This window comes from Acinetobacter sp. YH12095, from assembly GCF_013419245.1.
GTDB lineage: Bacteria > Pseudomonadota > Gammaproteobacteria > Pseudomonadales > Moraxellaceae > Acinetobacter > Acinetobacter towneri.
Genome location: NZ_VPAL01000003.1, coordinates 230,686 through 274,360, shown reverse-complemented (window position 1 = coordinate 274,360; position 43,675 = coordinate 230,686). Strand labels below are relative to the sequence as shown.

Here is a 43,675-nt window from a genome sequence, read left to right as displayed (position 1 = left end):
GAGGCTACATTAGCCAACCATTGAAAGAAACACTTAAAGAGCAAGGCATTGATTTAATTACTTATCCAAGAAAAAATATGAGAGTGACCTTATTGCCATTTTCTGATGAATTTCATCTACGACAACGCAAAAGAATTGAAACATTGATAGGATTATTGAAAGAAAAATATCACTTAGTTACGAGTAAACATCGTTCGATTGCTGGTTTTTTAGCAGGCGTATTTTCTTCACTATGTGCGTATCAACTTTGCCAAAAGAATAAGCCTAAAATTCATGTGATTAAATCTTTGGCTTATCCGTAACTGGGGTTAAATATGCTCAAACTGATTTATTATGTGCCTGAATCTCATCTTGAAGAAACCAAACTGGCTATTTTTGCAGCGGGTGCAGGTGGAATTGGCAATTATGAACATTGTGCATGGCAGGTTTTAGGCACAGGGCAATTTAAACCTGTAAAAGGAGCAAATCCTTTTATTGGTGAGTTAGATGCTTTGGAACACGTTGCCGAATGGCGCGTGGAAACCATTGTACCTGAGCAAAATGCTCAGGCAGTCGCAAAAGCGCTCAAGGCAAGCCATCCTTACGAAGAGCCTGCCTTTGAGTTTATGCAACTTTTAGATATTAATTTTTAAAGACTTAAATACCAATTTTTAAAGACTTAAATACCAATTTTTAAAGAAAAATAGAATTGTACGATCACTCATATATGGATTGGGGCAAATATAAGTTGCGTAGATAGATTTTACTTTTCACGGGCGAAAAGTAACAAAAGCCCTCTGTTAGACTGATGGTACGTCCTGTACCACAGTCTAACGGGCGACATCCTTGTCGCCTTATCACGAGTCAAAATGTGGCTAGGTTTTAAAAATACAGTTGAAATATTAGGGTCTGTTGACACTTCATCTATGTTTGCGACGTGAGAGATATATCTCGCAAGGTTTTTTAGCTGATATAAGGCATGGGGCAGGAAATTTAGTTATTCTAAATGACTGACTCATAACGCAATAGCAGCAAAAAATATGCTCGTCCCCTTGCGCAGCAAACAAAGCAGCGCTTTGTTCTTGCTCATGTGGCTAAAACTTTCTCAGATTACGTTATGAAACTTGGCAATAGTCTCGCTATTCCTTGCGTTTCATGCCTAATCTGCTCAGTTTTAGCCTACAGCGCAAGCCATTTATGAAATGTTAACAGCCCCTAGACTTTCTGAATAAACAGGTCACGGTCAAAACGGTATTGCGGGAAAAAGACACCATCTTCGGCACGTTCACCTGCAGCAATCACCATCACTGGAAATTGTTGATCATTCAGTTTTAAGAGTTTGCGTACCATCGGCTCATCAAAACCTTCCATCATGCAGCTATCAAAACCGTGTGCGCGAAGGGCCAAGACCATATTTTCACAGGCGAGTGCTGTAGTTTTACTTGCCCAAAGTTTGGCATCTGCAGGGTTAAATGCAGTCACAGGTAATTGTTTATCTAAACTACGTGCAATTTTGAAAGTGACTTTCTTAAAGTTACCTACTGCGTTTAAGTAGCCAGTCATGTAGTTATAAGGAATAAACTTGTAATATTTTTTGACTGAAGCAGGTGCTTCAGGAAAAGGGAACTCGCTGATATTCTTTTTTGCCATTTCATCAACACGGTCTGTACGTGCAATACACACGATTAGCTCTGCTGCAGTACGAGCAGCGATTTGTCCTAAGCAGGCTTTAACCAGTTGTTTTTTCTTGGCAGGATTTTGCACCACGACAAAAGTCCACGGTTGTAAATTAGATGAGTTTGGTGCCAATAAAGCCATATCTAAACAATCATCCAATACTTCCGCAGGAATGGCTTTGTCGGTAAATTTACGCACCGAACGACGGCTTTGAATGACTTTTTTAAAGTTTTCTACATCAATATCTTGTGGTGCAGGTTCAAAATAACGTTCTTTTTTTTCAGCTTTAACATCGGCTGGATTTGGATTAGACATTACAATTTTCCTCAATTTTTTAATGATTGACAGCTCATTGCAGAATATGGGGGCGAATAAAGAAAAAACCACATTCAGCCAAAATGAATGTGGTTTTAAAACGTCTAGTTTACTTGAAATGGGTGTAAGTACATTTCAGCTAAACAACGTTTAATTAAATTGGCTGAAATCAGGTTTACGTTTTTGCATAAAGGCCTGCACCGCTTCCATCATTTCTGCTGAGCCGACACGTTGCATAAAAATCTCTGCTTCATGGTCAATCCACGCCACAATTTCATTGACATTATGTTTCATGAGGGCTTTAGATTGTTTAAGTGATGCCAATGGTAAAGCTGCCAATTGTGCTGCTTTTTGTTGCGCCGTTGCATAGACATCGGTTTCAATGCTATTAACTAAATTTGCCGATAATGCCGTTTCGCTATTGAATTTTTGTGCAGTTAGCAACAGTTCAGCCGCTTTGTGATAGCCTGCTTGTTCTACTAGAAGTTTGCTTGATGCACCTTCAGGCGATAAGCCCAAGCTCACAAATGGAATTTGGAATAGGGCAGTATTGTCGCTATATACCAAATCTGCATGTAATAGAATTGTGACACCAATGCCAATTGCCACCCCACGTACAGCTGCAATCAGCGGTTTAGAAAACTTAGCTGCAGATTTTAATAAGATGAATGGAGGGCCTTCGGCAGCAGGTAGTTGTCCTTTAAGTGCAGCAGACTTCATAAAGTCTTGCATGTCATTGCCAGCACTAAAATCTGCATCTGTGCCACGTAAAATTACACAACGTACTGCGTTGGACTGATCTGCTTCATCTAAGGCTTGTGCAATCCACAAATATAATTCACCATACAGCGCGTTTTTTGCTTCTGGTCGGTTGATGGCTAAAGTCAGTACGCCATTGTCTAAATTCGCATTCAAATGTGGGTGAGGTTGTTGAATACAGCTCAGTGTCATCGTACTATCCTTGCTTTGATTGGTTTGAATTTATGGCTCATTATGTCGCAAATTCGCAGCGCTGGCACAACTCATGAGTTCATAAAAAGTTAGTGAATGATGAGATTTGCGTTCCTAATTCAATGTGAAATTTATTTAGAATTTGGGGTTGTTCATTTAAAAAATGAATAAGCAAGGCGGAATCTTAACGTCTATTAATTCTATTTTAGGATTAACCTTCGGTTCGACCTACTTTTGTTTTGGCAAAAGTAGGCAAAACCATTTGTCATCCACGAAACCTGCCCAATTATTGTTTTTGATTTATTATCTTGCAAAAACAATAATGAGTTGATACCACGCAGGTTGTGGATGACATTTCCGCGTATCAGATAGCATCATGTTGTTATCAAAATTAGGATTGGCGTATTTATTATGCAATATACGTTTGATTATTTGGTTTTCATTGGCCGCTTTCAGCCATTTCATTTGGCGCATTTGCAAACCATTCAAATTGCGTTAGCACGTAGTCATTATGTGATTTTGGCATTAGGTTCTGCACAAAATGAGCGCAATTTAAAAAATCCGTTTTTAGCCAAAGAACGTGAGCAGATGATTTTGTCTAACTTTTCACCTGAGATGCAAGAACGGATTAAGTTTGTGCATGTCGTAGATGTCTACAATGATGAAAAATGGCAAAAACTAGTCAAATCTTTAGTCGGTGAATTGATTCAACCGCAAGATCGTGTTGGTTTAATTGGGCATTTTAAAGATGACTCGTCTTATTATTTAAAGTTTTTCCCTGAATGGGAGATGGTAGAATTAGACAGCTTGCAAGATGCCATGTCTGCTACGCCTGCACGTGAGGCTTATTATCGTGGGGAAATACAGCCTAATTTTTTCCCGCAAGGCACAATTGATTTCTTAACCGCATTTCAAAACACGGAAATTTATCGTCAATTACAAGACAAATACCAGCAGCAGGACAGCAGTAATTTGACGGAGTAATCCAGTTTTTAAATGAAAAAGGATGATTGAAAAAGCTTTCAATCATCCAGAACATTGTGTTTTTTTAGAGGCCGAAAATTAAGCCTGTAAAGCGGTTAAATCCGCAAGCACTTGCTCGGCATGTCCTGCAGCTTTGACTTTACGATATTCTTTCAGTAATTGACCTTGATGGAAAATAAAAGTAGAGCGTTCAATGCCCATAACTTTTTTGCCATACATATTTTTTTCTTTAATCACATCAAACAACTGACACAATACTTCTTCTTTATCGCTAATCAAGTTGATGCCTAAAGATTGTTTTTCGGTAAAGTTTTGATGGGCTTTGACTGAGTCGCGCGAAATGCCAATGATGGTGGTATTAAGCGCATCAAATTGTGGCTTTAGCGCAGTAAAATCGACAGCTTGTGTGGTGCAGCCTGGGGTAGAATCTTTCGGGTAAAAATACACCACTAACCAATCTGTACCAAGTTCGGTTAAATTGACTTCGCCTGTGGTTGCAGGAAAAGCTTGATTTGGTAATTGAATTGTCGTGCTCATATTTTTCTCCAAAATCATGCACATAAAAAACTAGCCACATAAAGTGGCTAGTTGAAATTGTTAAGAAAAATTATTTTTTCTCAGCCGCTTTCATTGCTTCTTCAGTTAAGGTTTTTAATTTACCTGTAAGCTGAGGACCAAAACAAGTTTGCAAATCTTTATTTTGCTTTTGTACAAAAGCTAAAGTCGCAGGGCTCTTTTTCTGGTTAATTGCGCTTTGAATTTCCCATTTTTGAGCGTTGGTTAATTTACCATCTGCTTCTACTGCACAAGTACAATATTTGCTTACTTCAGCTGTAGTCAGTTTTTTGCCTTTTGCAGTTTCTTCTTTACAAACATTAATTAAAGCTGCTTTTACATTGGTGCTTTTATATGCTTGTTGCAACTTGTCATTATTTGCGTGTGTCGTTGTTGCGAATAATGCAGCAACAGACATAATCGCAGAAACTATAATGTTTGATTTTAAATTTTTCATACACTTTACCTTGTTATGACGGTATATAACGCGTTGGGTCTGCAACACCGGCATCGGCAAAACCTTGTTTGCGTAAGCGACAGCTGTCACATTTACCACAAGCACGTCCTTGGTCATCTGCTTGGTAGCAAGAAACCGTTTGACTATAGTCTACGCCATGTTCAATACCTAAGCGAATAATATTTGCTTTGGATAAATGTAACAAAGGTGTCTCAAATTTTAACGGTTTGCCTTCTACGCCAACTTTGGTTGCCAAGCGTGCCATATTGGCAAAAGCATCAATAAATTCAGGACGACAGTCAGGATAGCCCGAATAATCTACCGCATTAATACCAATCACAATTGCTTCTGCATCAAAAACTTCGGCAGCTGCCAAAGCATAAGACAGGAAGATGGTATTACGCGCAGGCACATAAGTCACAGGAATACCTTCTTGCTCATGATCAGGTACTTCAATGCTGTGATCGGTCAGGGCAGAACCGCCCAAGTTGCCTAAATCAATATTAATCACACGATGCTCAATGCCTGCATTTTTAGTCAAGGCACGTGCAGCATCTAGCTCTGTAGTCGAGCGTTGACCATACATAAAACTAAGTGCAATACATTCATAACGCGCTTGTGCCCATGCCAAACACGTGGTTGAGTCTAATCCACCAGATAACAATACAATGGCACGAGGGCGCATAATTGAACTCCAAATTTTAAAATATAGCGATAGAACTTGAGCAAAAGTGTGAAGATTGACGTCAATACGAATGGGGATTCGTGAGGAGATTAACGACCTGTTTCATCATTCCAAAGCAATTTATGTAATTGCAATTGGAAACGAACAGGGAGATGGTCGGCTAAAATCCACTGTGCCAAATCACGTGCAAGTTGTGGCAAGGCGACTGCACCTTTTTCGACAGCAAATGCAGGGGAGAACCACACTGTATCGACTTTTTTATGCAACTGATATTGCTCAACTTGCTGCTTCGCCCAAAGATAATCGTCATGATTGCAAATCACAAATTTGATTTGATCATGTGGGTTTAAAAAATCTAAATTTGATAATAAGTTGCGTGACATTTCACCCGATGCAGGGGTTTTTAAATCCAGCACCTTCGACACACGGTTATCCACTTTAGAAATATCTAAAGCTCCACTGGTTTCCAAAGACACTTCACAACCTAAATCTGCCAAGCGTTGCATGAGTGGCAGTGCATTCGGTTGAGCCAGAGGTTCACCGCCCGTCACACATACATACGGTGTTTTAAATTCTAGCGTGGTTTGGATGATGTCATCTAAAGATTGACGTTCGCCACCTTCAAAAGAATAAGTGGTATCACAGTAATGGCAACGCAATGGACAACCCGTTAAACGAATAAACACGGTTGGCAAGCCCGATGTATTGGCTTCGCCCTGCAATGAATAGAAAATCTCCGTGATGCGTAAACCCGCAGACGGATCAGAAACAGGAATAGCGGAAGATCGGAGGGTATTCATAAAATTCATCACAGTATGTAAAAAAACAAAAATCCCTACGGTCATTGCTGATCGTAGAGATGCTGAAGACTGAAAGGAAATTAGTCTTCGCGTAATAAATCGTTCAAGCTGGTTTTTGCACGGGTTTTCGCATCTACTTTCTTCACAATGATAGCAGCATACAAGCTATAAGTGCCACATTTAGAAGGCAGGTTACCAGAAACTACCACCGAACCTGCAGGTACACGACCATAATGGATTTCGCCAGTTTCACGGTCATAAATTTTGGTCGATTGACCAATATAAACGCCCATAGAAATGACAGAACCTTCTTCCACAATCACGCCTTCAACAATTTCAGAACGTGCGCCAATGAAGCAGTTGTCTTCAATAATAGTTGGGTTTGCTTGAAGTGGCTCAAGTACACCACCAATACCTACACCACCCGATAAATGCACGTTTTTACCAATTTGTGCACATGAACCTACCGTTGCCCATGTATCAACCATGGTGCCTTCATCTACATAAGCGCCAATATTGACATAAGATGGCATTAACACCACATTTTTGGCTTGGAATGAACCTTTACGTGCAACTGCTGGCGGTACAACACGCACACCTGCTTGTTTGAATTGCTCGTCAGTCCAACCTGTAAATTTCGTGTCTACTTTGTCGTAGAAACGCAAATCGCAAGATTCAATTGGCTTGTTATCATTGAGTTTAAAAGATAACAAAACTGCCTTTTTTAACCATTGGTGAACGATCCACTCACCATTAATTTTTTCAGCAACGCGTAATGTGCCGTTATCTAAACCTGCAATTGCTTGTTCAACTGCCTGACGAATTTCAGCGGGACAATCTGCAGCGCTGAAATTAGCGCGGTCTTCAAATGCTTGTTCAATGATTGTTGAAAGCTGAGACATCGATGTTCTTACCAGAAAAAAATTTTCCAAAGATTTTACACTATATTGAGTGAGGAATAGATAAAAATTGGAACAGATTGGAATTTATCCTTAGTAAGATAAACAAGTTAAGTTGCGCGCTAAATTGTTGAAGTTTTGAAAATAAATGCTTTTGCAATAAACAATAAGAATAAATTTGTATCAAAAAATAACAAAAACGGGGTAAATTTTGCATAAAAGCTGACCGCAACATGCTCTATAGTTTTCTCATGACAAACACGAATGAAAATTCAAAAAGTTTTAGTTTGAGGAGAAACACAATGAAATCTTTACACACAATTTTAGCCGCTTCGGTATTGGCAGCAGCTGCAGGTTCTGCAATGGCAGATACAGCTGTTGTGCAAGATGGTTATGCATTTGACCGTAACCAACTCATTCCAACAGGTGTTCGTGCTGAAGTCGGTACAACTGGTTATGGTGGTGCCTTACTTTGGACTGCAAACCCGTACGTTGGCTTAGCTTTAGGTTATAACGGTGGTGATATTTCTTGGTCAGATGACTTATCTATTAATGGTACTAAGTACGATATGGATATGGACAATAACTTGACCTATTTAAATGCTGAAATTCGCCCATGGGGTGCAAGTCCAAGTAAATGGGCACAAGGCGTTTATGTAGCTGCTGGTGTTGGTTATATTGACAATGAATACGGCTTAGATAAGCGAAATAAAAATGCTCAAGGAACTATTCATGTAAATGATGTTGCTTATATTGGTGAGGGTGGTGTAAAAGGCAAACTCGCTTATGAAAATGACATTGCGCCATATTTAGGTCTAGGTTTTGCTCCAAAGATTAACAATAATTGGGGCGTATTTGGTGAAGTTGGTGCTTACTACACTGGAAATCCGACAGTTGAGTTAGAGGAATATGGTAATCTAGATGGTGGAGTACCAATTGCAGAATCTGTACGTGCCGAAGCACAAAAAATCCGTAATGATGACAAATACGAATGGATGCCAGTAGCTAAACTAGGTGTAAGTTACCATTGGTAATATCCGTTAGCTTTAGCTAAACCTTAAAAAACGAGCTGCGGCTCGTTTTTTTGTGGCTTAAAAACGGTGTGCAAGTTTGAGATGATAAATCCAAGCATCCCGTTCTTCGAGTTGTGAAAAGTGTGAGTTTTGTGAAAGAAAAGAAGACCCTTGTGCATTCTTTGGTTGATTAAAGTACAAATAATGAATCCCACTAATCACAAAAGTTTTAGGGGTGAAATTATAAATAAGGCCAGTACCTAAACCTAAATAACCATCTACAGGGTTGAAGCTGGAAGCTGGGTTTCCTGCACCTGAGTCCCACAATCCTTCAACAGCAGTGATCCATTTGGGTGACCATTGATGCGCTACACCCAAACGTACCGACCACTGATTTTTTTGGTAATCAATCAGATTTAAATTCATATTGGGTACTTGCTGTAGCATTGCAGCATATTGTGTGGGCTGAATTTCAAAATCTTGCCAATTCACCCATCTTAATGATGCATAGAGAAAATTTTGGGCAGGTAAACCTGTTTGAAAATCTAGATTAATCGATTCTGGTGTTTGAATAGTAGTCGCATGCTGTGGTGCAATCTCTAGAGGAAACCCCCAAAAACTTTCGCTAGCATTGGTATGGTGCTTAATTTTAGAACGATAGGTAATAGCAGTAGTGAAAGCATATTCAGGAAGCTGATAGCTGACACCTACCAGCCAGCCCCAAGCGTGATCTTTAGGGAAATGCACAGCATAATCAACGTAAAAATTTTCGACGTGTGTACCAATTCTGAGATTCCCTGAAAAGGATTGGTAGCTCACACCCGTAAACAGATTCCAGTTTGTATTTGGTTGATAGCCGACCAGTGCAGTCATGTTGTTTGAATCGAATTCAACGTCTGCAATTTCTGAAGAGGGGTGAGTCGTGTTGAACTGATAATCCACATCCGTAAAAAAAGGTTGGTCAAATAATAATGCGACCGAAACTTGTGGATGCGGTTGTAGTTTTAAGGCGGCTTGAAAGTAGTGTTGCTTATTCACCATATCGCCTGTAGAAAACTCAGGATTCCCTAGAGATGAAACAGGTTGCACTTTTCCTGAAACATTCGGGTTGACTTGCAGCACAGACACTTCTGCATAATTGCCTTTTTCAAAGAAAGCTTGAATGGATTGATTGCTGCGTTCTAAGCCTGCAGCACAAACATGACCGACGGGCAGCACGTAGAATAACGCAGTATAAATGTGATATTTCATGTTACGCCCTTGGTCTAAATTATAGAATTGTGTTTAAAATCAAATAATCATTTTTATTGTTGATTATATTTTATGCATAATTTGAATCAATTTAAAACATTATTTTCCTGTTTTAAGATAAACGAAGATCATGGCGAAATAATGAAACATAAGAGAGCGAATGCGCTCTCTTATGTGAATGGGGTTATTCGTCAGGATAAGCAATGCGCTTTAACGCTTTAATATCGGCATTTGGTGCACATAAAGAAATAAACTCATAGCCATAGCCACGTAGTAAATGTCCTTTGCGAACCGCAATCCATGTGGTGTTTACCCCAAAAATATCGGTCTGGATTTGTTTTAGACGGTAATCGCGTTCTGCATCGTATGCCACATTGTTTACCACGCCTACGCCCATGCCCAATTCAACATAGGTCTTAATAACATCGGCATCAAGTGCAGACATAACGATATTGACATCAATTCCTGCATCGGTAAATGCTTTGTCAATTTTAGAACGTCCCGTAAAGCCGCCGTGATAAGTGATGATTGGATATTCTGCCAAATCGGTCAGGCTAATCTCAGTTTTACTGGCTAAAGGATGATCTTGCGGGGTAATAATGCTGTGGCGCCAGTCATAATAAGGCACACTTGCCAAGTTCTCTTCAGTGGTTAGAGATTCGGTTGCAATACCAATATCGGCTTCACCTTGTAGCAGCATTTCGGCAATTTCAACAGGGCTGGCTTGTTGCAAAATCAAATGTACTTTAGGGAATTCTTTTTTAAACAAATTCACAATAGGCGGCAGCACATAACGCGCTTGGGTATGTGTAGTCGCAATGGTGAGCGTGCCTTCATCGACTTTATTAAAGTCATCGGCAAGGCGTTTAATGTTATCTGCATCAACCAACATGCGTTCGACAATACTCAGCAAAGCTTGTCCTGGCTCGGTTAAACCTAGTAGACGTTTGCCTTTGCGCACAAAAAGCTGCACACCAAGCTCATCTTCAAGGTCTTTAATGTGCTTACTCACGCCCGATTGAGAAGTGTATAGTGCCGCAGACGCTTCGGTTAAATTAAAGTTTTGCCGAACGGTTTCTCTAATAATTCTAAGTTGTTGGAAGTTCATAGTGGTGCAACCCTAAAAAGGATGGAGCGGGTTAGGCTCCATCTTGATGTCCTTATGCGACTTGATTTTCAAATAAATGTAAAGTGGTTACACTTAACCAAACCGTTTGATTTGGGCGGAATTGGTGCAGTTTCGCTTCATCTGCAGTGAGTGCAATTTCAATTAAATTCCCTTGGCGATCTTGCAATTCTGCAACTACTTTACCAGCAATCCAAACCTCACGTAAGAAGGTCGCTTGAATGGTATTTTCCTGTGGTTGGGCATGAATATGCAACTCATCTGGACGCGCAAATGCAATCACTTTGCCTTGTGGTGCATTTGGTTGATTGAGAAGTTGTACGCGATCTTCACCAATTTGCACAACCCCTTGATGATGTTGTCCTTCAAAACGGTTGGCTTGACCTAAGAAGTCAAATACAAACGGAGTTGCAGGCTGTTCATACACTTCACGCGGTGAACCAATTTGTTCGACATTACCTTTGTTCATGACAATAATTTGATCGGCAACTTCGAGTGCTTCTTCCTGATCGTGGGTCACGAAAATTGAAGTGATGTGTAATTCATCATGCAAAGTTCTTAACCAACGACGTAATTCTTTACGCACTTTGGCATCAAGCGCACCAAAAGGTTCATCCAATAACAATACGCGTGGTTCTACCGCTAAGGCACGTGCCAAAGCAATACGTTGACGTTGTCCACCCGATAACTGCGCAGGATAACGGTCTGCTAAAAAGCTTAACTGTACCAAGTCGAGCAAACGCATAACACGTTTTTTAATCTCAGCTTCTGAAGGTCGGGTTGCACGTGGACGTACCCGTAAACCAAACGCGATATTGTCAAATACAGTCATGTGGCGGAATAAGGCATAGTGCTGGAAAACGAAACCGACTTGACGTTCACGTACATGCACATCGGTTGCATCCTGACCTTCTAAAATGACTTGTCCTCGATCTGCCGATTCTAAACCCGCAATAATACGCAACAAGGTGGTTTTACCACAGCCTGAAGGTCCAAGCAGTGCCACCAATTGACCATCTGGAAAATCGAGGGAGATGTCTTTAAGTGCATGGAATGCACCAAAATTTTTTTCAATATTTTTAACTTGAATACTCATGCGGTCATTCCTTAAGAAACAGTTGAATCTTCATTGCGTTGGTTTTGCTTTTCTTGGCGAATTTCAACCCAAGTTTTTAAAATCAGGGTCACAATCGCGAGAAGTGCCAAGAGAGAGGACACCGCAAACGCAGCACTAAAGGTATATTCGTTATAGAGAATTTCGACGTGCAGCGGTAGGGTGTTGGTTTCTCCGCGAATATGCCCCGATACCACAGATACCGCGCCAAACTCACCCATTGCGCGGGCATTACACAGAATCACGCCGTAAATTAAACCCCATTTTATATTTGGCAAAGTGACTTTCCAGAAGGTCTGCCAACCCGATGCACCTAATACAATCGCAGCTTCTTCTTCCTCTGTGCCTTGCGCTTCCATTAAAGGAATCAATTCACGCGCCACAAAAGGTACAGTAATGAAGATGGTGGCAATCACAATTGCAGGCACGGCATATAAAACTTTGATGTCGTGTTCCATCAACCAGCCGCCCATCCAACCTTGTGTACCAAAAATCAGGACTAGCATTAAACCTGCAATGACAGGAGAAACTGAAAAAGGCATATCAATTAAGGTGGTGAGAATCGACTTACCACGGAAATTGAATTTCGCCACTGACCACGCTGCGGCAATACCAAATACCACGTTTAAAGGTACGGCAATGGCTGCAGTGAGTAAGGTTAATTTCACTGCCGATAAAGTGTCAGGATGCACCAATGCTTGGGCATAGACACCAATGCCTTGTTTAAACGCTTCGACAAAAACCAAAATCAGCGGCAAAATCAGACAGCTTAAGAAGAAAATGAAGGCAATTGCAATCAGGGTATAGCGTACCCAAGTCGGTTCACGTGTTGCATCGCGTGATTGTAGTTTTTCAGCCAAAGCATTGCTGTTGGTATTTAAACTCATCGTGCAGTTCTCCCTGTGCGACGACTTGCCCATGCTTGTAATAAGTTAATCAGGAACAGCATGACAAAAGAAATCAGCAACATCACCACAGCAATTGTGGTTGCACCTGCATAGTCATATTCTTCCAAACGGGAAATAATCATTAAGGGTGCAATTTCAGTTTTAAATGGTTGGTTACCCGCAATGAATATCACCGAGCCATATTCACCCACGCCACGCGCAAATGCGAGGGCAAAACCTGTAATCAGTGCAGGCAATAAAATAGGGAAAATCACTTTGGTGACAATTTGAAAGCGGTTAGCCCCTAGCGCAGATGCTGCTTCTTCCAACTCGGTTTCTAAGTCACTGAGTACGGGTTGCACGGTACGCACAACAAATGGAATACCAATAAAAATCAGGGCAAGGGTAATCCCGATAGGGGTATACGCGACTTTAATGCCTAATGGTTCTAAATATTGTCCAATCCAGCCAGTCGGTGCGTATAAAGAAGTCAGGGCAATACCCGCAACTGCAGTAGGCAATGCAAAAGGTAAATCGACCAAAGAATCTATAATACGTTTGCCCGGAAAGCTGTATCGTACCAAACACCATGCCAATAATAAGCCGAAGACGACATTAATAAAGGCTGCAATGAGCGCAGCGCTAAAACTGAGTTGCAAAGATTTTTGGATACGTTCTGAACTTAAAATTTCCCATAAACCATCCCAACCGATACCCAGCGATTTAATAAATACAGCCGATAAGGGAATAAGAACAATTAAGGATAAATACGCTAGGGTAAAGCCTAGAGAAAGACCAAATCCTGGCAGCACTTTGGATCGCTGCGACATGATGACTCCTCAAAAGAGAGAATGAGTGTTTAAAAACAAACAGATAAAAGTAAAAGATAAATTCGGCACAAGCATAATTTGCGAAGATTAAATTGCAAATTTGAATAAATACTTGTTGTTATCAGAAATACTGATATGTGATTGCATATTTTCTGCAATCAAATAATCATAAATTTCAGGAAATGCCCCAAAGCCTGATGCAACATTAATATGACCCACTTGTCCTAAATTAATCGGTGTTAATTGCCATGCTTGGGCAAGTGCCTGTGCATCTGCAAAACTTAGCCACGGGTCATTTTCACTGATCAATAAGCGTGTCGGTACAGCCAATTTAAGTTGCTGAAAATAAGCCGAATAATTGCTTTGGCTGTGTTGTGCAAAACCAGATTCACCAAAACGGGCAGGGTTAGCAGGTGCAACCAAAACCACATTTTTAATTTTCGCCTGCAATTTAGGTTGCTGTGCTAAGGCTGCCACTGTGGTCAGACAACCAAAGCTGTGCGCCACAATTTGAATATCGTTCTGAATCGGGGCAACTGTTTTGACAAATTCAGCAACCCAGTTCTGTAAAATTGGGCTATTCCAGTCTGACTGTTGTACACGCGAGCAAGACATGAGTTGTCGTTGTAACCAAGATTGCCAGTGCGCATATTCACTGCCACCTACACCTGGAACAATTACGGTATGAATCATGTCGATGCTCCTTCGCATATTTCAGCCTGAAATAATGATCTGAATAACGCTTGAATATGAATTGAACCCATCATTTTCAGCTTTGGCTGTGATCACTTGGATTCAAAACTCAGTAAGATAATGCTGTAAAATTCATGTTTTAAATAATCTGCAACAAGGATAACTAGAGTTTCTATGCAAAAAAAATAATTAAAAATGAATTTTATATGAATAAAAGAGATATATGTGAATCAGGTAAAAATGCGTTTGTGAAAACACCCGCATTTTTCAATTTGGGTGTTTTCAGCTAGAGCTTTGGTATGATTTACCTTTCGGAGTATTATTTGGTTTGGTTGGCTTTGATAATCTGATCGAAAATACCGCCATTTTCAAAGTGTTGTTTCTGAACTTTGCTCCATCCACCAAACTCTTGATCAATGGTCACGAGTTTTAAGGGTTTAAATTGCGACTTATATTGTGCCAACACCGTAGCATTACGTGGTCGGTAATAATTCTTCGCAGCAATGTTTTGACCCGCAGGCGAATAGAGATAGTTTAAATAGGCTTTGGCTAAGTGTTGATTGCCATCTTTTTGCACATTTTTCTCTACAATCGCCACAGGCGGTTCAGCCAAAATAGATAGAGAAGGCGTGATGATCTCAAATTTACCCGGTTGTTCACGCACGGCTAAATAGGCTTCATTTTCCCAAGCTAACAAAACATCACCAATGCCACGTTCTGCAAAAGTGGTGGTTGAGCCACGTGCGCCTGAATCCAATACTTTGGTTTGTTTATAAATTTGGCGAACAAACTCTTGCGCTTTAGCATCATTGCCCGCAGGTTGATGTTTTGCCCATGCCCACGCTGCCAAATAGTTCCAGCGTCCACCGCCAGATGTTTTTGGATTTGGAGTAATGATTTCCACACCAGGTTTGACCAAATCGCCCCAATCTCGAATACCTTTCGGGTTGCCTTTACGCACTAAAAATACAATTGTGGATGTATAAGGGGTCGAGTTGTGCGGAAATTTCTTTTGCCAGTCTTTAGGTAATAGACCGCGTTTGGCAATTTCATCAATATCGGCAGCCAGTGCCAAAGTCACGACATCGGCACCTAGACCATCAATCACCGCACGTGCCTGTTTGCCCGAACCGCCATGTGATTGTTTAAAGTTAATGTTTTGCCCGGTGGCTTTTTTCCAGTACGCACCGAAATCTTTGTTAAAGTTATCGTATAATTCACGGGTTGGATCGTAGGAAACATTCAGAAAGTCTTTTGCAGAAACGCTCAAGGTTGTTGCCGAAAGTACTGCCGCCAGTAGTCCAATTTTCAGTTTTGTAAAGTTCATGTTTGACCTCAGGTATTAAATCTGTTGTTGAATGAGGCAAGCATATCGGTAGTCTATTTGCTGAAAAAATAATTTAAAATGCGGTGAATATCAGTAAATGATAAATATAAATTTCTTCATTGTTTTCTATATTTAGAGATAAATAACGAGTACTTCTTCCATGCAGTGTTATAAAAATGCCAAGCCTACCGAGCAGATTCATGTGTTAGATCGCGCGTTTCATTATGGTGATGGATGCTTTAGCACTGCACGTATTCGCCAAAATCAAATTGAATTACTTGACCGCCATTTGGCGCGTTTGCAATATGCTAATCGCCAACTTTCTTTAAATGCCAATCTTGAGTTAATCACTGAAACGCTGACACTTTTAAAGCAGGCGCATGGTGAATTAAACGGTACTTTAAAGATTGTTTTAAGTCGTGGTGTGGGGCAGCGAGGTTACAGTTTGCCTGATCATCCTGCCGATGTTTGGGTGTTTTTCTATCCACAAGTACAAGCGGCTTTAGATACGGCATATCATTATGACATCATTCAAAGTGGCATCTTGGCACAAGCGATTGGACTAAGCATGCCGAATTTAGTTGGGCTGAAAAGTCTAAACCGACTTGAACAGGTATTGCTCAAACAAGAAGCCGATCAAAAAGGCTGGACAGAAGCTTTGGTTACTGATGTACAGGGCAGTGTGGTTGAAGGTGTGAGTAGTAATTGTTTCATTCGTATAAACAATACATGGATTACCCCGCAACTTGGTTATAATGGCGTGCACGGTGTCATGCGGGCAGAAATTTTATCGCGCATGCAACAACAGAATTTGCATTGTGAACAGCGTGATGTTCATGTTTCGGAAATTGCGCAGATTCAAAGTCTGTTTTTCTGTAATGCCTTAACGCCCATGAAAATTGTCAGCCATTTAGGGCAGCAGGTTTTAGATGTGCAGCCGTGTGTGGAACTATTTAAGCAACTTCAACTGAATCAGATTCATTCTTATGTCTAAGCGTCCATCAAAATCTAAAAAGAAAACCAAACCTATATGGTCTAAGCGTGCTATTCAGGGTGCGCTTATTTTTGTACTCGGACTGTTTTTGGTCATTGGCATGATCTTATGGTCAAGCTTATTTAAAGATTATCCTGTTGAAGGCAAAAAACAATTATTGGCGATTAATGATGGTGATACCTATTCACGCTTTATTGATCGTTTGGCAGAACAAGATCATGTGAATTTTCCAATTGTTTTAAAGCTGTATCAACGAGTGATGATTCACGACAGCATGAAAAAAGGCGTGTATGAAGTCCGTCAGGGCATGAGTGTGCGTCAGGTTATGGAAATGATCGCCAATGCTGAAAATGCACAAATGAACCGTATTTTGGTGATCGAAGGCACGACTTTTAAACAATTGATTGATGCGTTAAAGAAAGATGAGTTGGTCACCAAAGAAGTGTCGCATTTGCCGTATGATCAAATGCTAAAAGCTTTAAATATTCCTTTTACACATCCCGAAGGTTTATTTGCGCCGAATACTTATTTCTTTGCCAAAGGTGAAACTGACCGTAAAATATTAACCGATTTATATCAGCGTCAAATGAAATCATTGGATGATGCTTGGAATAATCGTGCAGCAGATTTGCCCTATAAAAATAAATATGAAGCTTTAATCATGGCATCTATTATTGAAAAAGAAACCAATGTTGATGCTGAATTAGAGCAGGTTTCGGGTGTGTTTGTACGTCGTTTAAAACTGGGGATGCGTTTACAGACTGACCCAACCGTGATTTATGGTATGGGTGACCGTTATCAGGGCAATATCACCCGTCAGGATTTACGCACTCCAACGCCATACAACACCTATACCATGAGTGGCTTAACGCCAACACCAATTGCTTTGCCAAGTCAAAAAGCCATTGAAGCGGCTATGCATCCAGACCAATCTGACAATATTTATTTTGTCGCGACAGGTAACGGTGGGCATAAATTTAGCACCAATTTGCAAGATCATAACCGTGCCGTACAGGAATATTTAAACGTACTACGCACGAAAAAATCAGGGGAATAAGCATGTTTATCAGTTTTGAAGGTACTGAAGGGGTAGGCAAAACTACACTTATTCGCCGTATTCATGATTATTTTACTGCACAAGGTCAGTCGGTGGTTTTAACCCGTGAACCGGGTGGAACCCCTATGGCAGAGCAAATTCGTGCTTTGTTGCTCGAGGTCAACCATGAAGAAAAAATGTGTTCAGACACTGAGTTATTGTTGATGTATGCAGCGCGTGCACAGCATTTAGATCGGGTGATTTTACCTGCGTTGGCTGCAGGAAAAACTGTACTGTGTGACCGTTTTAGTGATGCGAGTTTTGCTTATCAGTGTGCAGGACGTGGTTTGAGTGAAAGCAAGTTGCAGACTTTAAATAATAACTTTGTGGCACGTATGCCTGACTTAACTTTCTGGCTGGATGCACCGATTGAACTGGGTATGACCCGTGCACGGGCACGTGGTGAACTTGATCGTTTTGAACAAGAGAAAGCAACTTTCTTTGAGAAAGTAAGAGGTGGCTATCAAACTTTGTGGGAGCGACACCCTGAGCGAGTGAAGCGCTTAGATGCAACACAAAGCCCCGATCAAGTATTTGCACAGGCGATGCACTATTTGCAAGCTAAGGCATAACAAACAAAGGTATAACAAGCCAATGGGTCATGGTTATGCATTTGATTGAATGGAAAAATCTTCTATAGTGGAAATGCTTTAGAAGATTTTTTTATTTAAATAATAGCGAATAGTAAATATGACCAAAGACGAAATTATTGAATTTTTAAAAGTTGAGTTTCCGCAAAGTTTGGAAAAATGTGAAATTGTGTCCATCACGCCACGTGGGGCATTGGTGAATTATCACATCGATGAACGTGATTTACGCCCAGGTGGTACGGTATCAGGGCCGACTATGATGACTGTTGCAGACTATGCACTTTATATCGCCATTTTAGGGGAGTTGGGTTTGGTGGCTTTGGCGGTGACCAGTAATTTAAACATCAACTTTTTACGCAAGCCCGCAGCAGGGCGTAATTTACGTGGTGAATGTCGCTTAATGAAAGTAGGGAAAAACCTCGTGGTCGGTGAGGTTTGGGTATATTCCGAAGGTGTAGATGATGCCGTGGCGCATGTCACAGGGACGTATTCGATTCCACAGATTGGCTGAGAATAAAGTCAGCTTTATCTTAATTTTAGTTACTTATATTTACCATGTTGTTACATATGTACACATACTACATGAAAATCAGGGTTTGATTGGTTAAAAAATAATCACAAATATTTCATTTTATGTTTTTCATATAGATCAAATCTGCTTTTGTCTAAGCTAGCAACCCGTAAGTGATAAAACAAGGGAGCTAAATGCTTAAATTTAAGAACAATATTGTTCATGGAGCAATCTTTGATATGGATGGAACAATGTTTGATACTGAACGATTACGGTTTCAAACATTGAAGCAGGCATCTCAGGAGCTCATTGGCGTTGAATTTTCAGACGTATACCTCATGCAATGTTTGGGTTTGAGTGCAAAGAGCGCTGAACAACTGGCGCAAGCAGAATATGGTGCAGACATTCCTTACCGTGAGATCCGTCAGCGTGCTGATGAACTAGAACTAGAAAGTGTGCGCAATTTTGGTGTGCCCATTAAAAAAGGTTTGTTGCAGGTATTAGAGCGGTTACGAAAGTCTGGCTTGAGAATGGCGGTTGCTACGTCTAGTCGTCGTGCCATTGCCGAAGAATATTTGATTAATGCCAATGTCTATAAGTTTTTTGATGTATTAGTTTGTGGCGATGAGGTGCAACAGGGCAAGCCACATCCTGAAATTTTTATAACAGCCGCACAAAAAATTAATCTAGAACCCAGCGAATGTTTCATGCTGGAAGATTCTGAAAATGGAATCAAATCTGCACATGCAGCGGGTGGCATAACCATACTATTTCGGGATATAAAAAAACCTAATGCTAATATGTTGTCACTCACGCAGCATTATTACGCAAGTATGCAAGCTTATTTAGATGACTTAAATCAAGTTATTCCTGTATTGGAAATGCCGAGTTTACAAGAGGCCTTCCCGCAAACTTTAAATCAGTTGAGTGTGGGGATTCATGGTTTTGGTGCAATAGGTGGGGGCTATTTGGCCCAAATTTTATCGCACTGGGATGGCTATACCCGTCCTAAACGTATTTATGCTTCTACACGGAATACCTTATATCGTTCTGCAGTAAACGCCTTTGGAACGTATTCAATTCGTTATGGACAATGTTCTTATGATGAACGAATTGAAAATATGCACATCATTGATGCGGAGAACTTGCAGCAGATGCAGCAAATGTATGTGGAGTCGAGCCTAATTGCATTATGTTTGCCTGAACATGCTTTACAGCAAGAGGCTAAAGTAATTGCGCAGGGCTTATATGCCCGTTTTATAGCGCAATTTGAACTCCATCAGCCTTTAACTATTTTGGTAATTTTAAATAAAGTTGGGGCAAAACAGCTCTTGATGACGCATATTCATCAGGCGTTAGAGGCGTTGTTGGATCCCGATACGGCAGCCAAAATTATGGAGCAGCATTATTTTTGCGATACTGTCGTAAATAGAATGGTCTCTAAATTAAGCGATCAAAACTTATATCGCCAATTACGCATCAAGTATAATATTTTTAAGCAATTTCAGTTGGATGACGAAGCAGAGCCAATTGAAATTGAAGACAATACTCGATTGCAGCCTGAGCAAGAGCGTCAAGCCACCTTATATGTAGAAGATTTAAGACGCAATTTTCAGCCCAGTCACATTTTGCAAAGTATGGATTTAATTTTATTTCATGCTGAAAGTGACATGCCTATTTATGTGGAAAATGCCAGTCCATTATTGCAACACATGCGTCAAATGATTTTGGTAGATGATATTGCCGAAATCCAACTCATTAAAAATCGTTTATGGAATGGTGTACATGCCATGATGGCTTGGTTATCCAGTTTAATAGGGCATAACAGTATTGGTGTCGCAATGGCAGACCCATTGGTTGCAGATTTTACCCGCGCTGTTTCGGCACAAGTAGCGTTGGGATTAGCTGCACAGTTGCCGCATCGTCAGCAAAACTTAAAGCATCTGGCACAGAGCTTTCTGGACTCATGTGAACATGCCTATAAAGACCCGTGTCAGCGTGTGGCACGTGACCCTTTGCGTAAACTCTCAGCCAATGAACGGGTGATGGGTGCTTTGATTTATCATCTGCAGCATGATTTAGCTGCAAATTATGTGCAGAAAGGAGTGGTGTTGGGCTATCTGTATGCAATTAAAATGCAGCAGTTGGGGGCTCAAGCAGCATTACAGCATTTGTCAAAACAATTGCAAAATGCGCCTATAGACGAACAGACACGGCAGCAATTGCAGTACATAATTAGCCACCAATTACAGCAACTATTGGCTGGTCAAGTTCGCTTAGAAGCATTTATTCAAGATGGTACTCAAGTTGCAGCCGTAATCTAAAACTCAACTTGATGAATTCTTGGGGGGAGGTTTAGTAAGTTAACGTCATCATATTCAAAATGATAAAATATCGAATCGTGTTATGGAACACGATTCGGTGCTTTCTTGCATTAGAATTCAAATGCACTTTATTCACAGATACTTTTATGCAAATGCTGTTGTGTAACAAGCAATCAGATCACTCATTCACCAATGGGGTTTCCACTTGGAAGTTTGGTGGAATAAGCACAGTTTTACGCAATTCAGGCGCAAGCTCTGGATAATCTAGCGTGAAGTGTAAACCACGTGATTCTTTGCGTTGCATGGCACAGCGCACAATCATTTCAGAAACCAGAACCAAATTACGCAGCTCAATCAAGTTTTTACTGACTTGATAGTCCTGATAATACTCGGTGATTTCACGTTTCAGCATTTCAATGCGGTGCAAGGCACGCTCTAAACGCTTGGTGGTGCGTACAATGCCGACATAGTTCCACATGGTTGCGCGTAGCTCATCCCAGTTTTGTAAAATCACCACATCTTCGTCAGGATTCGTCACTTGCGAATCATCCCAAGCAGGAACTTCAGGCGAGCTATAATCTGCAGTGTAATGGGCTTCAATATGTTTGGCGGCAGCCATTCCATAGACAAAACATTCTAAAAGAGAGTTACTTGCCATACGGTTAGCACCATGCAAACCTGTATAAGAAGTTTCACCAATCGCATATAAACCAGCAATATCGGTTTGGCTATGTTCATCCACCATTACTCCGCCACAAGTGTAGTGGGCGGCAGGTACAACAGGAATCATATCGGTAGTGATATCAATGCCCAATTCCAGTAAACGTGCATACAGCGTTGGGAAGTGTTCTTTCACAAATTCTGCAGGTTTATGGGTGATGTCTAACCACACATGACGAATACCTAAGCGTTTGATTTCATAGTCAATCGCACGTGCTACAATGTCACGTGGCGCCAATTCTGCACGCTCATCAAAACGCAGCATAAAACGCTCACCATCGGGTAAACGCAAATATGCACCTTCACCACGCATGGCTTCAGTAATTAAAAACGAACGTGCTTGGGGATGATACAAACAGGTCGGGTGGAATTGATTAAACTCCATATTTGCCACACGGCAACCTGCACGGTATGCCATGGCCATACCATCACCTGTGGCAATGTCTGGGTTAGATGTATATAGATAGGCTTTCATTGCACCACCGCAGGCAAGTGCGGTAAACGGAGCAAGGAAGCTATGCACTTTTTGTGTTTTTTCATCTAGTGCATATAAGCCTAAAGTGCGATTGCTTTCATTTAAACCTAATTTTTGCGAGGTAATTAGGTCAATCGCAATAAAATTTTCAAAAATGGTGATGTTTTGCTGTTCTTGGACACGTTGTACTAAAGTGGTCGAAATTGCGCGTCCTGTTGCATCGGCTGCATGAATAATACGTCGCTGTGAGTGACCGCCTTCACGGGTTAAGTGCAACTGTTCTTGTTCATCTAAAGTAAATTGAACACCTTGTCTCAGCAGAAAATCTACCGAAGGTTTGCCGCCTTCTACGGTTTGCTTGACAGCATCCATTTCACATAAATGCGCACCTGCAATCATAGTGTCATCTATGTGTTGTTCAATTGAATCTGTTTCATCAAGAACTGCCGCGACACCGCCTTGCGCATAGAAAGTGCTGGCTTCAGTAAGGGTAGATTTCGCCAAAACGGCAATATTGAAATGCTGGGGTAATGAGAGTGCTAAACTCAAACCTGCACCACCACTTCCCACAATAATCACATCAAATTGATGTGTTGTGTTTAAATTAGGCATGTCCATCAGCTAATTTGAAAAAAGTTGGATAATGACACCCCTTTTTACAGAAAAAGGCAAGTGCGAAGTGGATTTGAATAATGAAAAAAAAGAATAAACTGGCAACTTTTATGGAATATCCCACTTTTATTGTGAATCGATCCAATGCATTTCATTTATAGCACTTTGACGCATCATTTTTGATGGGTCAAATATAAGATGCTATCTCAGCTATCCTCCACAGTGCCTGCCAAACCGTAATTGAAAAAGATTCAACATTTTATTACGCAAAAGCCTATTATTTTGTGCTAAATAAGGTGAGTTCAAAGTCATAACTATTATTGAGTGAATGCTATTTATGAAAAATCGCAACTTAAAAAAAGGTTTATATGCGGCTGTTTTTACTATGGCAACTGTGCAGACTCAAGCAGCACCACCAGTAGACTTTTCTAATTTGGTTGAGCAGGTTAGCCCTGCGGTGGTGAGTGTCAATGTTGTCAAAAAAATGAGTCAGGAAGAACTCTTACAACAACAAGTTCCAGAAATTTTACGCCGTTTTTTTGGCAATCAAGTGATTATTCCCCAACAGCAAATTCCACAAGAAAAAACAGGTTATGGCAGTGCCTTTTTTATCAGTAAAGATGGATACCTTTTAACCAATCACCATGTTGTTGAAGATGCTTCAAAGGTTACCATTGTACTGAATGACCGCCGTGAACTTGATGCAACTGTCGTGGGGAGCGATGAACGTACCGATGTCGCGTTATTAAAAGTGCAGGGCAGCAGTTATCCAGAATTGCGTACAGGTAATGTCGATCAATTACGTGTAGGTGAACCTGTGCTTGCGATTGGCTCGCCATTTGGTTTTGACTATTCTGCATCGGCAGGAATCGTGAGCGCCAAAATGCGTAATATGATGGGTGAAACTTCAGTGCCATTTATTCAGACCGATGTGGCGCTTAACCCGGGTAACTCAGGCGGGCCGTTATTTAACCAGCGCGGTGAAGTGGTTGGTGTGAACTCCCGTATTTTTAGTGGTACGGGTGGTTATATGGGCTTGTCATTCTCCATTCCTATTGATGTTGCCATGGATGTTGCCGATCAGTTAAAGCGTAACGGTAAAGTGACTCGTTCTTATTTAGGGGTGAGTTTGCAAGATATTGACCGCAATTTGGCAGAATCTTATAAACTCAGTAAGCCTGAAGGTTCATTAATTACTCAAGTTGCACCAAACTCACCTGCGGCACGTGCAGGTTTGCGCGCGGGCGATGTGATTCTTAAATACAACGGCACACCTATTTCCAGAACGTCTGAATTGTTGAACTATTTAAACCGTTCAGTGCCAAATCAAAGTATTCAGCTTGAAGTATTACGCGATGATAAACGCCGTAATATTACCGCTACGGTGAGCACAGCACCTGACGACACGCCTGCCAAAAACAACCCTGACACAGCAGCCAAAGGCCCTGTTTTAGGGGTGTCGATTCGTGATTTAAGCGTTGCAGAACAACGCCAATTAGATATTAAAGGCGGTGTGTTGATTCAGGAAGTGCGTCGTGGTGGTTCGGCAGCTCAGGCACGTATTATGCCAGGTGATGTGATTGTGCAACTGAATAACACCACCATCCAAAATGCCAACCAATTTGTTGAAACAGTATCTACCTTGAAACAAGGTACAATTGCGCGTGTGGTGATTATCCGTCAAGGGCAACGTGCGATTATTGGCATGCGTATTCAATAAGTTGATGTGGCATAAAATCGTAAATCTATCTAAAATTTAGAATCTTGCTAAACTTTAAATAGCCACTTATTTTAAGGAAGTCGCTCTTGAATTAGGGCGACTTTTTTATGTAACTCGGTATTTTTGTTAGACTAGACCGACATCGCCGTTTTAGTTAAAAGGATGACATGAGCAGCATATTTGATTTAAAAATCACCGTACAGCCAGAACATATTGATATTTTAGGGCATGTCAATAATGTGGTGTATGTGCAGTGGATGCAGGATGTAGCATCGGCACATATCGAAACATTAGGTTTAGGGGTGCTGGAATACTTAAAACTAAAACATGCGATGGTGGCGGTGGAACATCATGTGCAATATCGTAAAGCGGCACTCGAAGGTGAGGAGCTGATTTTGCGTACATGGTTAAGTGATTTGAATGCGTTGTATTCATTCCGCCAATATGCGTTTTATCGCCCTCAGGATAAAAGTCTGCTGTTTATGGGCAATACACAATGGGCTTGTGTGGAAATTGCTACAGGTCGTCCAAAACGCATGTCACCGACATTTACGCAAGCCTATCAACCCCTTGCTGCTGATGTGAATCCGTTGGATTTTAGTGAGTATGATTCATTAAGATGAGTTGAAGCACCAAGTGTAGCGTCATTGAAAGTTGCTGCATGTTATTGCTGTCGATGTTGTTAAAGAGGGTATTCACCTGTTTCAAATAGCATGAAGTATTCTTCAATTCTCACTTTAATTACGACACACATCTCTGCATAAAAAGCCTAAAACTCTCGAATAAAAAGAAAAACGCGTGAGGCTGCAAAAGGAAGTCATTATTATGGATACATTGAAAAATCCATCTGCTATAATCCTTCGCAATTTCTATTCGGCTTTTGCTCTGCATGAATTTTAATGTGCAGAGCGTGTTATTTTTCAAGGTAACCCATGGCGCAAGCTAAAAAAACTGTTGATATTAAAAACATCCGTAACTTTTCGATCATTGCCCATATTGACCATGGTAAATCGACTCTAGCAGATCGTTTCATTCAAACCTGTGGTGGTTTACAAGATCGTGAGATGCAAGCTCAGGTGTTGGATTCTATGGAGCTTGAGCGTGAGCGTGGGATTACCATTAAAGCCACCTCAGTGACTTTATACTACAACCATCCAAATGGTCAGGAATACCAGTTAAACTTCATTGACACCCCAGGACACGTTGACTTTTCCTATGAAGTATCACGTTCTTTGGCAGCTTGTGAAGGTGCGCTATTGGTAGTCGATGCGGCACAAGGGGTAGAAGCGCAATCAGTTGCAAACTGCTATACCGCAATTGAGCAAGGCTTAGAAGTTTTACCTGTACTGAATAAAATTGATTTACCGCAGGCAGAACCTGAGCGCGTGATTCATGAAATTGAAGAAATTATTGGTATCGAAGCGCAAGATGCACCCACCTGTTCGGCTAAAACAGGTTTAGGCATCGACAATGTATTAGAAACCTTGGTGAATGTCATTCCTGCACCACAAGGTGATCGTGATGCGCCATTGCAAGCCTTAATTATTGACTCATGGTTTGATAACTATTTGGGCGTTGTGTCGCTGGTACGTATCAAGCAAGGTCGCGTGCGTAAAGGCGATAAAATGTTGATGAAATCGACAGGTCAAACGCACATTATTACCTCAGTTGGTATTTTTAATCCAAAACATACCGAAACAGGTATTTTGGAAGCAGGTGAAGTTGGCTTTGTTATTGCGGGTATTAAAGATATTTTTGGTGCGCCAGTGGGTGATACCATCACACTCGCAACTACACCAGAAGTAGAAACCTTACCAGGCTTTAAAAAAGTTAAGCCGCAGGTTTATGCAGGTTTATTCCCAATTGATGCCAGCGACTTTGAACCGTTCCGTGAAGCCTTGCACAAACTACAAATTAACGACTCAGCTTTGTTCTTTGAACCTGAAAGTTCAGATGCTTTAGGCTTTGGTTTCCGTTGTGGTTTCTTGGGCATGTTGCACATGGAAATCGTACAAGAGCGTTTAGAGCGTGAGTACGATTTAGACCTAATTTCATCAGCTCCAACGGTTATTTATGAAGCTGTGATGAAAAATGGCGAAACGGTTTATATCGACAGTCCATCTAAAATGCCTGATGGTTCAACTGTAGAAGATTTGCGTGAACCGATTGCGGAATGTCATATTTTAGTGCCGCAAGAATACTTGGGTAACGTCATGACCCTATGTATTGAGCGTCGTGGTGTGCAAAAAGACATGAAATTCTTGGGTAACCAAGTGTCTATTACTTTTGAAATTCCAATGGCAGAAGTCGTGATGGATTTCTTTGATAAATTGAAGTCATGTTCACGTGGTTTTGCATCGTTAGATTATAACTTTGTGCGTTTTGAAAGTTCATCTTTGGTTAAAGTAGATGTACTGATTAACGGTGAAAAAGTTGATGCCTTAGCGATGATTTGTCACCGTCAGGATGCACGTCACCGTGGTATTGCCTTGGTTGAAAAAATGAAAGACTTGATTCCGCGTCAAATGTTTGATGTGGCTATTCAGGCTGCCATTGGTGCACAAATTATTGCGCGCTCAACCGTGAAAGCGATGCGTAAAAACGTACTTGCGAAGTGTTATGGCGGTGACGTTTCTCGTAAGAAGAAACTACTTGCCAAGCAAAAAGAAGGTAAGAAACGTATGAAGCAAGTGGGAAGTGTTGAAATCCCGCAAGAAGCTTTCTTAGCTGTACTTAAAGTCGAACGCTAAAATTATAAGGATAATAAACCCATGGATTTTGATTTTAATTTGATTCTCGTTCCTGCCACATTATTTTTTATTGCGGTGTGGCTGCTCGATAAATTTGTATTTAAGCAAAGAGCAACGAAAGGGCGAGGCAATGAAAACTTCATTATCACATGGGCTTATGATTTTTGGCCTGTTTTGGCAGTGGTGATGGTACTGCGTTCATTCCTGTATGAACCATTTAATATTCCGTCAGATTCTATGGTGCCAACCTTAGAAACGGGCGATTTTATTTTGGTGAACAAGTTTGAATATGGCGTGCGTTTGCCAATTATTAACAGCAAAATTATAGATGTGGGTTCGCCTGAGCGTGGCGAAGTTGCGGTGTTCCGTTATCCACCACAACCAAGCATTAGTTATATTAAGCGTATTGTCGGTTTACCAGGCGATCATATTGTTTATGATCATGGTCAGCTGAGCATTAATGGCGAGAAAGTAACGAAAACCCCAATCCAGTTTAGCCGTGAAAAAGACAGTCTAGATACACCTACTTCAATTTACCATCAGGAAACTTTAGGGGCGCATACATTTACCATGCGCGAGCTTGAAGGTGTAAACGTGGCGCGTCAGGCACCATTCCTGAACTATGTAGACAATGGTAAATATTCAGCAGAAAATGGTTTATATTGGGAAGTCAAAGTACCTGAAGGTCATTACTTCGCGATGGGGGATAACCGCGATCAAAGTGCTGACAGTCGTTTTTGGGGTTTTGTACCAGAGGAAAACCTAACAGGTCGTGCATTCTATGTGTGGATGCATAAAGAGCCTGGGTTTAATTTGCCGTCATTTAGTCGTAACGGCAAAATTGATTAATACAGCAGATTAGGAAAATAAAAAATGCGTCATCAACAAGGGGCATCCTATATTGCAATTTTAATTGCAATTATTGGTTTTGCATTTATGGCAAAAGTGGCAATTGCGGTTTGGGGACCATATTTCGATGATCGAATGTTGGACAATCAAATTGAAGAGCAATTGTTGAATGGGCCAAAAAACCTATCACCACAAAAGTTTATTGGTGAAATGGACAAGCGTTTAAGCATGAACAACATTCGCGATATTAAATTTGCAGATGTAGCTCAAGTGACCAACGTAGATGGTTTAGAAGTGAAAAAAGAATATGAAATAAGAAAACCTTTCTTATTGAATATTGATATTGTAATGAAGTTCGAGAAAAGTTTTGATCAAAGCTCAGTCCAAGCTAAATGAGACCCGTCTAGCCAGCCGAATCGGTTATCAGTTTAAGCAACCTGAATTGCTTAAACTGGCTTTGACTCACCGCTCGGTGAGTCATAAACACAATTACGAACGTCTGGAATTTCTAGGCGATTCGTTATTGGGAATGATTGTTGCCAATTATTTATATGTGGCTTATCCACATGAAAATGAAGGGCGTTTAACGCGCATGCGGGCAACACTGGTACGTCAGGAAGCCTTAGGCAAAATTGCCAATGATTTAAAGCTCAGCCAAAATTTAATTCTCAGTACGGGAGAATTGAAATCTGGCGGTCATCATCGTGAGTCTATACTGGCAGATACCGTAGAAGCGATTATTGGCGCTATTTATGTCGATAGCGGTGATTTGAATTTGCTGCAAACGATTGTGCTAAAATGGTACAGCCCTTATTTAGATCATATTGAGCCAACTGATCAACTCAAAGACCCTAAATCACGCTTACAAGAGTATTTACAAGCACGTAAAAAACCTCTCCCGATTTACGAGGTTGTAGATATTCAGGGCGATGCACCGAATCAGCATTTCATTGTGGAATGCCGAGTCGATAGCTTACCTGTAATGAAGGGTGAAGGTTCAAGCCGTCGCTTTGCCGAGCAGGCAGTTGCGGCAGATATTTTAAAATTCTTGGAGCAAAAGTCTGAATGACCATCCATTCCGATCACGTAGATGCTGATCACGAGTCGAATAACGACGCCAATGACCTAATTAACCAATTCTTTAGCGGTCAGGGAACTGAAATTCCATCTGATTTCCGCAGTGGTTTTGTTGCGATTGTTGGTCGCCCGAATGTGGGTAAATCGACCCTCATGAACCACTTATTGGGTCAAAAACTATCCATTACTTCACGTAAACCGCAAACCACACGTCACAAAATTGTGGGAATTGATTCACGTGAAAAATCTCAGGCTGTGTTTGTAGACACACCAGGGATGCATAAAAAAGAAGTCCGTGCCATCAACAAAATGATGAACCGTGCTGCATCATCTGCTTTGCGTGATGTGAACTTGGTTTTGTTTGTGGTGGATGCACAAAAATGGACGCAAAATGATGAGTTAGTCCTAGAAAAGCTGAAAAATGCAGAAATGCCAGTGATTCTGGTGATTAACAAACTCGACACTTTTGAGAATAAAAATCAGGCTTTGCCGATTATTCAAGAACGTGCCAAGTTAATGAACTTTGCCGAAATTGTACCTGTATCGGCATTGCGCGGCGCGAACCTAGATCATTTGCGTGACACGATTGAACGCTATTTGCCATTCCAGCCACCGTTGTATTCGCTAGATCAAATCACAGACCGTTCAGAACGTTTCTTGGCATCTGAAATTATCCGTGAAAAGATCATGCGCCAATTGGGCGAAGAACTGCCTTACGATTTAACCGTGCAAATCGAATCATTTAAAACTGAAGATGCGGTTTTAAATGAAAAAACGGGTCGTATGAAAGCACCATGTACCTATATTGATGCCACTATTTTTGTAGATCGCTCTGGTCAAAAAGCCATTGTGATTGGTGAAAAAGGCGCGAAGCTGAAAAAAATTGGTATGGATGCACGGGTCGACATGGAAAAAATGTTCGAGCAAAAAATCATGCTGACGCTTTGGGTGAAAGTCAAAGGTGGTTGGTCTGATGATGAACGTGCATTAAAAAGCTTAGGATATAGCGATATCTAAGTTTGACGAAAAGGGAACTGTGATGATGAAAGTGTTGGCCATTGTGGCATGTATGTTTGTCTTGCAAGGTTGTATTCACAAAGTTGTGACAGTTCCCGTAAAAGTTGCCTACAAAACTACAAAGGGTGTGGTGAAAGGCACTGCTGCTGTAGTTGGTGCTGTCATTCCAGATGGTGATGACGAAGAAAAATCCAAACAAGAATCCTCTAAAGAACAGGATTAATTGACGCTATCATGCGTAATGAAATCTTGCATGGTTATTTAATCCATCATCGAAAATACCGCGAACGTAGCCATATTGTGCACTTGTTTACCCGCGAACATGGGCGGGTTGATGGTATTTTAAGACAAATGCCACCGCCACAATATCAACCGATTCGCATACAAGCTTCGGGAAAATCAGACCTTAAAAATTTCACCAAGCTGGAAATTGTTAATCAACCGGTTTTCTTCTTTGGTGATGCATTTTTTTCAGGCTTTTATTTAAATGAAATCGTGCTGCGCTTATGTTCTGCCGAAGTGGAAATGCCAGAAACTTTTGTGCAATATCACCAGACTTTGGCGCATTTACAACACTTATCTAGTCAAGAAAATCCCAATCTATTCTTAAGACAAATTTTGCGTCAGTTTGAACATACTTTATTGGAAGAATTAGGCTATGGGATTGATTTTTCAGTCGATGCGAACCAAGAGCCGATTCAGCCCAATCTACATTATCATTTTCAACTGAATGATGGTTTTATCCCCACCGCGCAAGTATCACGAGCAAATTTGCTTGGCGCACAGATCCTGAGTATGTGCGACTATGAAAAAGGTAGGGATTTTAACCCAGAGCAGTTACAATTACTGTCTCGGCTGTATCGACAAATGATTAGTTCACTGTTGGGTGATCGACCTTTAAAAAGTCGCCAATTGTGGATTCAGAATTCTCAAACCCAAGCGTAATGTAGGAACCTATTATGGCTTTACTCGGTGTCAATATTGACCATGTGGCAACTTTAAGACAAGCGCGTGGCACGAACTATCCAGACCCTGTGAAGGCCGCATTAGTTTGTGAACAGGCGGGTGCAGAGGGGATTACTTTGCATTTGCGTGAAGACCGTCGTCATATTCAGGATGATGATGTGCGTCGTATGCGTCCGTTGCTAAAAACTCGTATGAATTTGGAAATGGCAGTTACTGAAGAAATGATCGAGTTTGCCAAAGAAATTCGTCCACAGCATGTATGTTTGGTACCTGAGCGCCGTGAAGAAGTAACCACTGAAGGTGGTTTGGATGTAGTAGGCAATTTTGCAGCAGTTAAGGCCGCTACTCAGGAATTAACAGCAATTGGCTGTGATGTGTCACTGTTTATTGATGCAGATCTTGCACAAATTGATGCGGCCGTTGCATGTGGTGCACCGACCATTGAAATTCATACAGGCGCGTATGCCAATGCAGGAAATGAAGCTGCACAGCAAGCCGAATTGACCCGTATTGTTCAGGGCGTAGAATATGCAGCTAGCCGTGGCTTAGTGATTAATGCAGGGCATGGCTTGAACTTGGACAATGTAGGTGCAATTGCCGCTATTCAACACATCCATGAGTTAAATATTGGTCATGCTTTAATTGGTGATGCTGTATTTGTCGGCTTGGAACAGGCTGTTAAACGCATGAAAGCTGCGATTGATGCAGCGCGTTAATCTGCATATTTAAAATTGAAAGATAAAATTTGAAACGTTATGTCCAGCATAAATTATGATGAATTGATGCAGCCTGTGATAGCATTTTTAGGCTGCGAAACACCCAAAGAATGGTTGAACGAAGCATTAAATAATTTAGATATTTTGATGCAAGATCATGCTAACTGTGAGAAAAAAGCAGCAGGCACAGCCATGAATCTGATGTTTCGTTACAGCTTTTTTACCGATTTGCAGGTCAAACTGGCACAGTTGGTACGCGAAGAAATGCTGCATTATGAGCAGGTGCTAGAGTTCATGGCAAAGCGTGGGCAAATGTGGCAGGGTTTAAGTGCAGGGCGTTATGCAGGCGGTTTACGTAAAGAAATCCGTACCTATGAACCTGAAGCACTAATTGATGTTTTGGTGATAGGTGCCTTTGTAGAAGCACGTTCATGCGAGCGGTTTTATGCGCTTGCGCCATTGGTAGATGAAGAATTAGGTAAGTATTACCGTTATTTACTGAAATCAGAATCACGGCATTATGAAGATTATTTGGCACTGGCTTTGGATGTAGCAAAAACAGCAAAACTGAAAAACCCTGAAGAAGATATTCAGGGGCGAATTCAGCATATACGTGAAGTGGAAAAGAATCTTATTTTAAGTCCAGATGATCTGTTCCGTTTTCATAGTGGTGTGCCTGTGCAAGCCGCTTAAAACTTGTAGATGATCTAAGATAGAAAACGGAACTTCGGTTCCGTTTTTTTATCAATCAAGTTATTGCTTAGGTATTTTGATTGTGGATTGTTGCCTAAGTCACTTAGAAATGATCAAGGCTAAGATTAGGAATTACATTAAGCTGAATTGCCCAAAACAGTTACATTCATCTTTTTGAACGATTAAGGCATGAATCGCTGCTTGGTTATTTACAGACCACATCATCCATAAATTTTAGGCAATAAAAAACCCAAGTCGTTATGCTTGGGCTTTTTAGAATTTGGCTCTCCCACCTGGGCTCGAACCAGGGACCTGCGGATTAACAGTCCGTCGCTCTACCGACTGAGCTATGGGAGAATCTGAATGCGATTATAAGCAGATTTAAGCAAGGGTCAAGCATAAATTGTCATGTTTCTTTCATTTTGACTTTATATGCTTTTTATTTGAACAAAAAACAAAATTTTATTAAAAAATCACCCACAAGACTTGCGTTACACAAAATCGGTTGTTAGTCTGAGTGACAGAACAAAGCGTTTAAGTAGCATCTTAAACAGTGTGGATTTAACCCAACTTGCCAGCACTAAAATGGCTAAATCGGAGTAAGCGAATGAATACGCTCAGCATTTCTGACATTTTTTCTCAATTTTCTTATTATCAAGAACATTATCTTTCTATCTTGTCTACGCCTGAACAATACTACACTGCTGTAGAAGGCGCGTTTATTCATGTCTGGCCTTTGGCACCTCAAGATTTGTATTTGGGCGATTTATTGCAGTTGTGGTTTAGTGAAAAATGGCTCATTCAATCGACCTGCCAATTGCTTTCAGACCATCCAGACAACGGCACAAAAAAACCATTGCAGCGTGATCATGATTTATATTTGTACCAACTGGCGGGCAGCGCGCTTTCGGGGAGTAACCGTTCACGCGTGTGGTCTGTGTCTGAACAAAAACAATTGCGTGTAGAATTAGACTCTGCTTTTCGCTATTTATGTGAATATAAAGCGACAACTCAACCTGTAGTGTCTAAATCAGAGTTGATCGCAGCATTGAAAAACAGTATCTAATCTAAATAGTATTTAATCTAAGATGATTTATCATTTCAGCCAAATAGATTTGTATTGAATTGAGCGAAATGACTTGCACTAAAATAGTGTTCTAAACTGCGATAAAGATTTGCGAACAGCTTGAAAAGGATATTCAGCCGTGTGGATTAAAATATGCATTGCCATGCTCGCATTTGCTGCAAATTCCTTGCTGTGTCGTTTGGCATTGGCTGAACAGCAAATTGACCCTATGAGTTTTAGTTTGCTCAGGGTTGGCAGTGGAGCAGTGTGCTTAGGACTGTTCTATGCTGTTTTGCAGGTTCAACAACCAATTCAATTCCAATGGAAATCTGCACTCAGCCTTGCTGTATATCTGCTCGGTTTTTCGTTAGCATATTTGCATATAGACGCAGGCATAGGCGCATTGATTCTATTTGGCGCAGTGCAAATCACCATGATCAGTTATGCGATTTTGCATGGTGAGCGCATGACTTTGCCGCGCTGGGTCGGGTTAGGTTGTGCTATATTGGGGATGGGTTTGTTGCTATTGCCTGAAGCCAGTACGCCAACGTTCAAATATGCATTGATGATGTTACTGGCAGGTATTGCATGGGGTTTTTACAGTATTGCTGCAAAGACGATGCAGCATGCTTTAACCAATACTCTATCTAATTTCATTCTGGCGACTCCGCTTGTTGCTGTATTTTTTCTTTGGTATTTACCCGAAAGTTTTATCACTTGGCAGGGGGTGGTTTTGGCGGTCTTGTCGGGTGCATTGGCTTCGGCTGGAGCGTATGTGTTGTGGTACAGCATTGTGAAAAAAATTGATCACATTACCGCAAGTACTGTGCAACTTTCTGTGCCGTGTTTGGCGATTTTAGGCGGTGTAATTTTTCTAGGCGAACAACTCACCCTGTTGAAGGTCGTGGCAACCTTGATTGTGTTATGTGGTATTTTGATGGTGATTTTAACTAAACCACGTGTATAAAACCGTTTAGATTGCAGCGGGTTTGGTCTTTTATTGAATTTCTTATATCTATCAAGAAATGATCTTGAGGCTTTTTAAAAGCGTTATTTGTGATCTCTCTCCTCAGAAATGAGGAAAAATGATGAGTGAAAAAACGTAATTAAAACAAAAACCCACGATTCAATCGTGGGTTTTGTTCATCTAAACAAGTTTAGATTATTTTGCAGCTTTTTCAGCTTCAATTGAAGCAATCGCTTCATCTACACCTTCAATTGATTCTGCAGCTTTTTTGATACGTGCCAACGCATCTACAAGTACTTCGTCTGCGGTTGCATAAGAAATGCGCATGAAACCGCCTAAACCGAACGCATCACCAGGAACAACGGCAACACCAGTTTCTTCCAATAACCAAGCAGAGAATTCTGTGCAAGATTTTAAGCCTTTCGCACGAATCAATGGTTTGATGTTTGCATACGCATAGAATGCGCCATCTGCAGGTAAGCAAGAAATACCTTTGATGTCATTCAAACCATTTACAACTAAGTCGTGACGGCGTTTGAATGCTTCAACCATTGGCTCAAGTACGTCTTGTGGGCCGTTCAACGCAGCTTCTGCAGCAACTTGCGAAATAGAAGTTGGGTTAGAAGTCGATTGAGATTGAATTTTCTTCATCGCACCAATTAGTTTAGCAGGGCCCGCTGCATAGCCAATACGCCAGCCAGTCATTGCATAAGCTTTAGACACACCGTTTAACACGATTGTGCGGTCATAAAGGTCTGGTGCAACTGTCGCGATGTTATAGAACTCATCATCCCAACGGATTGGTTCGTACATATCGTCAGATGCAATGAATACTTCAGGGTATTTGCGTAGTACAGCAGCCAAAGCTTCTAATTCAGCTTTAGTGTAGATCATACCTGTAGGGTTAGATGGGCTGTTTAACACCACTAAACGTGTTTTGTCAGTGATCGCAGCTTCTAATTGTTCAGGCGTGATTTTGAAACGTTGTTCTTCACCACATTCCACAATGACTGGCACGCCTTCAGCAATAATCACCATATCTGGATAGCTTACCCAGAACGGTGCAGGGATAATCACTTCATCACCCTTGTTTAACAAAGCCAACGCCAAGTTAAAGAATGATTGCTTACCACCACAAGACACCAAAATTTGGTTCGCTTGGTAGTCAAGATTATTGTCACGTTTTAATTTTGCGATAATGGCTTTTTTAAGACCAGGCGTACCGTCAACAGCAGTATATTTTGTAAAACCGTTATTAATTGCTGCAATAGCTGCATCTTTGATGTGTTGTGGTGTATCGAAATCCGGTTCACCTGCACCCAAACCAATAACGTTATGACCCGCAGCTTTAAGTTCAGCGGCTTTATTGGTTACTGCAAGTGTTGGGGACGGTTTGATGGCATTGACACGATCAGAGAGACGTACGTCCACGGCATATTCCTTCTTATAGGGATAAAAAAATAAAAAGCATATTATCTTAGCCTAAATTCGATGTCTGCGTCGTTTAAAATTGCATCAAATTAATAAAAAATCACCAAATTAGACCAATTTCCTATGAAATCGTGATTAAAACTGCTGTGAGGTGGAAGTTTCTCGCATCGGGCGGCAAAAAACTTTAAAATAGTCCAAATTTTATAAGAGTGATGGTCATGAGTAAGCAGCAGCCTACTTCAAAAAAACCATTGGTGAATCTCCCATTCCCAATGCCAAATACAGCGCAGGATAATGATCAGGCGGTACATAATTCAGTGCGTCCTAAACCTGAGCAATATGCCGATAAGACTTGGCCACCGCCACGTGGTACTCGTCGTTCGATGGGTAAGCGCTAAAAAAATGCCACAATTACGTGGCATTTTTTATTGATGGGGATTTAAAAGTATTGAAATTAACGAACATGCTTACGCGCTTTGTTGGCAGGTTTTGGCGGCGAGATTTCACGTACGCCATGCCATACATCGCTAAAATCTTGCTCGTTGATATTATACAATTCCAATAAAGCCAAAATCGCTGCACCAAATAGCATTGGGCCTTCTGAATTATTTTGGAACTCGAATACCTTACCATTTAAGTTGTGCAAAATATCCTGAATTTCAAAGACCCGATCACGCCCATTGCTGTCAGTTGGGTACATTTGTGTATTCAATATGATTTTAGCCAAGGCTTTTTCATTATCGCTCAATGCCAAGACTTCAATTAATTCATCGGTGGCAGGGGTAAAAATCACAGAATCACGGTAAATGGTGTGTAGTAATTTTTGCGTTAGTTTAGGCAATGCTTTTTCGACAAAAGGACGAAACGACGCAGGAAAAATCACATTATGGGCAATGCCTTTAAACATAGGGGCAATTTCTTCAACCGTATAACCTGCAATACCACAACCAATTGAAGTTAAAAAATACTTCATTTTAGGATGGTTTTTGGCATAGATTTTAAAGTCATCCACATAGTGCTGAATTTGCGATAGTGGCATTTGTTGTAAATGTTCATTCATGGTTGGAATGGCAAAACTTTGTCCTGCCCAACCGCGCCCGACGCCTTCAACGGCACCAAAAAATTCTTTGGCTGTTCGTGCTGCACCACCTGCATGTTGTCCTGCCATGTTACTGCCAAATACGAAAACAGTATCTTCAGGGAGGCTTTTGATAATTGATTCGTCGTGATATTGGTAAGTCATGAATGTGTGCTTTTATGGTTGTCGTCCTGAAATTTCATGTTGCCTTTGAATAGCCAGTGGGTCAAGTCTTAAAGCAGTTTCCCCGTGCTCAATTTAGTCGTAGCACATCTTCGTTCTAACAGCGTCCAATACAGAATTAAAACCGAGCAATGGCTTTGTAGCTACGCAACATCGCCACAACATATTCGGATGTCCTGAGTGTAGGCAAATCTGCTAAAATATTAGGTCGCATCAAACCTGAGAGCTGCATTTGTGAGTGATAAGCAACCTTTCGATTTAGTCACCAACTATCAACCTGCGGGTGACCAACCACAAGCCATTGAAAAATTGGTTCAAGGGATAGAACAGGGCTATCATGATCAGCTATTACTTGGGGTTACAGGCTCAGGTAAGACTTATACCATGGCCAATGTGATTGCCAGAACACAGCGTCCGACCATTGTCATGGCACATAACAAAACGCTGGCAGCGCAGTTGTATGGTGAGTTTAAAGCGTTCTTTCCGAACAACGCAGTCGAATATTTTGTCAGTTATTATGACTATTATCAGCCTGAAGCCTATGTACCATCTTCCGATACTTTTATTGAAAAAGATGCGGCTATTAATGATCATATTGACCAAATGCGACTCTCGGCCACACGTGCTTTGCTAGAGCGTCGTGATGCCATTATTGTCGCATCGGTATCTGCAATTTACGGTTTGGGTGACCCCAATGCTTATATGAGCATGTTGCTGCATGTGGTGCAAGGTGATCGGGTGAATCGTGATGATTTGATCCGTCGTTTGGTGGAAATGCAATATAGCCGTAATGAGCTAGAGTTTTTGCGCGGTACTTACCGTATTCGTGGTGAAATTTTAGATATTTTCCCTGCTGAATCTGATCAGCATGCTATTCGCATAGAATTATTTGATGATGAAGTCGATTCGATTCGTTGGTTTGATCCATTAACAGGCAAATTGGTGCGTAAAGTGCCGCGCGTGACTATTTATCCTAAAAGTCACTATGTTACGCCTAAGGATAATTTGGAACGTGCGATTGGTACCATTAAAGAAGAACTAAAAGAGCGTTTGGTGTTTTTTCGCGAACATGACAAATTGCTAGAAGCGCAGCGCATAGAACAACGTACCCGCTATGATTTAGAAATGATGCAGCAATTGGGCTATACCAACGGCATCGAAAACTATTCACGACATTTGTCTGGACGACCTGCAGGCGAAGCACCGCCCACTTTGTTTGATTATGTACCTGATGATGCCTTGCTGATTATTGATGAATCGCACGTGACCGTTCCGCAAATTGGCGCGATGTATAAAGGTGACCGATCACGTAAAGAAAACTTGGTGAATTATGGTTTCCGTTTACCTAGTGCGTTAGACAACCGTCCAATGAAATTTGAAGAATGGGAGCGCATCGTCCCATCCACAATTTATGTGAGCGCTACACCTGCACAATATGAGTTGGAAAAATCGCAACAAATTGTAGAGCAAGTGGTGCGTCCAACAGGATTGATTGACCCAGAAATTGAAATTCGTCCTGTGTTAACGCAGGTGGATGATGTGCTGTCTGAAATCAATTTGCGTAAAGAATTGAATGAGCGGGTGTTGGTCACCACTTTAACCAAACGCATGGCTGAAGATTTGACCTCGTATTTAAAAGAATACGGCATTCAAGTGGCTTATTTACACTCTGATATTGATACCGTAGAACGCGTCAAAATTATTCACGAATTACGTACAGGCGTGCATGATGTCTTGGTTGGCATTAACCTGTTACGAGAAGGTTTAGACATGCCTGAAGTGTCTTTAGTGGCAATTTTAGATGCCGACAAAGAAGGCTTTTTACGTTCAGAACGTTCGTTGATTCAAACCATTGGACGTGCAGCACGTAACTTGAAAGGTAAAGCAATTTTATATGCAGATCGCATTACCGATTCAATGCAAAAGGCGATAGATGAAACAGAGCGTCGTCGTGCCAAACAAATTGAATTTAATGAATTGCACGGCATTACTCCACGTAGTGCAGTGCGTCAGGTGATTAAAGAAATCGACACAGGTGAAGTGCTGAACGATGAGCAAATTGATGAAAAAATCAATGCACAAAGCCGTGCTTTAAGTGACGATGAACAGCACATTTTGGCTGATCCTAAACTGTATGCCAAACATATTGCCAAACTTGAAAAAGAGATGTTGAAAGCATCTAAAGAACTGCAATTTGAACAAGCGGCTCGTTTACGTGATGAAATTTTGCGTTTAAAAGCGCAAATGTTGCAATCTGGCTAAATTGGGGCGAATTGCACTGTCAGTGTAAGTGCGAGTTTGCATACTAAACTTGCTATGTAAAATTTGAGTTGCAAAAATTACATATCCATACAGTAAATTGAAATGCTTGCGGTTATTTTTGAAGAAGATAAACAAAATTGACTGAACATTAGAGTTTAGAGGTTGGGACAATGGCTAAAAAACTTCCGTTTGCAGGTGCGCGACTTGCCAAAATTGCCCTTGGTGGTGTGGTGCTGATTGGTTTGGGTGCTGCGACTATGGCATATTCCAAAACCAATGAACCGATGAAAACGGTAGAAAAAGTCGAATTAGATAAATATTTAGGCGTTTGGTATGAGGTTGCAAGAAAGCCTTTATATTTCCAAAACAAATGCGGTTCAAATGTAACAGCAGCATATACATTGAATGAAAATGGCAATGTGCAGGTGGATAACCGTTGTATTGCAAAAGATGGCAAACAAATGCGTGCTTTGGGCGAAGCTTTTGTACAAAATGCGCCTTTTAACAGCAAACTCAAAGTTAGCTTTTTACCTGAAGTCATTCGTTGGTTGCCTGTAGGGCGTGGTGATTATTGGGTGTTAAAGCTAGATGATGACTATCAAACTGCCTTGGTGGGTGAACCACGCCGTAAATATTTATGGGTACTTTCACGTACGCCGCATCCTGATCAGGCTGTCGTGACTGAATATCTGAACTATGCCAAATCACTCGGTTATGACTTAAGTGATGTGATTTATACCAGACATACGCAAACTAAAAAGTCAGACTAAGTTGCAGCAGCTCCAGAGCTACTTATAGATATAAGCAGACAAACGTATGCAGACCAATTGACCACGCAAAAGCTGCGTGGTTTTTTATATCCTGTCATTTTAAATTTTGAACATTCGATCAATCTCTAAAACAACGTATATATGAGTATAATGCCGACTGATATAGGGGAGAGTCGGATGTATAAAGGCATTGCACTATCGGTTTTAGCATCGGTCACTTTTGGGGTGCTGTATTTTTATACCCAATTACTCAAACCTTTAGACAGCGAAGAAACTTTTGCGTGGCGTATGTTGGCAACTTTGCCATTCCTAACTTTGTTTATGTGGTGGTCGGGAGATTTAAAACATATTTCCGCGATTTTTCAGCGGCTCAAACAACAACCACAATTCATACTTTGGCTGATTTTTAGTTCTTTTTTATGCACTACGCAATTGTGGTTATTTTTGTGGGGGCCGATTAACGGGCGTGGTTTGCAGGTTTCTTTGGGTTATTTCTTATTGCCTTTGATCATGGTTTTGCTTGGCTGTGTGCTATATAAAGAAAAGTTATCGACTTGGCAGATGGCAGCAGTTGCCTTAGCCGTGCTAGGTGTCAGTCATGAAATCTGGCGCATTGGCACGGTGGCGTGGGAAACCTTATATGTGGCATTTGCCTATCCTTTATATTTCTTTTTACGTCGGGTCTTTCAAACCGATCACTTGGGCGGGTTTTGGTGGGATTTACTGCTAGTTATTCCTGTCGCGGTATATTTAGGCTTTTATTATAGTGACAGTGTAAATGTCATCGCAGCTTTTCCATATTTAATTTGGTCGGTACTTGGATTGGGCTTTTTAAGTGCATTGGGACTTGGCAGTTATATTTTGGCCAGCCGCCATTTGCCTTTTGTGATTTTTGGTTTACTGAGTTATTTAGAACCTGTGCTGTTGGCTTTTGTGTCTATGTTGTTAGGTGAACGAGTTGAAGCAGGGGAATGGTTGACTTATATCCCAATTTGGTTGGCAGTTGCATTATTGGTGGTTGAAGGGTGTTTGCATTTAAGAAAACAAAAAATGAATCAGCAAGATTTACAGCAGAAGATTCAACAGTCATCTGGACAATAAAAGCCGTCGCTGTGGTGAGATATTCAAATTTCCAAGAGGATAATCGAGTTTGGCATCATCCTCTTTTTCTTCTAAAAAATTGAACTTTTGTTGAAAAAACTAAAATCACAAAAATAATTACAACTATTTTATGAATTTATAGTGAATATATAGGAAAATAGTCGGGTCAGTACCAGCTTTTGATTCAATCTTGACGACAATTCCATTACAATTATCGGGTTTTGAAATTCATGCCTAGATATACAATTAATTAGAGGACGTATCTGTGAGCAAAGAGACTATCATCGCCCTACACGCAGAGCACCAAGGTCGCTGGAAAAACCGTGAAGAAATCGCGGAACGTATGATTGCTTTACTCGGTCAGTTGTACCGTGAAAAAAATATCATGGTTTCAGTTTTTGGTCGTTCTTTAGTTAACCGTTCTGTGATTCAAATTTTGAAAGCACACCGTCGTACTCGTATGATGGACGTAGAACTTTCAGTTGTTCACACTTTCCCATTGCTTGAAGCTTTGGCAAAAGTAGACAACATCGGTTCAGCAGAAATCGACTTAGGTAAACTTGCTGTTGAATATAAAGAAAAAGGCGGCGATGTAAATGCATTTGTTGCAGACGCTGTGAAATCTTTAGCGGGCAATCCAACAACTGTAGAAAGCAAAGATGTTGTACTTTACGGTTTTGGTCGTATTGGTCGTATCCTTGCGCGTTTAATCATTGGTCAATCTGGTCTTGGCCGTGGCTTAAACCTTAAAGCAATTGTGGTACGTAAATCATCTGATGGTGATTTAGAAAAACGTGCGTCTTTATTGCGTCGCGACTCTATTCATGGTCCATTTGCAGGCACTATTTCTGTAGATGAAGAAAATGAAGCAATTATCGCAAATGGTAACTTCATTAAAGTGATCTATGCATCTAACCCATCTGAAGTAGACTATACGGCTTATGGCATCAACAATGCATTAGTGATTGACAACACGGGTAAATGGCGTGATGCAGAAGGTCTTGCACAACACCTTCAATGCCCAGGCGCTGCACGCGTAATTTTAACTGCACCTGGTAAAGGTGACATGAAAAACGTGGTTTACGGTGTTAACCAAGCTGACATTCTTGATGAAGATACCATCATTTCTGCGGCAAGCTGTACAACAAACGCGATTACACCAACTTTAAAAGTGTTGCATGACAAGTACACCGTTGTGAATGGTCACGTTGAAACTGTTCACTCATTCACTAACGACCAAAACTTGATTGATAACTATCACAAGGCAGATCGTCGTGGTCGTGCAGCAACATTAAACATGGTTATTACCGAAACAGGTGCAGCAAAAGCAGTGGCGAAAGCATTGCCTGCATTACAAGGTAAATTAACAGGTAACTCTGTACGTGTTCCAACGCCAAACGTATCACTTGCAATCTTGAACTTAACGCTTGAGAAAGAAGTAGATCGCGAAGAAGTGAACGAATACATTCGTCAAATTTCAATTCACTCTAATCTTCAAGGTCAAATTGGTTATACCAACTCGACTGAAGTGGTTTCAAGTGACTTCATTGGTTCGCGTACTGCAGGTGTATTTGATGCGCAAGCAACCATTACTTCAGGCAACCGTTTAACTGCTTACGTTTGGTATGACAACGAAGTGGGTTATAGCTGCCAAGTATTGCGTATTGCTGAACAAATGGGCGGCGTAAGCTATCCTAAAGTTCCTGCTGAAACAAATGCATAATTTGTAGATACAGAATTTAAAATCAAAAAGAGCTTCAAATGAAGCTCTTTTTTTTGCATTTATTTCATTCTTAAATATAAGGATGAGTGTTGAAATTTCCACCTAATACGCTATCCTAAACTTACCAAAATAAAGTCTATGCTAAAAAGTAAGTAGATTTGATTTTGCTTTCAAGCTTTCAAAGCCTGAACAATAGAAATAATAGAAGGATACCGTTATGCAATATGCAACCAGTCACTTACTCGGGCAAGTCCTTGCTAAAGATTGTCCATCACGGATTCGTTTAGAACATTTAGCCAATAAATGGTCAATGTTGGTGTTGCATTGTTTAAGCGAAGGTTTGCACCGCTTTAGTGAGCTAAGACAGCGCATTGAAGGGGTGAGTGAAAAAATGCTGGCGCAAACCCTGAAAACTCTTGAGCAAGATGGGTTAATTTTACG

General features: G+C 40.9%; 45 protein-coding genes and 1 tRNA gene (1 of these 46 cut by a window edge). 28 read left to right on the top strand and 18 right to left on the bottom strand.

All coding sequences use genetic code 11. The features are described from left to right. Both FTU35_RS04390 and FTU35_RS04385 read left to right on the top strand, forming a co-directional pair. Positions 1-302, top strand: a 302-nt coding sequence (locus FTU35_RS04390; protein ID WP_026438358.1) for a transposase, incomplete at its 5' end; no start/stop codon positions are given. A 12-nt stretch (positions 303-314) separates the two neighbouring features. Continuing rightward, entirely contained in the window at positions 315-632 is a 318-nt protein-coding gene (locus FTU35_RS04385; protein ID WP_179991217.1) for an NGG1p interacting factor NIF3, read from the top strand. 562 nt (positions 633-1,194) lie between these two features. On the opposite strand, the gene FTU35_RS04380 is transcribed toward FTU35_RS04385, so the two are convergent. Next, a complete protein-coding gene (locus tag FTU35_RS04380; RefSeq protein ID WP_179991216.1) occupies positions 1,195-1,971 on the bottom strand; it encodes a nitroreductase family protein in 777 nt (258 codons plus the stop codon). Between the two features lie 150 nt (positions 1,972-2,121). Then, positions 2,122-2,922 (bottom strand): enoyl-CoA hydratase-related protein, encoded by an 801-nt coding sequence (locus FTU35_RS04375; RefSeq protein WP_096901116.1) that lies wholly within the window; start codon positions 2,920-2,922, stop codon positions 2,122-2,124. Between the two features lie 411 nt (positions 2,923-3,333). Between FTU35_RS04375 and FTU35_RS04370 the strand changes: the two genes are divergently transcribed. Beyond that, positions 3,334-3,906, top strand: coding sequence for a nicotinate-nicotinamide nucleotide adenylyltransferase (locus FTU35_RS04370; RefSeq protein WP_096901115.1), 573 nt, complete (start codon positions 3,334-3,336; stop codon positions 3,904-3,906). Positions 3,907-3,984: 78 nt separating this feature from the next. Here FTU35_RS04370 and FTU35_RS04365 read toward each other — a convergent pair whose 3' ends face one another. The 5 genes from FTU35_RS04365 to dapD all read right to left on the bottom strand — a co-directional run bounded on the left by FTU35_RS04365 (position 3,985) and on the right by dapD (position 7,305). Next, entirely contained in the window at positions 3,985-4,443 is a 459-nt protein-coding gene (locus tag FTU35_RS04365; protein WP_096901114.1) for a peroxiredoxin, read from the bottom strand. Positions 4,444-4,513: 70 nt separating this feature from the next. Further along, on the bottom strand, positions 4,514-4,918 hold the full coding sequence (locus FTU35_RS04360) for a hypothetical protein (protein WP_004971768.1): 405 nt from the start codon (positions 4,916-4,918) through the stop codon (positions 4,514-4,516). Positions 4,919-4,931: 13 nt separating this feature from the next. Further along, positions 4,932-5,603, bottom strand: coding sequence for a 7-cyano-7-deazaguanine synthase QueC (queC, locus tag FTU35_RS04355; RefSeq protein WP_136144778.1), 672 nt, complete (start codon positions 5,601-5,603; stop codon positions 4,932-4,934). A gap of 89 nt (positions 5,604-5,692) precedes the next feature. Then, a complete protein-coding gene (queE, locus tag FTU35_RS04350) occupies positions 5,693-6,403 on the bottom strand; it encodes a 7-carboxy-7-deazaguanine synthase QueE (RefSeq protein WP_136144777.1) in 711 nt (236 codons plus the stop codon). An 80-nt stretch (positions 6,404-6,483) separates the two neighbouring features. Further along, positions 6,484-7,305, bottom strand: coding sequence for a 2,3,4,5-tetrahydropyridine-2,6-dicarboxylate N-succinyltransferase (dapD, locus tag FTU35_RS04345; RefSeq protein ID WP_004971762.1), 822 nt, complete (start codon positions 7,303-7,305; stop codon positions 6,484-6,486). Positions 7,306-7,604: 299 nt separating this feature from the next. On the opposite strand from dapD, the gene carO reads away from it, so the two are divergent. Further along, positions 7,605-8,336, top strand: a complete 732-nt coding sequence (gene carO, locus FTU35_RS04340; protein WP_179991214.1) for an ornithine uptake porin CarO — start codon at positions 7,605-7,607, stop codon at positions 8,334-8,336. Between the two features lie 57 nt (positions 8,337-8,393). Here carO and FTU35_RS04335 read toward each other — a convergent pair whose 3' ends face one another. The 7 genes from FTU35_RS04335 to FTU35_RS04305 form a co-directional block, all read right to left on the bottom strand. Then, on the bottom strand, positions 8,394-9,566 hold the full coding sequence (locus FTU35_RS04335; protein WP_180064521.1) for an outer membrane protein transport protein: 1,173 nt from the start codon (positions 9,564-9,566) through the stop codon (positions 8,394-8,396). 184 nt (positions 9,567-9,750) lie between these two features. Next, on the bottom strand, positions 9,751-10,674 hold the full coding sequence (locus FTU35_RS04330) for a CysB family HTH-type transcriptional regulator (protein WP_131261163.1): 924 nt from the start codon (positions 10,672-10,674) through the stop codon (positions 9,751-9,753). Between the two features lie 52 nt (positions 10,675-10,726). Then, a complete protein-coding gene (locus tag FTU35_RS04325) occupies positions 10,727-11,788 on the bottom strand; it encodes a sulfate/molybdate ABC transporter ATP-binding protein (RefSeq protein WP_179990088.1) in 1,062 nt (353 codons plus the stop codon). Between the two features lie 11 nt (positions 11,789-11,799). Next, complete coding sequence (gene cysW / locus FTU35_RS04320; protein ID WP_096901108.1) at positions 11,800-12,693, bottom strand: sulfate ABC transporter permease subunit CysW; 894 nt, start codon at positions 12,691-12,693, stop codon at positions 11,800-11,802. Beyond that, positions 12,690-13,523, bottom strand: a complete 834-nt coding sequence (gene cysT / locus FTU35_RS04315; RefSeq protein WP_004971748.1) for a sulfate ABC transporter permease subunit CysT — start codon at positions 13,521-13,523, stop codon at positions 12,690-12,692. Before cysT ends, cysW begins: the two co-directional genes overlap by 4 nt. 87 nt (positions 13,524-13,610) lie before the next feature. Further along, positions 13,611-14,216 (bottom strand): alpha/beta hydrolase, encoded by a 606-nt coding sequence (locus FTU35_RS04310; RefSeq protein WP_096901106.1) that lies wholly within the window; start codon positions 14,214-14,216, stop codon positions 13,611-13,613. A gap of 319 nt (positions 14,217-14,535) precedes the next feature. Continuing rightward, positions 14,536-15,543, bottom strand: coding sequence for a sulfate ABC transporter substrate-binding protein (locus FTU35_RS04305; RefSeq protein ID WP_180064520.1), 1,008 nt, complete (start codon positions 15,541-15,543; stop codon positions 14,536-14,538). Positions 15,544-15,703: 160 nt separating this feature from the next. Here FTU35_RS04305 and pabC point away from each other — a divergent pair, with 160 nt between their 5' ends. The 5 genes from pabC (at position 15,704) to mtlD (ending at position 21,058) form a co-directional block, all read left to right on the top strand. Continuing rightward, complete coding sequence (gene pabC / locus FTU35_RS04300) at positions 15,704-16,537, top strand: aminodeoxychorismate lyase (protein ID WP_154320893.1); 834 nt, start codon at positions 15,704-15,706, stop codon at positions 16,535-16,537. Then, a complete protein-coding gene (gene mltG, locus FTU35_RS04295) occupies positions 16,530-17,594 on the top strand; it encodes an endolytic transglycosylase MltG (RefSeq protein ID WP_131261158.1) in 1,065 nt (354 codons plus the stop codon). Before pabC ends, mltG begins: the two co-directional genes overlap by 8 nt. A gap of 2 nt (positions 17,595-17,596) precedes the next feature. After that, positions 17,597-18,205 carry a dTMP kinase gene (tmk, locus tag FTU35_RS04290; protein WP_131261157.1) on the top strand — a complete coding sequence of 203 codons (609 nt, stop codon included), beginning with the start codon at positions 17,597-17,599 and terminating at the stop codon, positions 18,203-18,205. Positions 18,206-18,323: 118 nt separating this feature from the next. Continuing rightward, positions 18,324-18,734: a PaaI family thioesterase gene (locus FTU35_RS04285; protein WP_096901103.1), complete on the top strand. Its 411-nt coding sequence runs from the start codon at positions 18,324-18,326 to the stop codon at positions 18,732-18,734. A 194-nt stretch (positions 18,735-18,928) separates the two neighbouring features. Continuing rightward, positions 18,929-21,058 (top strand): bifunctional mannitol-1-phosphate dehydrogenase/phosphatase, encoded by a 2,130-nt coding sequence (gene mtlD, locus FTU35_RS04280; protein ID WP_179991211.1) that lies wholly within the window; start codon positions 18,929-18,931, stop codon positions 21,056-21,058. A 178-nt stretch (positions 21,059-21,236) separates the two neighbouring features. Here the strand turns inward: mtlD and nadB are convergent, their stop codons facing one another. After that, positions 21,237-22,871: an L-aspartate oxidase gene (gene nadB, locus FTU35_RS04275; protein WP_154320890.1), complete on the bottom strand. Its 1,635-nt coding sequence runs from the start codon at positions 22,869-22,871 to the stop codon at positions 21,237-21,239. Between the two features lie 331 nt (positions 22,872-23,202). Here nadB and FTU35_RS04270 point away from each other — a divergent pair, with 331 nt between their 5' ends. The 11 genes from FTU35_RS04270 (at position 23,203) to FTU35_RS04220 (ending at position 32,653) form a co-directional block, all read left to right on the top strand. Then, complete coding sequence (locus tag FTU35_RS04270) at positions 23,203-24,585, top strand: Do family serine endopeptidase (protein WP_131261155.1); 1,383 nt, start codon at positions 23,203-23,205, stop codon at positions 24,583-24,585. Between the two features lie 167 nt (positions 24,586-24,752). Further along, positions 24,753-25,208, top strand: coding sequence for a thioesterase family protein (locus FTU35_RS04265; RefSeq protein WP_004971726.1), 456 nt, complete (start codon positions 24,753-24,755; stop codon positions 25,206-25,208). 309 nt (positions 25,209-25,517) lie between these two features. Further along, entirely contained in the window at positions 25,518-27,335 is a 1,818-nt protein-coding gene (gene lepA / locus FTU35_RS04260) for a translation elongation factor 4 (protein WP_004971725.1), read from the top strand. A gap of 21 nt (positions 27,336-27,356) precedes the next feature. Next, positions 27,357-28,184, top strand: a complete 828-nt coding sequence (gene lepB / locus FTU35_RS04255; protein ID WP_004971724.1) for a signal peptidase I — start codon at positions 27,357-27,359, stop codon at positions 28,182-28,184. 24 nt (positions 28,185-28,208) lie between these two features. Next, positions 28,209-28,580, top strand: coding sequence for a DUF4845 domain-containing protein (locus FTU35_RS04250; protein ID WP_004971723.1), 372 nt, complete (start codon positions 28,209-28,211; stop codon positions 28,578-28,580). Continuing rightward, positions 28,552-29,253, top strand: a complete 702-nt coding sequence (gene rnc / locus FTU35_RS04245; RefSeq protein ID WP_179991210.1) for a ribonuclease III — start codon at positions 28,552-28,554, stop codon at positions 29,251-29,253. The genes FTU35_RS04250 and rnc overlap by 29 nt, the downstream gene beginning before the upstream one ends. Then, the gene (gene era / locus FTU35_RS04240; protein ID WP_004971721.1) at positions 29,250-30,278 is read left to right on the top strand and encodes a GTPase Era; all 1,029 of its coding nucleotides are present in this window, start codon (positions 29,250-29,252) and stop codon (positions 30,276-30,278) included. Before rnc ends, era begins: the two co-directional genes overlap by 4 nt. A 22-nt stretch (positions 30,279-30,300) precedes the next feature. Then, positions 30,301-30,501 carry an NF038104 family lipoprotein gene (locus FTU35_RS04235; protein ID WP_019837686.1) on the top strand — a complete coding sequence of 67 codons (201 nt, stop codon included), beginning with the start codon at positions 30,301-30,303 and terminating at the stop codon, positions 30,499-30,501. Positions 30,502-30,509: 8 nt separating this feature from the next. Further along, a complete protein-coding gene (gene recO, locus FTU35_RS04230; protein ID WP_026438306.1) occupies positions 30,510-31,223 on the top strand; it encodes a DNA repair protein RecO in 714 nt (237 codons plus the stop codon). A gap of 11 nt (positions 31,224-31,234) precedes the next feature. Next, the gene (gene pdxJ, locus FTU35_RS04225; protein ID WP_179991220.1) at positions 31,235-31,960 is read left to right on the top strand and encodes a pyridoxine 5'-phosphate synthase; all 726 of its coding nucleotides are present in this window, start codon (positions 31,235-31,237) and stop codon (positions 31,958-31,960) included. Between the two features lie 39 nt (positions 31,961-31,999). Further along, positions 32,000-32,653 (top strand): tRNA-(ms[2]io[6]A)-hydroxylase, encoded by a 654-nt coding sequence (locus tag FTU35_RS04220; RefSeq protein WP_004971715.1) that lies wholly within the window; start codon positions 32,000-32,002, stop codon positions 32,651-32,653. Positions 32,654-32,934: 281 nt separating this feature from the next. On the opposite strand, the gene FTU35_RS04215 is transcribed toward FTU35_RS04220, so the two are convergent. Further along, positions 32,935-33,010, bottom strand: a tRNA-Asn gene (locus tag FTU35_RS04215). Positions 33,011-33,260: 250 nt separating this feature from the next. Here FTU35_RS04215 and FTU35_RS04210 point away from each other — a divergent pair. Next, positions 33,261-33,719: a hypothetical protein gene (locus FTU35_RS04210; RefSeq protein WP_154320886.1), complete on the top strand. Its 459-nt coding sequence runs from the start codon at positions 33,261-33,263 to the stop codon at positions 33,717-33,719. A 139-nt stretch (positions 33,720-33,858) separates the two neighbouring features. Next, positions 33,859-34,686 (top strand): DMT family transporter, encoded by an 828-nt coding sequence (locus FTU35_RS04205; RefSeq protein WP_180064519.1) that lies wholly within the window; start codon positions 33,859-33,861, stop codon positions 34,684-34,686. A gap of 195 nt (positions 34,687-34,881) precedes the next feature. Here the strand turns inward: FTU35_RS04205 and FTU35_RS04200 are convergent, their stop codons facing one another. Further along, complete coding sequence (locus FTU35_RS04200) at positions 34,882-36,117, bottom strand: pyridoxal phosphate-dependent aminotransferase (RefSeq protein WP_004971708.1); 1,236 nt, start codon at positions 36,115-36,117, stop codon at positions 34,882-34,884. Positions 36,118-36,335: 218 nt separating this feature from the next. Here FTU35_RS04200 and FTU35_RS04195 point away from each other — a divergent pair, with 218 nt between their 5' ends. Next, positions 36,336-36,515 (top strand): hypothetical protein, encoded by a 180-nt coding sequence (locus FTU35_RS04195; protein WP_004971707.1) that lies wholly within the window; start codon positions 36,336-36,338, stop codon positions 36,513-36,515. Positions 36,516-36,571: 56 nt separating this feature from the next. On the opposite strand, the gene FTU35_RS04190 is transcribed toward FTU35_RS04195, so the two are convergent. Next, positions 36,572-37,360: a hypothetical protein gene (locus tag FTU35_RS04190; protein WP_004971705.1), complete on the bottom strand. Its 789-nt coding sequence runs from the start codon at positions 37,358-37,360 to the stop codon at positions 36,572-36,574. Between the two features lie 252 nt (positions 37,361-37,612). Between FTU35_RS04190 and uvrB the strand changes: the two genes are divergently transcribed. The 5 genes from uvrB to FTU35_RS04165 all read left to right on the top strand — a co-directional run. After that, complete coding sequence (uvrB, locus tag FTU35_RS04185) at positions 37,613-39,640, top strand: excinuclease ABC subunit UvrB (RefSeq protein WP_104851763.1); 2,028 nt, start codon at positions 37,613-37,615, stop codon at positions 39,638-39,640. A 170-nt stretch (positions 39,641-39,810) separates the two neighbouring features. Further along, positions 39,811-40,410, top strand: coding sequence for a lipocalin family protein (locus FTU35_RS04180; protein ID WP_004971700.1), 600 nt, complete (start codon positions 39,811-39,813; stop codon positions 40,408-40,410). 177 nt (positions 40,411-40,587) lie between these two features. After that, positions 40,588-41,511, top strand: coding sequence for an EamA family transporter RarD (gene rarD / locus FTU35_RS04175; protein ID WP_154320882.1), 924 nt, complete (start codon positions 40,588-40,590; stop codon positions 41,509-41,511). A gap of 265 nt (positions 41,512-41,776) precedes the next feature. Further along, a complete protein-coding gene (locus tag FTU35_RS04170; RefSeq protein ID WP_004971695.1) occupies positions 41,777-43,234 on the top strand; it encodes a glyceraldehyde-3-phosphate dehydrogenase in 1,458 nt (485 codons plus the stop codon). Between the two features lie 217 nt (positions 43,235-43,451). Next, a protein-coding gene (locus FTU35_RS04165) for a helix-turn-helix domain-containing protein (RefSeq protein WP_154320881.1) crosses the window boundary here: on the top strand, positions 43,452-43,675 show its 5' portion. Its footprint extends 139 nt past the window's final position; the window shows 224 of its 363 coding nt (coding positions 1-224); the start codon lies at positions 43,452-43,454; its stop codon lies beyond the right edge, outside the window.

What these genes read in the sequence shown, in the direction of transcription:
- FTU35_RS04385 (WP_179991217.1), top strand. Translation starts at nt 315, where the DNA reads ATGCTCAAACTGATTTATTATGTGCCTGAATCTCATCTTGAAGAAACC.
- FTU35_RS04380 (WP_179991216.1), bottom strand. Translation starts at nt 1,971, where the DNA reads ATGTCTAATCCAAATCCAGCCGATGTTAAAGCTGAAAAAAAAGAACGT.
- FTU35_RS04375 (WP_096901116.1), bottom strand. Translation starts at nt 2,922, where the DNA reads ATGACACTGAGCTGTATTCAACAACCTCACCCACATTTGAATGCGAAT.
- FTU35_RS04370 (WP_096901115.1), top strand. Translation starts at nt 3,334, where the DNA reads ATGCAATATACGTTTGATTATTTGGTTTTCATTGGCCGCTTTCAGCCA.
- FTU35_RS04365 (WP_096901114.1), bottom strand. Translation starts at nt 4,443, where the DNA reads ATGAGCACGACAATTCAATTACCAAATCAAGCTTTTCCTGCAACCACA.
- FTU35_RS04360 (WP_004971768.1), bottom strand. Translation starts at nt 4,918, where the DNA reads ATGAAAAATTTAAAATCAAACATTATAGTTTCTGCGATTATGTCTGTT.
- queC (WP_136144778.1), bottom strand. Translation starts at nt 5,603, where the DNA reads ATGCGCCCTCGTGCCATTGTATTGTTATCTGGTGGATTAGACTCAACC.
- queE (WP_136144777.1), bottom strand. Translation starts at nt 6,403, where the DNA reads ATGAATACCCTCCGATCTTCCGCTATTCCTGTTTCTGATCCGTCTGCG.
- dapD (WP_004971762.1), bottom strand. Translation starts at nt 7,305, where the DNA reads ATGTCTCAGCTTTCAACAATCATTGAACAAGCATTTGAAGACCGCGCT.
- carO (WP_179991214.1), top strand. Translation starts at nt 7,605, where the DNA reads ATGAAATCTTTACACACAATTTTAGCCGCTTCGGTATTGGCAGCAGCT.
- FTU35_RS04335 (WP_180064521.1), bottom strand. Translation starts at nt 9,566, where the DNA reads ATGAAATATCACATTTATACTGCGTTATTCTACGTGCTGCCCGTCGGT.
- FTU35_RS04330 (WP_131261163.1), bottom strand. Translation starts at nt 10,674, where the DNA reads ATGAACTTCCAACAACTTAGAATTATTAGAGAAACCGTTCGGCAAAAC.
- FTU35_RS04325 (WP_179990088.1), bottom strand. Translation starts at nt 11,788, where the DNA reads ATGAGTATTCAAGTTAAAAATATTGAAAAAAATTTTGGTGCATTCCAT.
- cysW (WP_096901108.1), bottom strand. Translation starts at nt 12,693, where the DNA reads ATGAGTTTAAATACCAACAGCAATGCTTTGGCTGAAAAACTACAATCA.
- cysT (WP_004971748.1), bottom strand. Translation starts at nt 13,523, where the DNA reads ATGTCGCAGCGATCCAAAGTGCTGCCAGGATTTGGTCTTTCTCTAGGC.
- FTU35_RS04310 (WP_096901106.1), bottom strand. Translation starts at nt 14,216, where the DNA reads ATGATTCATACCGTAATTGTTCCAGGTGTAGGTGGCAGTGAATATGCG.
- FTU35_RS04305 (WP_180064520.1), bottom strand. Translation starts at nt 15,543, where the DNA reads ATGAACTTTACAAAACTGAAAATTGGACTACTGGCGGCAGTACTTTCG.
- pabC (WP_154320893.1), top strand. Translation starts at nt 15,704, where the DNA reads ATGCAGTGTTATAAAAATGCCAAGCCTACCGAGCAGATTCATGTGTTA.
- mltG (WP_131261158.1), top strand. Translation starts at nt 16,530, where the DNA reads ATGTCTAAGCGTCCATCAAAATCTAAAAAGAAAACCAAACCTATATGG.
- tmk (WP_131261157.1), top strand. Translation starts at nt 17,597, where the DNA reads ATGTTTATCAGTTTTGAAGGTACTGAAGGGGTAGGCAAAACTACACTT.
- FTU35_RS04285 (WP_096901103.1), top strand. Translation starts at nt 18,324, where the DNA reads ATGACCAAAGACGAAATTATTGAATTTTTAAAAGTTGAGTTTCCGCAA.
- mtlD (WP_179991211.1), top strand. Translation starts at nt 18,929, where the DNA reads ATGCTTAAATTTAAGAACAATATTGTTCATGGAGCAATCTTTGATATG.
- nadB (WP_154320890.1), bottom strand. Translation starts at nt 22,871, where the DNA reads ATGGACATGCCTAATTTAAACACAACACATCAATTTGATGTGATTATT.
- FTU35_RS04270 (WP_131261155.1), top strand. Translation starts at nt 23,203, where the DNA reads ATGAAAAATCGCAACTTAAAAAAAGGTTTATATGCGGCTGTTTTTACT.
- FTU35_RS04265 (WP_004971726.1), top strand. Translation starts at nt 24,753, where the DNA reads ATGAGCAGCATATTTGATTTAAAAATCACCGTACAGCCAGAACATATT.
- lepA (WP_004971725.1), top strand. Translation starts at nt 25,518, where the DNA reads ATGGCGCAAGCTAAAAAAACTGTTGATATTAAAAACATCCGTAACTTT.
- lepB (WP_004971724.1), top strand. Translation starts at nt 27,357, where the DNA reads ATGGATTTTGATTTTAATTTGATTCTCGTTCCTGCCACATTATTTTTT.
- FTU35_RS04250 (WP_004971723.1), top strand. Translation starts at nt 28,209, where the DNA reads ATGCGTCATCAACAAGGGGCATCCTATATTGCAATTTTAATTGCAATT.
- era (WP_004971721.1), top strand. Translation starts at nt 29,250, where the DNA reads ATGACCATCCATTCCGATCACGTAGATGCTGATCACGAGTCGAATAAC.
- FTU35_RS04235 (WP_019837686.1), top strand. Translation starts at nt 30,301, where the DNA reads ATGATGAAAGTGTTGGCCATTGTGGCATGTATGTTTGTCTTGCAAGGT.
- FTU35_RS04220 (WP_004971715.1), top strand. Translation starts at nt 32,000, where the DNA reads ATGTCCAGCATAAATTATGATGAATTGATGCAGCCTGTGATAGCATTT.
- FTU35_RS04210 (WP_154320886.1), top strand. Translation starts at nt 33,261, where the DNA reads ATGAATACGCTCAGCATTTCTGACATTTTTTCTCAATTTTCTTATTAT.
- FTU35_RS04195 (WP_004971707.1), top strand. Translation starts at nt 36,336, where the DNA reads ATGAGTAAGCAGCAGCCTACTTCAAAAAAACCATTGGTGAATCTCCCA.
- FTU35_RS04190 (WP_004971705.1), bottom strand. Translation starts at nt 37,360, where the DNA reads ATGACTTACCAATATCACGACGAATCAATTATCAAAAGCCTCCCTGAA.
- FTU35_RS04180 (WP_004971700.1), top strand. Translation starts at nt 39,811, where the DNA reads ATGGCTAAAAAACTTCCGTTTGCAGGTGCGCGACTTGCCAAAATTGCC.
- rarD (WP_154320882.1), top strand. Translation starts at nt 40,588, where the DNA reads ATGTATAAAGGCATTGCACTATCGGTTTTAGCATCGGTCACTTTTGGG.